General features: G+C 69.1%; 49 protein-coding genes and 2 tRNA genes (2 of these 51 running past the window's edge). 26 read left to right on the top strand and 25 right to left on the bottom strand.

Features of this window, described 5'->3' with window-relative positions; all coding sequences use genetic code 11:
* Both SK571_RS26395 and SK571_RS26390 read left to right on the top strand, forming a co-directional pair.
* Positions 1-1,040: the 3' portion of an ABC transporter substrate-binding protein gene (locus tag SK571_RS26395; RefSeq protein ID WP_319986772.1), read on the top strand. Its footprint begins 214 nt before the window's first position; the window shows 1,040 of its 1,254 coding nt (coding positions 215-1,254); its start codon lies off the left edge, out of view; the stop codon is at positions 1,038-1,040.
* Between the two features lie 7 nt (positions 1,041-1,047).
* Positions 1,048-1,917 (top strand): carbohydrate ABC transporter permease, encoded by an 870-nt coding sequence (locus SK571_RS26390; protein ID WP_319986771.1) that lies wholly within the window; start codon positions 1,048-1,050, stop codon positions 1,915-1,917.
* An 89-nt stretch (positions 1,918-2,006) separates the two neighbouring features.
* Here the strand turns inward: SK571_RS26390 and SK571_RS26385 are convergent, their stop codons facing one another.
* On the bottom strand, positions 2,007-3,122 hold the full coding sequence (locus SK571_RS26385) for an RNA-guided endonuclease InsQ/TnpB family protein (RefSeq protein ID WP_319986770.1): 1,116 nt from the start codon (positions 3,120-3,122) through the stop codon (positions 2,007-2,009).
* A gap of 113 nt (positions 3,123-3,235) precedes the next feature.
* Between SK571_RS26385 and SK571_RS26380 the strand changes: the two genes are divergently transcribed.
* The 6 genes from SK571_RS26380 to SK571_RS26355 all read left to right on the top strand — a co-directional run bounded on the left by SK571_RS26380 (position 3,236) and on the right by SK571_RS26355 (position 12,138).
* Positions 3,236-4,042 carry a carbohydrate ABC transporter permease gene (locus SK571_RS26380; RefSeq protein WP_319986769.1) on the top strand — a complete coding sequence of 269 codons (807 nt, stop codon included), beginning with the start codon at positions 3,236-3,238 and terminating at the stop codon, positions 4,040-4,042.
* Positions 4,043-4,062: 20 nt separating this feature from the next.
* A complete protein-coding gene (locus SK571_RS26375) occupies positions 4,063-5,181 on the top strand; it encodes a glycoside hydrolase 5 family protein (RefSeq protein WP_319986768.1) in 1,119 nt (372 codons plus the stop codon).
* Between the two features lie 20 nt (positions 5,182-5,201).
* Positions 5,202-8,111, top strand: coding sequence for an alpha-mannosidase (locus SK571_RS26370; RefSeq protein WP_319986767.1), 2,910 nt, complete (start codon positions 5,202-5,204; stop codon positions 8,109-8,111).
* A gap of 3 nt (positions 8,112-8,114) precedes the next feature.
* Positions 8,115-9,014, top strand: coding sequence for a glycoside hydrolase family 18 protein (locus tag SK571_RS26365; protein WP_319986766.1), 900 nt, complete (start codon positions 8,115-8,117; stop codon positions 9,012-9,014).
* Between the two features lie 120 nt (positions 9,015-9,134).
* Positions 9,135-10,649 (top strand): PKD domain-containing protein, encoded by a 1,515-nt coding sequence (locus SK571_RS26360; protein ID WP_319986765.1) that lies wholly within the window; start codon positions 9,135-9,137, stop codon positions 10,647-10,649.
* Positions 10,650-10,662: 13 nt separating this feature from the next.
* The gene (locus SK571_RS26355; protein ID WP_319986764.1) at positions 10,663-12,138 is read left to right on the top strand and encodes a PKD domain-containing protein; all 1,476 of its coding nucleotides are present in this window, start codon (positions 10,663-10,665) and stop codon (positions 12,136-12,138) included.
* Here the strand turns inward: SK571_RS26355 and SK571_RS26350 are convergent.
* Complete coding sequence (locus tag SK571_RS26350; protein ID WP_319986763.1) at positions 12,135-12,923, bottom strand: cytochrome P450; 789 nt, start codon at positions 12,921-12,923, stop codon at positions 12,135-12,137. The genes SK571_RS26355 and SK571_RS26350 overlap by 4 nt on opposite strands.
* Positions 12,884-13,270 (bottom strand): cytochrome P450 family protein, encoded by a 387-nt coding sequence (locus SK571_RS26345; protein ID WP_319986762.1) that lies wholly within the window; start codon positions 13,268-13,270, stop codon positions 12,884-12,886. Before SK571_RS26345 ends, SK571_RS26350 begins: the two co-directional genes overlap by 40 nt.
* 170 nt (positions 13,271-13,440) lie before the next feature.
* On the opposite strand from SK571_RS26345, the gene SK571_RS26340 reads away from it, so the two are divergent.
* The gene (locus SK571_RS26340) at positions 13,441-13,617 is read left to right on the top strand and encodes a hypothetical protein (RefSeq protein WP_319986761.1); all 177 of its coding nucleotides are present in this window, start codon (positions 13,441-13,443) and stop codon (positions 13,615-13,617) included.
* Between the two features lie 71 nt (positions 13,618-13,688).
* Here the strand turns inward: SK571_RS26340 and SK571_RS26335 are convergent, their stop codons facing one another.
* Genes SK571_RS26335 through SK571_RS26325 form a run of 3 tightly spaced genes read right to left on the bottom strand, consistent with a single transcriptional unit; the run spans position 13,689 to position 17,610 of the window.
* On the bottom strand, positions 13,689-14,642 hold the full coding sequence (locus tag SK571_RS26335; RefSeq protein WP_319986760.1) for an ABC transporter substrate-binding protein: 954 nt from the start codon (positions 14,640-14,642) through the stop codon (positions 13,689-13,691).
* 12 nt (positions 14,643-14,654) lie between these two features.
* Complete coding sequence (locus SK571_RS26330; protein WP_319986759.1) at positions 14,655-16,595, bottom strand: ABC transporter permease; 1,941 nt, start codon at positions 16,593-16,595, stop codon at positions 14,655-14,657.
* 1 nt (position 16,596) lies between these two features.
* The gene (locus SK571_RS26325; protein ID WP_319986758.1) at positions 16,597-17,610 is read right to left on the bottom strand and encodes a quaternary amine ABC transporter ATP-binding protein; all 1,014 of its coding nucleotides are present in this window, start codon (positions 17,608-17,610) and stop codon (positions 16,597-16,599) included.
* A gap of 246 nt (positions 17,611-17,856) precedes the next feature.
* On the opposite strand from SK571_RS26325, the gene SK571_RS26320 reads away from it, so the two are divergent.
* Positions 17,857-18,795, top strand: a complete 939-nt coding sequence (locus SK571_RS26320; RefSeq protein WP_319986757.1) for an ABC transporter substrate-binding protein — start codon at positions 17,857-17,859, stop codon at positions 18,793-18,795.
* Positions 18,796-18,804: 9 nt separating this feature from the next.
* Here SK571_RS26320 and SK571_RS26315 read toward each other — a convergent pair whose 3' ends face one another.
* Complete coding sequence (locus SK571_RS26315; protein ID WP_319986756.1) at positions 18,805-20,574, bottom strand: hypothetical protein; 1,770 nt, start codon at positions 20,572-20,574, stop codon at positions 18,805-18,807.
* A gap of 19 nt (positions 20,575-20,593) precedes the next feature.
* Here SK571_RS26315 and SK571_RS26310 point away from each other — a divergent pair, with 19 nt between their 5' ends.
* The gene (locus tag SK571_RS26310; protein WP_319986755.1) at positions 20,594-21,355 is read left to right on the top strand and encodes an alpha/beta hydrolase family protein; all 762 of its coding nucleotides are present in this window, start codon (positions 20,594-20,596) and stop codon (positions 21,353-21,355) included.
* 47 nt (positions 21,356-21,402) lie between these two features.
* On the opposite strand, the gene SK571_RS26305 is transcribed toward SK571_RS26310, so the two are convergent.
* Positions 21,403-21,476: transfer RNA gene (locus SK571_RS26305), tRNA-Pro, on the bottom strand.
* Between the two features lie 62 nt (positions 21,477-21,538).
* On the opposite strand from SK571_RS26305, the gene SK571_RS26300 reads away from it, so the two are divergent.
* A tRNA-Gly gene (locus SK571_RS26300) sits at positions 21,539-21,609 on the top strand.
* A 150-nt stretch (positions 21,610-21,759) separates the two neighbouring features.
* Here SK571_RS26300 and SK571_RS26295 read toward each other — a convergent pair.
* Positions 21,760-22,314: an NAD(P)-dependent oxidoreductase gene (locus tag SK571_RS26295; protein ID WP_319986754.1), complete on the bottom strand. Its 555-nt coding sequence runs from the start codon at positions 22,312-22,314 to the stop codon at positions 21,760-21,762.
* A gap of 57 nt (positions 22,315-22,371) precedes the next feature.
* Here SK571_RS26295 and SK571_RS26290 point away from each other — a divergent pair, with 57 nt between their 5' ends.
* Genes SK571_RS26290 through SK571_RS26280 form a run of 3 tightly spaced genes read left to right on the top strand, consistent with a single transcriptional unit; the run spans position 22,372 to position 23,366 of the window.
* Positions 22,372-22,671, top strand: a complete 300-nt coding sequence (locus tag SK571_RS26290) for a winged helix-turn-helix transcriptional regulator (RefSeq protein ID WP_319986753.1) — start codon at positions 22,372-22,374, stop codon at positions 22,669-22,671.
* On the top strand, positions 22,668-23,003 hold the full coding sequence (locus SK571_RS26285) for a VOC family protein (RefSeq protein WP_319986752.1): 336 nt from the start codon (positions 22,668-22,670) through the stop codon (positions 23,001-23,003). Before SK571_RS26290 ends, SK571_RS26285 begins: the two co-directional genes overlap by 4 nt.
* 27 nt (positions 23,004-23,030) lie before the next feature.
* A complete protein-coding gene (locus tag SK571_RS26280) occupies positions 23,031-23,366 on the top strand; it encodes a histidine triad nucleotide-binding protein (RefSeq protein WP_319986751.1) in 336 nt (111 codons plus the stop codon).
* On the opposite strand, the gene SK571_RS26275 is transcribed toward SK571_RS26280, so the two are convergent.
* Together SK571_RS26275 and SK571_RS26270 are read right to left on the bottom strand one after the other, a co-directional pair.
* A complete protein-coding gene (locus SK571_RS26275) occupies positions 23,347-23,955 on the bottom strand; it encodes an MBL fold metallo-hydrolase (RefSeq protein ID WP_319986750.1) in 609 nt (202 codons plus the stop codon). The genes SK571_RS26280 and SK571_RS26275 overlap by 20 nt on opposite strands.
* Complete coding sequence (locus SK571_RS26270) at positions 23,952-24,617, bottom strand: 2-phosphosulfolactate phosphatase (protein WP_454780188.1); 666 nt, start codon at positions 24,615-24,617, stop codon at positions 23,952-23,954. The genes SK571_RS26275 and SK571_RS26270 overlap by 4 nt, the downstream gene beginning before the upstream one ends.
* Before the next feature lie 27 nt (positions 24,618-24,644).
* Between SK571_RS26270 and SK571_RS26265 the strand changes: the two genes are divergently transcribed.
* Both SK571_RS26265 and SK571_RS26260 read left to right on the top strand, forming a co-directional pair.
* Positions 24,645-25,094, top strand: a complete 450-nt coding sequence (locus SK571_RS26265) for a ribose-5-phosphate isomerase (protein WP_266037759.1) — start codon at positions 24,645-24,647, stop codon at positions 25,092-25,094.
* A complete protein-coding gene (locus SK571_RS26260) occupies positions 25,087-25,887 on the top strand; it encodes an Fpg/Nei family DNA glycosylase (RefSeq protein ID WP_319986748.1) in 801 nt (266 codons plus the stop codon). The genes SK571_RS26265 and SK571_RS26260 overlap by 8 nt, the downstream gene beginning before the upstream one ends.
* A 14-nt stretch (positions 25,888-25,901) precedes the next feature.
* Here SK571_RS26260 and SK571_RS26255 read toward each other — a convergent pair whose 3' ends face one another.
* The 5 genes from SK571_RS26255 to SK571_RS26235 form a co-directional block, all read right to left on the bottom strand.
* Complete coding sequence (locus tag SK571_RS26255; protein ID WP_319986747.1) at positions 25,902-26,633, bottom strand: hypothetical protein; 732 nt, start codon at positions 26,631-26,633, stop codon at positions 25,902-25,904.
* A gap of 57 nt (positions 26,634-26,690) precedes the next feature.
* Positions 26,691-27,905 (bottom strand): GNAT family N-acetyltransferase, encoded by a 1,215-nt coding sequence (locus SK571_RS26250; protein WP_319986746.1) that lies wholly within the window; start codon positions 27,903-27,905, stop codon positions 26,691-26,693.
* 41 nt (positions 27,906-27,946) lie between these two features.
* Positions 27,947-29,299, bottom strand: coding sequence for an aldehyde dehydrogenase family protein (locus tag SK571_RS26245; protein ID WP_319986745.1), 1,353 nt, complete (start codon positions 29,297-29,299; stop codon positions 27,947-27,949).
* Positions 29,300-29,802: 503 nt separating this feature from the next.
* Positions 29,803-30,648, bottom strand: coding sequence for a DNA-3-methyladenine glycosylase family protein (locus SK571_RS26240; protein WP_319986744.1), 846 nt, complete (start codon positions 30,646-30,648; stop codon positions 29,803-29,805).
* A gap of 59 nt (positions 30,649-30,707) precedes the next feature.
* On the bottom strand, positions 30,708-31,316 hold the full coding sequence (locus SK571_RS26235) for a mycothiol-dependent nitroreductase Rv2466c family protein (RefSeq protein ID WP_319986743.1): 609 nt from the start codon (positions 31,314-31,316) through the stop codon (positions 30,708-30,710).
* 163 nt (positions 31,317-31,479) lie between these two features.
* On the opposite strand from SK571_RS26235, the gene pepN reads away from it, so the two are divergent.
* From pepN to SK571_RS26220, 3 genes are all read left to right on the top strand, one after another.
* Entirely contained in the window at positions 31,480-34,041 is a 2,562-nt protein-coding gene (pepN, locus tag SK571_RS26230) for an aminopeptidase N (RefSeq protein WP_319986742.1), read from the top strand.
* Positions 34,042-34,115: 74 nt separating this feature from the next.
* Positions 34,116-35,825: a GNAT family N-acetyltransferase gene (locus tag SK571_RS26225; RefSeq protein WP_319986741.1), complete on the top strand. Its 1,710-nt coding sequence runs from the start codon at positions 34,116-34,118 to the stop codon at positions 35,823-35,825.
* Positions 35,822-36,457, top strand: a complete 636-nt coding sequence (locus SK571_RS26220) for a GNAT family N-acetyltransferase (RefSeq protein ID WP_319986740.1) — start codon at positions 35,822-35,824, stop codon at positions 36,455-36,457. The genes SK571_RS26225 and SK571_RS26220 overlap by 4 nt, the downstream gene beginning before the upstream one ends.
* 42 nt (positions 36,458-36,499) lie before the next feature.
* Here SK571_RS26220 and SK571_RS26215 read toward each other — a convergent pair whose 3' ends face one another.
* The 3 genes from SK571_RS26215 to SK571_RS26205 are packed head-to-tail and all read right to left on the bottom strand — an operon-like array spanning position 36,500 to position 38,422.
* Positions 36,500-36,979, bottom strand: coding sequence for a DUF5130 family protein (locus SK571_RS26215; RefSeq protein WP_319986739.1), 480 nt, complete (start codon positions 36,977-36,979; stop codon positions 36,500-36,502).
* Positions 36,966-37,211 (bottom strand): aa3-type cytochrome oxidase subunit CtaJ, encoded by a 246-nt coding sequence (gene ctaJ / locus SK571_RS26210; protein ID WP_319986738.1) that lies wholly within the window; start codon positions 37,209-37,211, stop codon positions 36,966-36,968. Before ctaJ ends, SK571_RS26215 begins: the two co-directional genes overlap by 14 nt.
* A gap of 20 nt (positions 37,212-37,231) precedes the next feature.
* Positions 37,232-38,422, bottom strand: coding sequence for an MFS transporter (locus tag SK571_RS26205; protein WP_319986737.1), 1,191 nt, complete (start codon positions 38,420-38,422; stop codon positions 37,232-37,234).
* Between the two features lie 282 nt (positions 38,423-38,704).
* Between SK571_RS26205 and SK571_RS26200 the strand changes: the two genes are divergently transcribed.
* Positions 38,705-39,511 carry a DUF2345 domain-containing protein gene (locus tag SK571_RS26200; RefSeq protein WP_319986736.1) on the top strand — a complete coding sequence of 269 codons (807 nt, stop codon included), beginning with the start codon at positions 38,705-38,707 and terminating at the stop codon, positions 39,509-39,511.
* 18 nt (positions 39,512-39,529) lie between these two features.
* On the opposite strand, the gene SK571_RS26195 is transcribed toward SK571_RS26200, so the two are convergent.
* Positions 39,530-40,198 (bottom strand): HNH endonuclease, encoded by a 669-nt coding sequence (locus SK571_RS26195; protein WP_406602031.1) that lies wholly within the window; start codon positions 40,196-40,198, stop codon positions 39,530-39,532.
* Between the two features lie 152 nt (positions 40,199-40,350).
* Here SK571_RS26195 and SK571_RS26190 point away from each other — a divergent pair, with 152 nt between their 5' ends.
* From SK571_RS26190 to SK571_RS26175, 4 genes are all read left to right on the top strand, one after another.
* Positions 40,351-42,447 carry a prolyl oligopeptidase family serine peptidase gene (locus tag SK571_RS26190; protein WP_319986734.1) on the top strand — a complete coding sequence of 699 codons (2,097 nt, stop codon included), beginning with the start codon at positions 40,351-40,353 and terminating at the stop codon, positions 42,445-42,447.
* 86 nt (positions 42,448-42,533) lie between these two features.
* Positions 42,534-43,364, top strand: coding sequence for a mechanosensitive ion channel family protein (locus SK571_RS26185; protein ID WP_319986843.1), 831 nt, complete (start codon positions 42,534-42,536; stop codon positions 43,362-43,364).
* A gap of 118 nt (positions 43,365-43,482) precedes the next feature.
* Positions 43,483-43,866, top strand: coding sequence for a globin (locus tag SK571_RS26180; RefSeq protein ID WP_319986733.1), 384 nt, complete (start codon positions 43,483-43,485; stop codon positions 43,864-43,866).
* A 57-nt stretch (positions 43,867-43,923) separates the two neighbouring features.
* Positions 43,924-45,516 carry a glycoside hydrolase family 13 protein gene (locus tag SK571_RS26175; RefSeq protein ID WP_319986732.1) on the top strand — a complete coding sequence of 531 codons (1,593 nt, stop codon included), beginning with the start codon at positions 43,924-43,926 and terminating at the stop codon, positions 45,514-45,516.
* A 63-nt stretch (positions 45,517-45,579) separates the two neighbouring features.
* Here SK571_RS26175 and SK571_RS26170 read toward each other — a convergent pair whose 3' ends face one another.
* Complete coding sequence (locus SK571_RS26170) at positions 45,580-46,206, bottom strand: hypothetical protein (RefSeq protein WP_319986731.1); 627 nt, start codon at positions 46,204-46,206, stop codon at positions 45,580-45,582.
* Positions 46,199-46,630, bottom strand: a complete 432-nt coding sequence (locus tag SK571_RS26165) for an acyl-CoA thioesterase (RefSeq protein WP_030479330.1) — start codon at positions 46,628-46,630, stop codon at positions 46,199-46,201. Before SK571_RS26165 ends, SK571_RS26170 begins: the two co-directional genes overlap by 8 nt.
* 85 nt (positions 46,631-46,715) lie before the next feature.
* Here SK571_RS26165 and SK571_RS26160 point away from each other — a divergent pair, with 85 nt between their 5' ends.
* Positions 46,716-47,213, top strand: coding sequence for a DUF2975 domain-containing protein (locus tag SK571_RS26160; protein WP_319986730.1), 498 nt, complete (start codon positions 46,716-46,718; stop codon positions 47,211-47,213).
* A gap of 66 nt (positions 47,214-47,279) precedes the next feature.
* Here SK571_RS26160 and SK571_RS26155 read toward each other — a convergent pair whose 3' ends face one another.
* From SK571_RS26155 to ettA, 3 genes are all read right to left on the bottom strand, one after another.
* Positions 47,280-52,223, bottom strand: a complete 4,944-nt coding sequence (locus tag SK571_RS26155) for an NAD-glutamate dehydrogenase (protein ID WP_319986729.1) — start codon at positions 52,221-52,223, stop codon at positions 47,280-47,282.
* A 381-nt stretch (positions 52,224-52,604) separates the two neighbouring features.
* On the bottom strand, positions 52,605-56,558 hold the full coding sequence (locus SK571_RS26150; RefSeq protein WP_319986728.1) for a hypothetical protein: 3,954 nt from the start codon (positions 56,556-56,558) through the stop codon (positions 52,605-52,607).
* Positions 56,559-56,576: 18 nt separating this feature from the next.
* Positions 56,577-57,671, bottom strand: partial view of an energy-dependent translational throttle protein EttA gene (gene ettA / locus SK571_RS26145; RefSeq protein WP_319986727.1) — the 3' portion only. The gene runs 582 nt beyond the window's last position; the window shows 1,095 of its 1,677 coding nt (coding positions 583-1,677); its start codon lies beyond the right edge, outside the window; it ends in the stop codon at positions 56,577-56,579.

Raw genomic sequence — 57,671 nt, 5'->3', positions numbered from 1 at the left:
TCGACCAGCCCGCGGACGGGTACCTGGCCAAAGTCATGGCGGACGCGAGCGCGGGGAGCCTTCCCGACGTCATCAACGTGCCGCCGGACCTGAGCTTCCCGCTCGCCAGGGCCGGCCAGCTCGTCAACCTCGACGAGTCGCTCAAGGACGCCAAGCCCGAGTACCTCGGCAACGCCTGGCAGGCGTTCGAAATCCCCGGCAAGGGCGGCTGCTACGGCTTCCCCTGGTACCTCAACACCGGTCCGATCTTCTACAACAAGGCGCTGTTCAGCCAGGCGGGTCTGGACCCGAACAAACCGCCGACGAACTTCAAGGAACTCGAGGAGCAGGCGCTCAAGCTCGCCGAGAAGAAGATCGCGATCCTCGGCCAGACCCCGAGCATCGCCGACTTCGGGCTGTACGGCGTGAAGCTGTTCGAGAACGACAAGTTCACGTTCAACGAGCCCAAGGGCGTCGAGTTCGTCGAGAGCTACAAGCGCATGTACGACGCGGGCGCGCTCATCCCCGAGGCGCTCACGCAGAACTACACCGGTGCCGGCGCGAAGTTCATGGCGCAGCAGACGGCGCTCAACCCCGGCAGCGCGTACGACCTCGGCAAGTTCAAGACCGACGCGCCGAGCCTCTACGCGAACATCGGCATCACCACGCCCATCACGAACACGGGCAGCGCCAACATGTTCCTGCACGGCGTGAGCGTGCCGAAGAGCAGCAAGAACCAGGCGACGGCGCTGGCGTTCGGCAGGTTCGTCACCAACGCCGAGAACCAGGTGAAGTTCGCCAAGCTCGCCTCGATCTTCCCGTCCACGTCGAAGGGTGGCGACGACCCGTACTTCACCACGGAGGACGGCACCGACGAGGCGCGCGTGCGGGTGGCCGCGGCCAAGCAGCTGAAGACCGCGGTGAACTACACGCCCGTGCAGTTCAGCGACCAGATGCGCGAAGCCCTTCTGCAGCAGCTGGCCGACGCCATGCTCGGCAAGAAGTCGCCGAAGCAGGCCTTGGACGACGCAGTCGCCGAGTGCAACCGGCTCCTCAAGTAGGCCGTACATGACTCATCGCCCGTACACACCGTGGCTGTTCCTGGCCCCAGGACTGGCCGTCTGCCTGCTGTTCATCATCTTCCCCTTCCTGAACATGATCGTGCTCGCGTTCACGGACGCGAGCGCGCTGGGCGGCGGCCAGTTCACCGGTGTGGACAACTTCGTGCGGATGGCCCAGGACCCGAAGTTCTGGGCCGCCGCGCGCAACAGCGCGCTGTACATGGTGGGCGTCGTCCCGCCGCTGGTGCTGTTGCCGCTGCTGATCGCGATGCTCGCGCAGAAGATCGTGCCGGGCATCGGGATCTTCCGGACGGCGTTCTTCACGCCGGTGATCGCGTCCACGGTCGTGGTCGGGCTCATCTGGACGTGGCTGCTCGACAGCCGCGGTCTGGTGAACAACGTGGTGGAGGCGTTGGGCGGCAGCAGGATCGGGTTCCTCACCGACTCGACGCTGTTGCTGATCAGCTCGATGGTGGTGACGATCTGGCGCGGCCTGGGCTACTACATGGTGATCTACCTGGCGGCGCTCGCGAACGTGCCGAAGGACCTGCACGAGGCCGCGATGGTCGACGGCGCGGGGCCGGTCAGGAGGTTCTGGTCGGTCACCGTGCCGAGCATCAGGCCGACGATGGTGCTCGTCGCGGCACTGAGCGCGGTCAACGGGTTCCGCGTGTTCTCCGAGATCTACCTGCTGTCGGGCGGGTCCGGCGGGCCGGGCGGGGCGAGCACCACGCTGGTGATGCTCATCCAGCTCACCGGCCGCGGCCTGACCGGTGAGGTCGGGTACGCGTCGGCGCTGAGCATCGTGCTGTTCGTGATCCTGCTGGGGTTGCTGCTGGTCACCCTCAAGCTCAACCGCAGGGAGGACCGGCTTTGACTTCTCGCCAACCCAAAGGGCTGGGATCCACACCTACCTTCCGGCAGGCAGCGCTTCCGCGCTGTGCCTCACGGCACGGGGTTCCTGTTTCACCGCCGACCGCAGCAGGGAGTGCCCTGCTGTCTGACGTCCACTCCGCAGGCATCACCCGAGTCGCCTCGGGCTACGGCTCGACCAGCCGCAAGGATGTTCTTCGCCGCGTTGATGTCCCGATCGTGCCGGGTGCGGCATCCCGGACACGTCCAGTGCCGGGTCGACAGAGCAAGTTCGGACAGCCGATAGCCACAGCCCGAACACGTCTTGCTAGACGGGTGCCAGCGGTCGATCACAACCAACTTACGCCCAACTCGAGCGCACTTGTAATCGAGCTGGCGCCTGAACTCATACCAGCCCGCGTCCGAAATGGAGCGGGAGAGGCGGCGGTTGCGAACCAGCCGCTTGACCGACAAGTCCTCGATCGCTATGAGATCGGCGGAGCGCACCAGCCTCGTGGTGGCGCGATGCAGGAAGTCCTGCCTGGCGTTTCGAACCTTGCGATGGGCACGGGCAACCTTCGCTCTCGCCTTGTCGCGATTCCGGCTACCCCGCTGACAACGGGCCAATCGACGTTGATAGCGGGCGAGGTTGCGAGCCTTGCGTGCGAGATGACGGGGGTTGGCGATTCGATCACCGTCACTGGTCACCGCGAGGTCGATCAAACCGAGGTCGACGCCAATGGCGTGGCCGGTCGGCGCTGCCGCGGGAGCCTCGTCAATGTCTACAGCGAACGTGACGTACCAGCGGCCGTCAGACTCGCGCGAGACCACGACCATCGTTGGGTCCAATTCAGCGACGTCTGCCTCGAACGACCACACGAATCGGAGTGGCGCTGCGGTCTTGGCGAGTGCGAGCAAGCCCTCGCGCATCCGGAACGCCGATCGTGTGTAGTGAGCACTCTGGCGACCGGCACGAGACTTGAACCTCGGGTAGCGGGCATGTCGGGCAAAGAAGTTCTGGAAGGCAGTGTGCTGATGGCGCAGCGTCTGCTGCAGCGGTACCGAGGAGACCTCCGAGAGAAACTCGAGTCCCGCCGTCCTTTTCCATTCAGTCAGCGCGGCGTCGGTCTCACGATACGAAGTGCGAGTGCCGCCGGCCTTGTAGCGGTTGCTGCGTACGTTCAGAGTCTTGTTCCAGACGAGCCGCACACACCCGAACGTGCGCTTCAACATCGCAGCTTGTTCGAAGGTCGGGTAAGCCCGACACCTGTACGCCGTTCGCACGCTCCACAATGTACAGCCCCAGAGGGGGCGATCACGGTGCCGGATCACGGGAGGACATCGTGAGACTCGCACTGCGCTACCTCGGGCTCCTCACGATCCTCGCGATCAGCATCGGGCCGTTCCTGTGGCAGTTCGCCACGAGCATCAAGGGACCGGACGAGGACGTCTTCGTCCCCGACTTCATCCCGGACGACCCGACGTTCGCCAACTACGCCGCGGTCGCCGACGTGGTGCCCGTCTGGACGTTCGCGCTCAACTCGCTCGGCGTCGCGAGCGTCAACGTCATCACGAACTGCCTCGGCGCCGCCATGGCCGGCTACGCCCTGGCACGGCTGAAGTTCCGTGGGCGCAGGTTCGCCGCGGTGATCTTCGCGAGCAGCATCCTGGTGCCGTTCGAAGCGATCATGATCTCGCTGTTCCTGGTGATGCGCGGGTTCGGGCTCACCAACACCCTCACCGGCGTCGTGCTGCCCGGCGCGATCGCCGCGCTCAACGTCCTGTTGCTGCGCAACGCCTTCCTCGCACTGCCCGCCGAGGTCGAGGAGGCCGCGATCATCGACGGCGCCAACGCGTGGCAGCGCTTCACCCGGCTCGCGCTGCCGTCGGTGAAGGGCACGCTGGTCGTGGTGGCGCTGTTCTCGTTCATGTTCAGCTGGGACGACTTCCTGTGGCCGCTCATCGTGCTGAGCGACCAGGAGAAGTACACGCTCACCATCGGCCTGGCGTACCTCCAGGGCACGTTCGTGCAGAACCAGCGGCTGGTGGCGGCGGGCACGATCATCGCCGTCGTCCCGCTGATCCTGCTGTTCCTGTTGCTGCAGAAGCACTTCTTCCGCGGAGTGGGAGAAGGCGCGATCAAGGGATGATCCCCAGAAGGAGTTCGGCGTTGCGTTTCGGCGTGAACTACACCCCTTCCCACGGCTGGTTCCACCACTGGCTCGACTTCTCGCTCGACGACGTCAAAGCCGACTTCGAGTCCATCGCGGGCCTCGGCCTCGACCACGTGCGGATCTTCCCGCTGTGGCCGGTGTTCCAGCCCAACAGGGGCCTGGTCCGCCCCAAGGCCGTCGAGCAGCTCGCCCAGATGCTCGACGCGGCCCACGAGACAGGCCTGGACGTGCAGGTCGACGTGCTGCAGGGCCACCTGTCGAGCTTCGACTTCTACCCGTCGTGGGTGCAGACCTGGCACCGCCGCAACATCTTCACCGACCCCGACGTCATCGACGGGCAGAGGTTCTACGTCCGCACGCTCGCCGAGGCGCTGAGGGACAAGCCCGGCTTCCTCGGCTTCACCCTGGGCAACGAGGTCAACCTGCTCACCGAGTCCAACCCCTGCGCGCCCGCGCAGGCCGGCGAGTGGATCGACACGCTGCTCGACGAGTGCGAGAAGGCCGCGCCCGGCCACCCGCACGTCCACTCCGAGTACGACGCCGTCTGGTACGAGAGCGAGCACGCTTTCCTTCCGGAGCACGCCGCCAACAAGGGCGCGATGACGACCGTGCACTCGTGGGTCTTCAACGGCACCGCTCAGCGCTACGGATCGATGTCACCGGAGAGCGTTCACCACGCCGAGTACCTCGTCGAACTGGCGAAGGCGCACGCCGAGGACCCGCAACGGCCCGTGTGGCTGCAGGAGGTCGGCGCCGCCCAGCCCGAGATCACCGCCGAGCAGGCCCCGCAGTTCGCCGAGCAAACGCTTGCGAACGTGCTGACCTGCTCGAACCTGTGGGGCGTCACGTGGTGGTGCTCGCACGACGTCGACCGTGCGTTGGTGGACTTCCCCGAACGCGAGTACGAGTTGGGGTTGTTGACGACGGAACGCGAGGTCAAGCCGCTCGGCGAGGCGATCGCCCGGCTCGTGCGCGAGGCAGCGCACGAGCCGGTCGAGCGCACGCCGATCAAGCTGCACGGCGACCGGCCCTCGTGGGGACCGGGCGGTGCTTTCTTCGAAGAGTGGATGAGCCTCGCGCGCACGGGCGTGCGGGCCTCGATTGCGCGGGGATGAACCAAAGGGGATTGAATACTGTGCACGACGAACGCGCGCTGCTGGAAGAACGACTCAACCGCACGCTGAAGGAACGCATCCGCCCGGCCGTCTACGGCGAGACCGCACCGCTGGAGCTCGCCGTCTGGACCGTGCCGGACGAGCCCGTACCGGTCGCCGAAGCACTGCGAGCCACCTACGAACCGGCCAACGTCGGCGACGACTGGGGCGCGCCGTGGAGCACGAGCTGGTTCCGGCTGACCGGCAGCGTCCCGGAGTCGTGGCAGGGCAAGCAGGTCGAGGTCGTGCTGGACCTCGGCTTCACCCACCCCGGCCCCGGCTTCCAGTCCGAAGGCCTCGCGTACACAGCTGACGGCCTGCCCATCAAGGGCATCGAGCCGCGCAACACCTACCTGCCGGTCGACGGTCGTGAGGTCCTCTTCTACCTGGAGGCGGCCGGAAACCCGACGATCCTCGACTTCCACCCGTTCCTGCCGACCCCGCTGGGCGACAAGGAGACGGCGGGCACCGAGCCGTTGTACAAGATCCTCAAGGCCGAGCTCGCGGTGTTCCAGCCGCAGGTGTGGCACCTGATGCTCGACATCGAGGTGCTGCAGTCGCTGATGCGGGAACTGCCGGACCACGACCCGCGCCGGCACAAGGTCCTGCACGCGCTGGACCGGGCGATGGACGCGCTGGACCTCAACGAGGTCGCCGCGACCGCCGATCTGGCCCGCGAGGAACTGGCCGGCGTGCTGGCGTTGCCCGCCAACGCCTCCGCGCACAAGGTCTCCGCGATCGGCCACGCGCACATCGACTCGGCCTGGCTGTGGCCGCTGCGGGAGACCGTCCGCAAGTGCGCGCGCACGTTCTCGAACGTCACCAAGCTGATGGACGAGTACCCGGACTTCTACTTCGCGTGCTCGCAGGCCCAGCAGTACGCGTGGATGAAGGAGCACCACCCGCACGTCTGGGACCGCGTCCGCGAGAAGGTCCGCGCCGGGCAGTTCGTGCCGGTCGGCGGCATGTGGGTCGAGTCGGACACGAACATGCCCGGCGGCGAGGCGATGGCCCGTCAGCTGGTGCACGGCAAGCGCTTCTTCCTCGACAACTTCGGCGTCGAGACCGAGGAGGTCTGGCTGCCCGACTCGTTCGGCTACAGCGCCGCACTCCCCCAGCTGATCAAGCTGTCGGGCTCGCGCTGGTTCCTCACCCAGAAGCTGTCGTGGAACCAGATCAACAGGTTCCCGCACCACACGTTCTGGTGGGAGGGCATCGACGGCACGCGGATCTTCACGCACTTCCCGCCCGTCGACACCTACAACTCGTCCTTGAGCGGCGAGGAACTGGCGCGTGCTTCGAGGCAGTTCGCCGAGCACGCCAAGGCCTCGCGGTCGCTGGTCCCGTTCGGCTACGGCGACGGCGGTGGCGGCCCGACCCGCGAGATGATGGAGACCGCGCACCGCGTCGCGGACCTCGAAGGCTCCCCCACCGTTCGCGTGGAGCCTCCGCGCGAGTTCTTCCAGGCCGCGCAGGACGAGTACCCGGACGCGCCGGTGTGGGCGGGCGAGCTGTACCTGGAGAAGCACCGCGCCACCTACACCACCCAGGCCAAGACCAAGCAGGGCAACCGCCGCAGCGAGCACCTGCTGCGCGAGGCCGAGCACTGGTCCGTCGCGGCGGCTCTGGCCGGCCACGAGTACCCGTACGACGACCTCGACCGGTTGTGGAAGACCGTGCTGCTGCACCAGTTCCACGACATCCTGCCGGGCAGCTCGATCGCCTGGGTGCACCGCGAGGCCGAGGCCACCTACGCCCGCGTGGCGTCCGAGCTGAAGGCCCTGACGGCCCAGGCGATCGACGCGCTGAAGGGTGACGGGGACGACGAGCTCACGTTCGACGTGCTCGGTGGCGACGCCCCTGAGCCGTTCGTGACACCGGCCGACGGCGTGCTGGACAACGGAAGGCTGCGCGTCACGATCGACGCCGACGGCATCGTGCTCTCGATCCTCGACCTCGAAGAGGACCGCGAAGTCCTGCCGCCGCACGGGTTCGCGGGCATGCCGCAGCTGCACCGGGACAACCCGAACCAGTGGGACGCCTGGGACATCGACCCGTTCTACCGCAACTGGAAGGCCGACCTGGTCCCGTCCGAGCGCGTCGACGCGGAGGACGGCGTGATCGTCCGGGCGAAGTTCGGCGACTCGGTGCTCACCCAGACCATCCGGCTGCGGGAGGGTGCCAAGCAGGTCGACTTCGACACCGAGGTGGACTGGCAGGAACGGGAGAAGCTGCTCAAGATCGCGTTCCCGCTCGACCTGCGTGCCGAGGTCTCCACGGCGGAGACGCAGTTCGGCCACCTGCACCGCCCGGTGCACACCAACACCTCGTGGGAGGCGGCGAAGTTCGAGATCTGCGCCCACCGCTACCTGCACGTCGGCGAACCCGGCTACGGCGTCGCGGTGGTCAACGACTCGACCTACGGCCACGAGGTCACCCGCACCACCCGTGACGACGGCGGAACCACCACGACCGTGCGCCTGTCCCTGCTGCGCGCACCGCGGTTCCCCGATCCCGAGACCGACCAGGGCGAGCACCGCTTCCGCTACGCCCTCGTGGTCGGCGCGGGCATCCCGGAGGCGATCGACGCCGGGTACCGCATCAACCTGCCGCCGCAGGCCGTCCGAGGTTCGCACGCACCAGAACCGTTGGTGCGCACGGACAACCGGGCGGTGAGGGTCGAGGCCGTGAAGCTGGCCGACGACCGGTCGGGCGACGTCGTCGTCCGGCTCTACGAGGCGCACGGCGGCCGTGCCCGCGCCTCGATCAGCACCTCCTTCGCCCACACCCGGATCCAGGAGACCGACCTGCTCGAACGGCCCCTGGCCGACGCGTCGGCAGAGGTGGTGCTGCGCCCCTTCCAAGTGATCACCCTGCGATTCACGAGGTAGCGCATGAAGAAGCTGTTCCTCGCCCTGGTGCTGGTGGCGCTCGCCGCGCCACCGGCCCAGGCGGCCACCCAGAAGCGAACCGTCGTCTACTACCAGACCCAGTACAGCAACGGCGCGACCGGCACGTACGTCTCGCCCAAGCCCCTGGTCGACCGCAACACCGGCGTCACGGACGTCCTCGTCGCCGCGATCCACCTCAACGACAACAAGATCGTCCACCTGAACGACCACCCGCCGTCGCACTCGCGGTACACGCAGATGTGGCAGGACCTCGCCGCGATGCAGGCCCGTGGCGTCAACGTGATCGGCATGGTCGGCGGTGCGGCGCCGGGCTCGTTCCAACGGCTCGACACCCGGTTCTCCGAGTACTACCCGTTGCTGCGCGACACGATCCGCACCTACCGGCTCAACGGCGTCGACCTCGACGTCGAGGAGCGGATGTCGATCGCGGGCATCCGGCGGGTGATCGACCAGCTCAAGACCGACTTCGGCGCGAACTTCATCGTCACGCTCTCCCCGGTGGCGAGTGCGCTGTGGGGCGGCGGCAACCTCTCGGGCTTCAACTACGAGGACCTGTACCGCAGCCACGGCTCGAAGATCGCGTGGTTCAACGGCCAGTTCTACAACGGCTGGGGCAACGCGGGCAGCACCGCGAACTACGACCAGATCATCAACCGGCGGGTGATCCCGGCGAACAAGGTCGTGCTCGGCACCCTCACCAGCACGGCCAACGGCGGGTCGGGCTACGTGAGCATGACGACGCTGAAGAACACCGTCACCAGCCTCAAGACGAAGTACACGAACTTCGGTGGCGTGGCGGGCTGGGAGTACTTCAACTCGCTGCCCGGCGGCACCACCGAGCCGTGGCGGTGGGCCGGCGAGGTCACGGCCTGGCAGAAGTAGGCCGTACGGAGCAACTTGCACCGGGCGGGCAACAAAAAGCCCGCCCGGTGCGATTAAAGGCCGGGGTGACCCCGGCCGTTCCGAGGCGCGGGGTTCTGGGGTTCTAGGGGGAACTTTCGCATGCCTTCTGCGAGATCGCTGGCGGTCGCGGCCGCCGTGCTCATGGGGGTGCTGGTGCCCGGTGTGGCACAGGCGGCGCCACCGTCCAATGACGACTTCGACTCGGCCACGGTCGTCGGCGCGCTGCCGTACTCCGTCGAGCAGAACACGACGGAGTCGACCAAGGCGAGCGACGACCCGTACGGCTGTCGCGGCTACTCGGTCCAGGGTTCAGCCTGGTTCCGCTACACCGCGACCGAGGACGGCCTGCTGCGGCTGAAGACCGAGGGCAGTGACCGCGACCTGAACGTGGCGACGTTCACGGGTGAGCGCGGCGACCTGAAGCAGGTCTGGAACGCGTTCTACGACGGGTGCACGACCGAGCGGGCCACGCCGCTCACGTTCCCGGCGAAGGCGGGCACGACCTACCACTTCATGGTGAGCGGCACGAGCTCAGCGGGCGGCCAGGTGAAGCTCGCGCTGGACCGGATCTCCCACCTGCCCAACGACGATCTCGCGAACGCGGAGCAGGTGACGGCGCTGCCCTTCGGCGCGCCGATCCCGGACCTCACCCGTGCCTCCCGCGAGGCCGGCGAGCCGAGCGCCGCCGGGTGCGCCGGTTCGGGCGCGCCGTCCGTCTGGTACGCCTACACGCCCACGAGGAACCACTCGGTGCTCATGCACGTCGACGGCTGGGGTTCCGGCCCCACGGCGGCTGTCTACGAGGGCACCTCGATCAACGACCTGACGCTCGTCGGCTGCGAGGACTCCCAGCACTACGACGGCAAGTCGGTCGCGGTCACCGCGGGCAAGACCTACTACTTCCAGTGGTCCGGCGGCGGTTACTACAGCTACCCCTCGACCCTGCGGCTCAGCGAGTCGGCGCCGTTCACGACGCAGGTCTACACCGGCTACAGCCACGAGCGGTCTCTCTTCGAGAACATCGGCTTCCAGGTGGACCACCAGGCCGACTACAACGACCCCGTCACCACCGAGTGGGACTTCGGCGACGGTGCCACCGCGGCGCCCAGCACGGAGACCAGCAAGTCGCACCGCTACGCCGCGGACGGCGTCTACACGGTGACCGTGCGGTCGACGGCCGGAGACGGCCGCACGGCGACGGACACGACGACGGTCACGGTGAAGACGCACGACGTCGGCATCTCCAAGTTCACCGTGCCGGCCAGCGCGCGGGCCGGTGAGCAGAAGCAGATCGCCGTCCAGGTGTCGAACACCCGCTACCTGGAGAAGGTGAAGACCACCGTCTACCGGGACAACGGCAACGGCAACGGCTGGCAGGAGGTCGGCACGCTCACGATCGACGTGCCCGCGCACCCGACCCGCAAGGTGAAGTTCCCCTTCGCCTACACCTTCACCCCGCAGGACGCGGTGACCGGCAAGGTCTCGTTCCGCGCGGTCGTCGAGCCGCAGCTCGAGTACCCGGTGCGCGACGCGGTTCCGTCCGACAACGAGGTCATCACGATCGCGACGACCGTCAGGCCGGCGCTGCTGTCCGCCGCCGCCGTCGCGAACTGATCCGGGGGAGATCATGAGACTGTCCAGGAGAATTCTCGCGTCCGCGTTCGCCGCGGCCGTGTTCGCGACGTTCGCGCCCGCCGTGGCGCTGGCCGCTCCGGCCGCCGACGACTTCGACAGCGCGGTCGACGTCTCCGCGCTGCCGTTCCAGTCGACGATCGACACGACCGGCGCCACCAAGGCGGCCGACGACCCGAGCGCCTGCAACCACTGGGGTGAGGGCTCGGTCTGGTTGCGCCACACCGCATCCGCCGACGGCCTCGTCCGGCTGCGGGCGCAGTCGACGCGGTTCGGGCCGTTCTTCGGCGTGTTCACCGGCGAGCGCGGCGCGCTCACGCCGGTGGCGGGTGCCTGCACCTCCAGCAGCCCGTTCGACGACACGTTCCGCGTCCAGGCCGGCGTGACCTACCACGTCCTGCTCGTCGAGTACTACTCGTGGTACGGCGGCCCGGTGAACGTGTCCCTGACCCCCGTCGCCCCCGCACCGAACGACGACCGCGCGTCGGCCGCGCCGGTGGAGATCTCCGAGCGGCACGAGGGAGATCTGCGGCGCGCGTCGGCGGAGCCCGGCGAACCGGCCGCCAGTTGCGACGCCGGTGCGACGCAGTCGGCCTGGTACCGCTACACGCCGACCTCGCCGAAGTTCGTGCAGGTGCTGTCCGACCGGACGGCGGTGAGCGTGTACCGCGCCTCTGATCTGTCCGAAGTGGACTGCGAGCCGTCGGGCAGCAACAACTACCAGCACAACGTGTTCTCGGCGACGCCCGGTGAGTCGTACCTGGTCCGGGTGGCGGACTCGCCGGAGTACGCGGCGCCGTTCTTCGTGGAGTTCGTCGAGGCGGAACCACTGGCTCCGTCCGTGGGGACGTACCCCAACAACCCCACGGTGTTCACCGACGTCACGCTGGAGCCGTTCTCGGGTGACCAGCGACCACTGGTCACCGGGACGGTGTCCTTCGGCGACGGCGGCTCGGCGCCGATCGTGCCCGGCCAGCAGATCAAGCACCGGTACGCCGCCGACGGCGAGTACACGGTCACGGTGACCGGCTCGACGAAGGACGGCCGCACCGGCACCGGCTCGGAGGTGCTGAAGGTCGACACGCACGACGTGTCGGTCACCGCGTTCTCCGTTCCGGCGTCGGCACGGGCGGGCCAGACCAAGCCGATCAAGGTGAGCGTCGCCAACACCCGGCACGACGAGAACGTCCGCGTGACGCTCTACAAGGTCAGCACCTCGGGTAGCGGTTACGACCTGGAGATCGGCCACACCACGCAGTGGGTCCCGGCGTCCGCGTCCGGGCGGACCGACTTCCCGTTCGCCTACACCTACTCGGCGGAGGACGCCGCGAAGGGCTCGGTGGAGTTCCGGGTGGAGGCCACCATGCCCGACCGCGGCTGGGGTGCGGACGCCAAGCCCGACGACAACCAGGCGCGCGCGAAGACGACCAGCGTGCGCAAGGCGGCGGGCACCAACGCCGTGATCGACTAGTCGAAGCGGAAGGTGGCTGTCTCGAGGTTGTCGAGCATCCACTGACGCCGCACGAGCGGTGCGCCGGTCTCCCTGCGCAGCAAGGGAAGCCGGCGCACCATCTCTTCGAGCAGCACACGCTTCTCCAGCCGCGCGAGTCCGGCGCCCAGGCAGTGGTGCGGCCCGTGCCCGAAACTCATGATCCGCGTCCTGCGCCGGATGTCGAACGTGTCCGGGTCGGCGTAGCGCGCGGGATCGCGGTTGGCCGCGCTGAGCCATCCGCTCACCCACTGCCCCGCCCTGATCTCCCGGCCGCCGATCGTGACGTCCCGCAGCACCAGCCTGCGCGGGGCCGGGAAGATCGGGTACCAGCGCATGGTCTCCTCGATCGCCCCCGGGATCAGCGACGGGTCCGCGCGCAGCTCCTCCCAGCAGCCGAACTCGGTCAGGAACAGCACGGCGTTCGGGATGGTCGCGGCGGTCGTGTCCACGCCGGCGCCGAGCAGCATCGCGCAGTAGCCGATGAGGTCCCAGTCCGACATCGGCCTGCCGTCGACGAGGTAGCCGGTGGCCTGCACGGCGAGCAGCTCGGCGATCAGCCCGTCACCGGGCTCCGCGCGCTGGCGGTCGAGTTCGGCGGCGAAGAACTCCGCCATCTCGGCCTGCCTCGGCACGGTGCTGGTCGTGACGGAGTCCTGGTACCACTGTTCCAGCCACTCGGTCATCCGGTGCTCGGCGCTGAGGTCGAGGCCGAGCAGGTGGCAGATCACCCTGGTGGGCAGAGGCTTGGCGACGCGCGGGACCACGTCGAAGCCGCCGGGTTCGAGCCGTCGACCAGCTCGGTGGCGATGGCGCGGATCTGGGTTTCGAGCCGGGACATCACCCTGGGGCTGAACGGGTCGGCGACCGCGGCCCGCAGGTCGCGATGACGCTGCCCGTCCGCGGCCCACATGCCGCTCAGCACGGGGTTGGCCAGCGGCCTGGTCTCGTCGGTGAGGCCGTAACCGGACGAGAAGCACTCCTCGTCGGAGAGCACCCGCTGAACGTCGCTGAGGCTGAAGACGTGCCAGGTGTCGAGTGCCTCGTCGAAGTGGACCTCGGTGGTGGGATCGAAGAACTTCCCAGGTCGCGTGGGCAGGTGGGCGGCAGTCATGCCCTCGATCGTGGTCCCTTACCTCGCCGGCCGGGATCCGCTGATCCGGCTACCGGGGCACCGCGTAAGGGGTCTCACGGCGCGACCTTGCGTGATCGTCCGATGTAAGGGGTCACCCCTCAGGCGCAATCTCATCGTCATCAGGAAAGACGAACTGAGGAGTGAGTCGGATGGAATGGACGCCCGAAGCGATCAAGGCGGAGATGGACTACCGGCAGGAAGCCCTGCGGGAGGACGCCCGCCGGGCGCGGGAGTACTACCGCCACGGCGGTAAGCAGCGTTCGTGGTGGCACCGCATGACACATCGCCACGAGCCTGAGGTTCCCGCCGGACAACAGGCTGCATGATGCCGGGGGTAGTCGTAGGGGGTGCGGTTCCTCTCGTCCAGGAACCACACCCCCTACGACTCATGTCCTGACTAGGCCTTGGGCAGCCACGCCTTGACCTTGTCGCCGTTGGCGTCCACCCACTTCTTGGCGGCGTCCTCGGGCTTCATCTTGTCCTCGGCGATGTACTTCGCCACGGTGTTCTGGTCCTCGTTGGTCCACTTGAAGTTCTTGACCAGCTGGGCGGCCGGGCCGTTCGCGTCGGCGAACTTCTTCGACACGATCTTGTCGAGGTCGTAGTCGGGGTAGTCGCAGGCGATCTTCTCGGCGTCGGCGTCACAGCCCGGCGTGTACGCGGGCAGCTTCACCTTCTCCAGCTTGATCTCGTTGAGCAGCCACTGCGGCGAGTAGAAGTAGCCGAGGACCCACTTCTTGTCCTTCTCCGCCTGGCGGAAGGCCTGGATCAGCGCGGTCTCGCTGCCGCCGTAGACGACCTTGTAGTTGAGGTTCAGGTTCTTCACCAGAGCCTCGTCGTTGGTCACGAACGACGGGTCGCCGTCGAGCAGCTGGCCCTTGTCGCCGGACTCCGAGGTCTTGAACTGGTCGGCGTACTTGTTGAGGTTGTTCCAGTCGAGGATGTCGGGGTGCTCCTTGGCGAGCCACGGCGGCACGTACCAGCCGATCTGCCCCTTCACGCCCGTGGACCCCGCGCTGACGGCGGTCTTCTGCTCGTCGATGTACTTCTTGCGCAGGTCGTCGTGGCCCCAGTTCTCCACCACGGCGTCGACCTCACCGGTGCCGAAGCCCTGCCAGGCCACCTCTTCCTTGAGCTCCTTCTTGGTGACCTTGCACTTGAGTTCCTTCTCGGCCACGTACGCGAGCACGGCCGCGTTCGCCTCGTAACCGACCCACGGGTTGATCGCGAGGTTGAACGTGCCGCAGTCGCCGGTCGCACCCGAGGAGGTGTCACCGACCTTGGCGCCACCGCAACCAGCAAGGGCGAGTGCTCCTACGAGCACTGCTCCCAGCACGCTGTGCCTAGCCACTTTCCAGACCTCCTAGTTGGTCCACCGCTTGGCGGCCGCCTGGGTGAGGCGGTCGAGCATCACGCCCAGCACGACGATCGCGACACCGGCCGCGAGCCCCTTGCCGTACAACTGGCCCTGAGAGAACCCGGCCACCACGTCGTAGCCGAGCGCGCCGGCGCCGACGAGACCGCCGACGACGACCATCGAGAGCACGTAGATCAGGCCCTGGTTGGCGGCGAGCGTCAGAGCACCGCGCGCCATGGGCAGCTGCACCTTCACGATCGTCTGCCACGAGCTCGACCCCAGTGCCGTGGACGCCTCGACGGTCGCGGGCGACACCGCGCGGATGCCATCCGCGATGATCTTGATCGCCACCGGCGCCGCGAAGACCACGGCGGCGATGATCGCGGTGAAGCGCGACGCGGAGAACAAGGCCAGGAAGGGCACCAGGTAGACGAAGGCGGGCATGACCTGCGCGGCGTCGAGGACCGGCCGGATGAACCGGTCGGCGCGTCTGCTCCGTCCCATCCAGACACCCACGACGATACCCAGGACCATCACCATGATCGTGGCGACCAGGGTGGACGCCAGCGTGATCATCGAGTCCTGCCAGAGGCCGGTCGCGATCAGCAGGCCGATGCAGATGGCGGAGACGATCGCGGGCCGCACGCCGCCGATCATGAACGACAGCGCGACGATCACCAGTGCCACCAGGAACCACGGCGACTCGGCCAGCAACGCCTGCAGCGGGTTGATCAACGCGAACGTGACGAAGTCCTTGAAGCCGTCCGTGATCACCGGCAGCGAGTCCTGCGCCCACTCCGTCACGGCGGTCGCGCCCTTGCGGATCGAACTGCCGATCTCCACGTCCGTCTGGAACTCGGCGGCCCACAGGTAGGTGTAGGAGAGGTAGACGCAGACGCCGGTGATGCCGAGGCCACCGAACAGCGCCCAGCGCGGAAGACTGCGGCGCTCGCTCGCGGCGGCGGTCGTCACGCGGTCCAGCACGATCGCCAGCACCACGATCGCGAGGCCCGCGTTGAACGCCGTGCCGACGTCGAGGGTCTGCAACGCCTTCACGACGGTCTTGCCGAGGCCCGGCGCGTCGATCAGCGCGGCGATCGTGACCATGGCCAGCGCGGCCATGATCGTCTGGTTCACGCCGAGCACGATGGTCTTGCGGGCGGACGGCAGCAGCACCTTCACCAGCGTCTGCTGCCACGTCGCACCGAGCGACTCGCTCGCCTCGACGGTGTTGCGCGGCACCGAGCGGATGGCGTGCGCGGTGATCCGGATCGCGGGCGGTGCCGCGTAGATCAGCGTCGCGATCGTGGCCGAGGCCGGGCCGATCAGGAAGAACAGCGTCAACGGCGCCAGGTAGACGAACGTCGGCATCGTCTGCATGAAGTCGAGCACCGGCGTCAGTACGCGGTTGGCCCGATCGGACAGTCCCGCCCAGATTCCCAGCGGAATGCCGATGAGCAGCGAGATCACGACCGCGGCGAGGGTCAGCGAGAGCGTGTCCATGCTCTCCTGCCACAGGCCCTGCAGGCCCAAGAACACGAAACCCGCGACGGCGAGCAGCGCGATCCGCCAGCCGGCCACCGCGAGGCTGACGAAGCCGGCGATCGCGACCACGCCGAGCCAGCCGATCACCGGCACGGGCCGGCCGAACGACGGCTGCGCGATCAGGGCCTGGATGAAGGTCACGAACTCGTCGATGACGAGCCGGATCTCGTTGAAGAAGTACAGGAACAGCGGGTTGGAGTTCCTGGACGCGCCGACGGCGTCGTTGACGTCGTTGATCCACCGGTGCAACGGGGTGAGGTCGGCGGCACCGAGCGCGAGCGTCCCGACGTTGCGGAACACCAGCCACAGCACCAGCCAGGCCAGCACGATGCCGGCGAAGATCAGCGACTTCTTGTGCTGGAACACCCGGGGTAGCTGCCGAGGGGCGGCGACGGCGACCATGTCACGCCTCCCCGGCCACGACCCCGAGGATCTCCTCGTCCGCGACCACACCGAGCAGCTCGCCGTTCTGCACGACCTTCACCGGCTTGTCCGCGCTCAGCACGCTGCGGACGGCCTCCCGCACAACGGTTTCCGGCGACAGCTCGGGACCGTCGAGCTCGTCGTCGGGGCGCGGCGGGCGCATGATCCACTTCAGCGTCAGCACGTGCGACTTCGGCACGTCCTTCACGAAGTCGCGCACGTAGTCGTCCGCGGGGGCGCCGACCAGCTCGTCGCCGGTGCCGACCTGCACCACCTGGCCGTCGCGCATGATCAGGATGCGGTCGCCCAGCTTGAGCGCCTCGCTCAGGTCGTGTGTGATGAAGACCATCGTCTTGCCGACCTCGCGGTGCAGCCTGATGACCTCGGACTGCATGTCGCGGCGGATCAGCGGGTCGAGCGCGGAGAACGGCTCGTCGAAGAACAGGACGTCGGGGTCGCCGGCGAGTGCGCGCGCGAGACCGACGCGTTGTTGCATGCCGCCGGAGAGCTGATCCGGATAGGACTTCTCATAACCGGACAGTCCGACGAGGTCGACCACCTCTTGTGTCCGTTCCCCACGTTTCGCGCGCGGTACCCCGCGGATTTCCAGGCCGTAACCGACGTTGTCGGCGACAGTCCGGTGCGGGAGCAGACCGAAGTGCTGGAACACCATGGAGAACTTGTTCCTGCGCAGGTCGCGCAGGCGCTTGGCGTCCGCTTCGAGAATGTTCTCGCCTTCGAACATGATCGTGCCCGCGGTCGGTTCCACCAGCCGCGTCAGACAACGGACCAGTGTGGACTTACCCGAACCGGACAGTCCCATCACCACGAACATCTCGCCGGGAGCGACGTCGAAGTCCACTCCGCGCACGGCCGCGACGGAACCTGTGCGCTCCATCAACTCGTGCCGCGACAACGCTTTGAGCTCGTCCGAGGCCACCAGCTGCGATGCGTTGGGGCCAAACACCTTCCACAGGTCCCTGACCGAAATCACGGGATCCACGCCAAACCACTCCGACCTGTTGCGGACTGCGCACACCGTTTCTCGATGCGCGACAGCATTGACCTTCGCACGGATACGGTCAAGGGCTGATACAAATCAGATCCTTTGTGGACAACCAATCATCCCATGACTTGACTCGGTCAGAACGATCGGGAAAAGCTGAACTGAGCGGTCTCCTGCATCGCTCTTCCCCCCGACGAGGAGCTGTTCGTGCAAGCCCCCAGAATCGCTCTGGCAATGACGTTCGTGTTGACAATTGCCGGTTGTGGCAGTGGATCGACGGCGTCACCGCGCTCCAGTTCGGCAGCACCCACCGAGCCCTGCGACTCCATCACCATCGCGGTCAACCCGTGGGTCGGCTACGAGGCGAATGCGGCCGTGGTCGCGTACCTCGCCGAGAAGCGGCTCGGCTGCAAGGTGACGAAGAAGGAAGTCGACGAGCAGACCGCCTGGCAGGGCCTCGACTCAGGCGAGATCGACGTGATCCTGGAGAACTGGGGTCATGAGGACCTGAAGCAGAAGTACATCGAGGAGAAGCGCTCTGCCGTGCGGGTGGGCCCGTCCGGCAACAAGGGCGTGATCGGCTGGTACGTGCCACCGTGGATGAAGAAGGAGTTCCCGGACATCACGAACTGGCAGAACCTCAACAAGTACGCCGAGAAGTTCAAGACCGTGCAGTCGGACGGCAAGGGCCAGGTGCTCGACGGCGACCCGTCGTTCGTGACCAACGACGAGGCCCTGGTCAAGAACCTGAACCTCAACTACAAGGTCGTCTACGCGGGCAGCGAGGAAACGCTGATCAAGGCGTTCCGCCAGGCCCAGGAGAAGAAGACGCCGCTCATCGGGTACTTCTTCGAGCCGCAGTGGCTGCACCTCGACATCGAGCTGGTCAAGGTCGACCTGCCCCCGTACACGGCGGGCTGTGACGCGGACCCGGCCAAGGTCGCGTGCGACTACCCGCGCTACGAGCTCGACAAGATCGCCTCCAAGAAGTTCATGGACAAGGGCGGCCCCGCGGCCAGGCTCGTGCAGAACTTCCAGTGGAGCAACGACGAGCAGGACACGGTGGCGTCGTTCATCGCGAAGTACAAGATGTCGCCCGACGAGGCGGCGAAGCGGTGGGTCGAGGCCAACCCGGACCGGGTCGAGGACTGGCTGACGAAGGCCAAGCCGTAACCAACGGCCTCAGTTCCGGCCGCGGGACCACCACTTCTCGTCGGGCCCGGAGATGTCCTCGACACTGAGCCTGCGAACGGATCCGGCGCGCTTGAGCCGGGCCACCAGCTGGTCTTCCCGTTGCGCGAGCCGGCGGTAGATCTCCACCGCGGAGGTCTCCTGCCGGCTCCCTCCTTCCTTCTGGGCGCGCCTCTCCACGGTCCGCCAGTTCCCGAGGAACTCGAGAGTGAGGTCGGCGATGGCCTGCCCGGCGTGCGCGGTCAGCGTGTCGGCGGGCGAGGCGAACCGTCCCGCGTGGAACGCCAGGTTCCTGGTGACGTAGAGCCACTCCAGCAGCGCGGCGGCGGTGTCCTCCTGTTCGCGCAGCCAGCCCGCCAGGACCTTCGAGTCGGCAAGCCTGGCGCGCCAGAGCTCCGTGAGGTCCTGCACGAGACCGCCCTCGCTCTCGGCGAGCGCCGTGATGGCCTTCTGGGCGGCGTCGAGCCGTGCGTCCGGGCGGTTGTGGCCGATGAGCACCTCCAGCCAGGCGTCCACCGACTTCAGGTGGTGCTTCACGCCGGTGGTCGGCACGTGCGCGTCGAGCGGTCCGCGCAGGTCCGTGTCGTGGTTGGTGACGATCACGTGCAGGCTGACGAGGTGCTGCCGCAGCATCTGCAGCGCACAGGCCTTGGCCAGCCACGCGATCTTGCCCGGATCGAGCCCGGTCGCCTCCAGCGCACTCCACGCGAGCCCGGCGCTCGCCATCGGCGCGTCGACCTGCCGCGCCAGGTTCGCCACCCGCATCGCGCTGCGCAGCTCCGCCGGCCAGTAGGCGGTGAGCGGATAGGCGTTGCCGACCGTGCGCTGGTGCTCGGTGCCGCGGGTGACCCGTCCGCCCGGCTCGCTGACCTGCCAGACCGGCGCGATGTGCAGTTCGGTGAGCCGCTCCCCCGCCGCGTACTGGTCGAGCACCTCGCTGAGGATCCGGCGGCCCCGCAACGCCGCCGTGTGCACGTCCGCCGCCTCGACCGGCACCCGCACCAGCACCGACGACCCGTTGACGGCCTCCTTCAGGAAGTCGTCCTTCGGCAACCTGTTGCGGTGCAGCGGCTCCTGCCGCGCCTGGGGCAACAGCTCGTCCAGGTGCCTGAGCACGCGCGCACCCCGCACCACGAACGCGACGACGTGCTTCTGCTTGCGGGGCCACAGCACGTCGGCGAGATCACCGCGCTTCTTGAGCCACCGCAGCAGGTCCGTCCTGAGCTGCCTGCCATCCCTGCCGTGCACCGCGACGACCACCGCGACCTCGGCGATCATCCTGGCGCGCAGCGGAAGCTCGATCCCGTTCCACAGTGGATCGATCCACTTCCGCACCGCCGCGCGCAGCTTCTTCGGATCGAGCTTCGCCGCGGCGTCGGCCGCCACCTGAGCATCGAACCTCTGGCCGTCGGCGGCGATGGCCGCGTCGACCTTCACCAGCACCCTGCGGGCCTTCGCGAGCTCCAGTCCACCGCCGTGGGCGTAGGCGGGCTTGGCGGCGTCCATGCACGCGAGCGAGGTGGCGATGATGCGCCGCAACAAGTTCCACCGCGGCTGGTCCTCGGTCGCGTGACTCTCCAACGCGGCCTGAACGCGAGTGACGGCGAGGTACGCGCTGTTGAGCCCCGCAACGTGCTCACCGAGGTGCGCGTCGGGGTCGAGCGCACGCAGCACACCCTGCAGCAACGCCCGCTGCCCGCGATCGAGCCCGGCGTCGTCGAAAGCCTGCCGCAACCGGGCGTCGAGGTACTGGTAGCGCACGTGACGCACCATAGAGGTCATGGACAACCGGAAAGCGGTCTTCGCGGGCATCGACGGCCAGGCACTGGCGGGCCGCCTCGAACTGCCCGAAGGGGACGTCGTGGCCACCGCCGTGTTCGCGCACTGCTTCACCTGCGGCAAGGACTCGGTGGCGGCCAGCCGGATCTCCCGCCGCCTGGCCGAGCGCGGCGTGGCGGTGCTGCGGTTCGACTTCACCGGCCTGGGCCAGTCCGACGGCGACTTCGCCAACACCACGTTCACGTCCAACGTCGACGACCTCGTCTGCGCCGCAGGTCACCTGCGCGACACCATCGGAGCCCCGAGCGTCCTCATCGGACACTCGCTGGGCGGCGCCGCGGTGCTGGCCGCCGCACACCGGGTGCCGGAGGTGAAGGCCGTCGTGACGATCGGCGCGCCGTTCGACACCTCGCACGTCGAGCACCTGCTCGGCTCGTCCAAGGACGAGATCGAGACTCACGGCGTGGCCGAGGTGCAACTGGCCGGCCGCCCGTTCCGGATCAGCAACGGCTTCCTGCTCGACATCAACCAGCAGAACCAGACCGCGTGCATCTCCGGCCTCGACCGTGCGCTGCTCGTCATGCACTCCCCGCAGGACGACACGGTCGGCATCGACAACGCCAGGCTCGTCTTCGACTCGGCGCGCCACCCCAAGTCGTTCATCTCGCTCGACGGCGCCGACCACCTGCTGACCGACCGCGCGGACGCCGCGTACGTGGCGGAGGTGCTCACCGCCTGGGCCGGCCGCTACCTCGTGAAGTAAGCCGAAAGCCCTCGACGAGGTGCTTCGTCGAGGGCTTTCGCCAACCGTCGGGGCGACAGGATTTGAACCTGCGACCCCCCGCTCCCAAAGCGGGTGCGCTACCAAGCTGCGCCACGCCCCGGTTGCATCCAGCTTACCGCCACCCGCTAAGCTATTAATCGCAGCCCCTAACGGGGCGGCAATGCGGGCGTAGCTCAATGGTAGAGCCCTAGTCTTCCAAACTAGCTACGCGGGTTCGATTCCCGTCGCCCGCTCGCGACCGAGGTCGGCCCATGTCTGCGGAGAGCGCAGACCTGAGCCGGCCTCTCGTCTTTTCTCTGGGGGGCGAGCCCCCAGACCCCCACGCCGGGGGCCCGCCCCCGGACCCCCATCAGGGTCCCGTGAGGGCCGTCCCGTGAGCCAGGTCACGCTGATGCGATGCCGATCTGCCGGTGGCGGTGCGTCGGGCGGTCGATCTCGTCCACCACGGCCAGCGCGAAGTCCTCGTAGGTCAGTTCGTCGGCCGGATCGACCGCGCTCACCCGGTACCGGCCCGTGGACGTGCCGCCGAAGTTGCCCGCCGGGCTCATCACCAGCCAGTCGGCGTCCGATGCGGCCAGCACCTCGACGCCCGCCGCGTGCCCCAGGCAGAACGGCTTGTGCTCGGCGGGGAAGTCCGGGCCGTCGATGACGCGCACGCCAGGTGCGGTCTCCAGCAACGTGTAAATGCCGACCACGATGATCCGCCCGGCACCGGACGCCACCAGCGCACGGGCCGCCTCGGTGTAGAACTCCGCCGGGTCGCGGGAAAGGTCCGCCACCGTGCTCACCGCCACGTCGTGGCCCGCAGCTACCTCCGCCGCGGCCTGCACGCCGGGGTCGCGCCCGATCCTGGTCACCTCGTGGCCGCGGGCCTGCGCGACGTCCGCGATCTCACGTCCTGCCTTGCCGGACGCCCCGAAAACAACGATCTTCGCCATGAGCGCGAAGGTAGGGTGCGGACGGCCGGTTTCCGCAACGATATCGGGGGTGAGCAGGTGGAATGCACGCACGACCTGCCGTACCAGATCGGTGACAAGTGGACCGCGCACGTGTTGCGCGGGCTGCAGGGCGGGCGTCGGCGGTTCGGCGAGTTGCGGTCCGAGATGCCCCGGGTGACGCCCAAGGTGCTCGCCGAGACGTTGCGGGCGATGGAGCGCGAGGGCACGGTTTCGCGCGAGGCGTTCGCGGAAAACCCGCCGCGGGTCGAGTACGAGTTGACGGAGCAGGGGCGCAAGGTGCTCGGACTGCTCGACCTGTGTTGTGACTGGGCCCGAGAGAACCTGGTGGAGACGTGAGGCTCGAACAGATCGTGCTCGACAGCAACGACCCGAGCCGGCTCGTGCGGTTCTGGGCGGAACTGCTCGGCGGTGAGCCGGTGGAGCGCGAGCACGGGTGGGCGCACGTCGAGCCGCCCGGTGGCGTGCGGATGTCGTTCCAGCCGGTGCCGGAGCGCAAGGTCGTGAAGAACCGGTTCCACCTCGACTTCGAGGTCGAGGACATCGAGGCGGCGGTCGTGAAGGCGGTGAGCCTCGGGGCCACCCGCGAAGGTGTCGTGCACACCGACGAGAAGGGCAGCTTCCAGGTCATGCGCGACCCGGAGGGCAACGAGTTCTGCTTCGTCCGCTGAGCCCGCCGGGACCAATACGATGCCGTCGTGACCGACTGCCTGTTCTGCCGCATCGTCGCGGGCGAGATCCCGGCGACCGTCGTGACGGAGACCGACACGACGCTCGCGTTCCGCGACATCGACCCCAAGGCGCCCACGCACGTCCTGGTGATCCCCAAGGAACACCACACGGCGATCGGCGACGTCGACCCGGTGCTCGCGGGGCAGATCCTCGCCACCGCGCACCAGGTCGCGAAGGCCGAGGGGGTCGACGAGTCCGGCTACCGCCTCGTCTTCAACACCGGCGGGGACGGCGGCCAGACCGTCTTCCACGTGCACTGCCACGTCCTCGGCGGACGCGGCCTCACGTGGCCTCCGGGATAGCCATCTCGCGCACGAACCTCGCGTCGACCGGGTCACCGTGGCCCGGCACGACGATCCGCGGTCCGAGTTCCAGCACCAGGTCGAGGACGTGGCGCCAGTTCGACGGCGTCGCGTCCGGGCCCGCCTGAGCGGGAGCGCCCTGCTCCACCAGGTCGCCCGCGAACACGACGCCGGCGTCCGGCACGTGCACGACCACGTCGTGCGAGGTGTGCGCGGGGCCGAAGTGGTGCAGGTCGACGCGGCGGCCGCCGACGTCCAGCGTGACGCTGTCGCGGAACGTGTGCGTCGGCGCGACGAGCGTGCCCTCGAACGGTTCGTCGTAGTGCTTGGCGCGGTCTTCGAGCAGCGACTCGTCCACCACGCAGCCCTCGTGCGCCCACACCTCGCACGGCAGGAACGCCGCGGTGGCCAGCACGTGGTCGAAGTGGTTGTGCGTCAACACGATCCGCGACGGCCTGATCTCGCGCGCCAGGGCGAAGTCCATGCCGGAGTCGACGAGCAGGGAGTCGCCCGACCCGGTGACGAGACCGAGTGTGAGGTCGAGTTCGGTGTGCCTGCGGATGAAGATCCCGTCCGCGATCTCGATCACCGCAGCACCCCGTCGACCAGCACGGGAGCGGCGGTGCTGACGTTGATCCGCACCGCGAGGTCGACGTCGGCGGAGTGCCCGTTCTCGACCAGTTCCCGTCCCGACCCGCAGCCCCTCACCGCGGCCGGGACGTCGGTGGTCCGGAACGCGGTCGCCGCGAGCCTGGCCTCCGGCGAGGCCTTCCCCGTCAGCGCGGCCAGCACCGCCCCGGCGCCCAGGTAGTCCTCGACGCACGGCCGCAACGGCCCGAACTCACGCGGCCCCGAGTTGAGGATGTCGAGCCCCCACCGTTCGCCGCCGGGGACCACCCCGATGGTCTTTCCCAGCTCCTGTGCCCGCCTGGCCACCGCCGTGGCGTTGCGCAGACAGGCCGCGAGCACGTGGGCGCCGGTCTCGGCGGCGAGGAAGCACAGGTTCGAGCCGTTCGGCGACGGCAGCTCGACCAGTCCGGTCTCCTCGACGAGTGACGCTGGTCGCAGCGTCCTTCCCGACTCGGGCTTCCACCGCGACGGGCGCACCTGGCCGCCGTTGCCCACCACCAGGTCGACCGACGTCGTGAACGACAGCACGTCGACGATGACCAGCACGTCACAGTCCCGCAGGGCGCCGACGCCCTCGGGCCCCCATTCCAGCCTCAGCTGGTACCCCTCCTGGCTGAACACACCCACCAGCGTGTCAGACTCCTTGACGTGCGCGTTTATCTGGCAGCAGACCACGCTGGCTTCGAGCTGAAGTCCCACCTGTCCAAGGCTCTCACCGAGCAGGGCTACGAGATCGTCGACGTCGGCGCCCACGAGTACGACGCGTTGGACGACTACGTGTCGTTCTGCGTCGACGCGGCCGAGAAGGTCGTCGCAGACCCCGGCAGCCTCGGCGTCGTGATCGGTGGCTCGGGCAACGGCGAGCAGATCGCCGCGAACAAGGTGAAGGGCGCCCGCGCCGCGCTGGCGTGGAACGTCGACACCGCGCAGCTCGCCCGCCAGCACAACGACGCCCTGCTGGTCGGCATCGGCGCCCGCCAGCACACCGCCGAGGAGGCGACCGAGATCGTGTCGGCGTTCCTCAAGACGCCGTTCTCGGGCGAACCGCGCCACCAGCGCCGGATCGACCAGGTCAGCGCCTACGAAGACCGTGCCTGAGGGCCACACGCTGCACCGCCTCGCGCGGCTGCACCAGCGCCGGTACGCGGGCAGGCCCGTGTCCGTCACCAGTCCGCAAGGGCGCTTCTCGGCGTCCCTTGTGGACGGACGCACGCTCGTTCGCGCCGAGGCTCACGGAAAGCACCTGTTCCACGTCTACGGCCCGGACGCGATCGTGCACGTCCACCTCGGCCTCTACGGGACGTTCACCGAGTCGCCGCTGCCGGTCCTGCTACCCGTCGGCCAGGTCCGCATGCGGATGGCCGGCGAGACCCACTGGACGGACCTGCGCGGCCCGACCGCGTGCGAGGTGCTGAACAAGGCCGAGGTCAAGGCGATCCGGGACCGGCTCGGGCCCGACCCGTTGCGCCGCGACGCCGACCCGGACCGCGCCTACGAGCGGATCATCCGGTCGAAGCAGTCGCTGGCCGTGCTGCTGATGGACCAGAGCGTCCTCGCGGGCGTCGGCAACGTCTACCGCGCCGAGGTGCTGTTCCGGCACAACGTGAACCCGTTGCTGGTCGGCAACAAGGTCAGCCGCGAGCTGTGGGACGCCATCTGGGCGGACCTCGTCGTGCTGATGAAGGACGGCGTCAAGGTCGGCCAGATCAACACCGTCCGCGCCGAGCACATGCCCCGTGCCATGGGCCGCGCGCCACGCGTGGATCGGCACGGCGGTGAGGTGTACGTCTACCGCCGTGCCGGGGAGCCGTGCCTGGTCTGCGGCACCGAGGTCCTGACCACCGAACTGGCGGCTCGCAACCTCTTCTGGTGCCCTGCCTGTCAGCCCTAGAAGGTCTGTCAGCCCTAGAAGTCGAACCCGCCGCCCATGTCGCCGAAGTCGACGCCGCCGGTGTCGCCCATGTCGGCGGCACCGCCCACGTCGCCCATTCCGACGTCACCCATGCCCGCGTCGCCCATGCCGTAGTCACCGACTCCGTGCATGCCGGAGAACATGGCGTCCATCAGCAGGAACGTGCCGACGCCCCACGCACCGGCCACGAGCGCGGGCTTCCACCACGGCTCGGAGTACCAGCCACGCGGCACCGGACGGCCGGCGACCATGCCACCGGGGTAGTAGTAGGGCGTACCCGAACCGGAGTGCGGCGACGCGGCGTACTGGTGGCCCTCGACGGCCACCTGACGGTCCTCGCTGACGGCACCCGCCTGTTTCTGGGCCGCGCTCTCGGGCAGTGCGGGGCCGGGGTCCATGCCCATGGCCTCACGCGCCGCGCGCACGTAGTGCAGGCCCTCCATCGCGGTCTCGGTGACCAGCCTGGCCTGCGGGATCGTGCGGGCCTGCTCCATCTGGGAACCGGCGGCGGTGAACCGCTCGGACGCGTCCGCCATCGCCTGCGTCGAGGCGGCGTTGCTGCCGGTGAGGCTCATCACCTGCCCGCCCAGCCGCTCGACCCAGCGGCGGGCTTCCGCCTTGGCGTCGTCGAGCTCCCGCGCCTTGCGCGCGTTGCTCTGGCTGACCAGGTAGAACACGCCTGCGACCAGCAGTACCAGCACTACGACCCACACGATGGTGCCCACGGCATTACCTCCCACACCAGGTAAACCGTCAACGAGCAATCACCGCCGTGAGTTCCGTCAGAACACCTCGGGGCAGTGCGGCTCCGTCACACCGAGGAACGCCATCGTCAGCGCGTCCACGTGTCCGGGCGTGTGCTCGACCACGCGGTGTGCCCGCCTGAGCACGGAAAGCCGGACGCCGCCGAGGAAGGCGCTGCCGAGTGCGGCAACGTCCAGCGACACGTCGGCCGGGTCCTCGGTGCGCGTCACCGTCGCTTCGCCGCCCTTGACCGTGAAGCGCCAACGGCCGGAGTTCCACGGGCAGAACGAGTCCTCGACTTCCAGAACACTGTCCACATCGGACGAATAAGCGCGCAGCGGCAGCGCCCGGTCGACGTCGACGAGGCGCACCCACAACGCGTCTCCGGCCTCGCGCCGCACCTTCCGCGGGTTGTCGACCATGTGCGTGATCGGGTCGTCCCAGGCGGTGTAGAAGGAGATCTCCCCGGCGAGGTCCATGTCCAGCAGGAACCGGTAGAGGTCGGCATAGGCCTGTTCGGTCGTGCAGACCAGCTCGCGCACGTGCAGTTCGCTGGCCGGTCCGCCCGAATCGCCGTTGGCCTTGACCCGGAACACCACATAGCCCTCGGGATGCAGGCAGTAGCGGTACGAGGTGAGCCCGTCGCGGTCGACCTCGCGGTCCGCGAGCTGCACGTCCCAGGTGTGCTCGACGCGGCTCAGCCAGCCGACCCGTGTGGTTCGCACCTGCTCGTAGAACTCACGCATGACTGGCAGCGCTTCTTCTCGCGACACCTGACGGATCCGTGCGTCGCTGACGTGCACACCAGGGTGAAACGCCATACGCGTGGGCATCCTGAGCATGGCAATGCTCGTCGCGTACTCGCCGTAGCCGTACCTGCGGTAGATGGAGCCTTCCGACGCCCACAGCATCGCGAGCGCCTCACCACTCTCGTGCATGCCGTGCAGCTGGGCCTTCATCAGCATCGACGCAACACCCCGCCGTCGATGGCCCGGCTTCACCGACACCACGGTCACCGCACCCGCCTGCGCCTGACGACCACCCGGAACGGTGATCTCACGGGTGAGGATTCCGCTGGTGCCGATCAGCTCGTCGCCGTCGAACACCGCGTGCGCCCGGTCCCGTTCGAGGACCTTGAGCCACTTGCTGTCCTCCCCCAGATGATCGCCGAGGAACGCCGAGGCCATCACCCGCTGGAAGTCGGGGAGGTCGGATTCGTCGATGGTCCGGATGCTCAACGCCGAGTCAGCCATGCCAGCAGTGATACGCGCGTGCGGCCCGGCTCGCAGCTCAATTACCGCTGGACCGACTTGACCTCGCAGAACTCGTCCAGCCCGAACCTGCCGAACTCGCGCCCGTTGCCCGACTGCCGGTAACCGCCGAACGGCGCGCTCGTGTTGAACGCGGCGGTGTTGATGTCGACCTGCCCGGTGCGCAACCGCCTGGCGATCCTGAGGGCGCGCTCGGTGTCCGCGGAGAACACGGCACCCGCCAGCCCGTAGATGGTGGAGTTCGCGATCCGCACCGCGTCGTCCTCGTCGGCGTACGGCATGACCGACAGCACCGGCCCGAAGATCTCCTCCTGCGCGATCGTCATCTCCGGCGTCACACCACCGAACACCGTCGGCGCGACGTAGAACCCCTGCGGCAGCGGCGCTTCGGGCCCACCGGCGGCCAGCGTCGCACCTTCCTCGACACCCTTGCGGATGTACCCGACGACCCGGTCGCGCTGCGCCTTCGACACAGCCGGCCCGATCCGCGTGGACGGGTCGGCCGGATCCGCGGGCGTGTACTTCTTCGCGGCCTGCGCGGCCAGCTCGACGGCCTCGTCATGACGCTCTGCGGGCACCAGCAACCGAGTCCACGCGCTGCAGGCCTGACCGTTGTTCATGAACGAGTTCGCGACCGCGATCTTCACCGCCCGCCCGAAGTCGGCGTCGTCGAGCACGACGCACGCGGACTTGCCGCCCAGCTCGAGCGCGACCCGCTTCACCGTCTCCGCGGCAACCACGGACACCCGCCGCCCGGCCTTCGTGGAACCGGTGAACGACACCATGTCCACGTCCGGATGCGCGGCCAGCGCCTCACCGACCACCGCCCCGGTCCCGTGCACCAGCTGGAACACCCCCGCCGGAGTGGCCGCCGCGACGATCTCGGCGAGCAGGTCGGCGGTGCGCGGCGCGAGCTCACTCGGCTTGAGCACCACGGTGTTGCCCGCCGCGAGAGCCGGCACGACCTTCGCGACCATCTGCTGCAGCGGGAAATTCCACGGCGTGATGGCCGCGACCACCCCGACCGGCTCGCGGAAGACCAGCGAGTTGCCGATCTCCTCGGGCTCGAAGTACCCGCCCTCCAGCACGTCCGCGACACCCTCCGCGATGGCGACGGGGTTGGCGACCTGCACCTTCTGGCTGAAGGTGAGCGGCGTGCCCATCTCCCGGGTCATGGCCGCCGCGAGCTCACCGGCCCGCTCCTTCAGCCCGTCGATGATCGCCCGGACCGCCTTCGCCCGTTCGTCCACCGAGGTCTCCGCCCAGGCCGGGAAGGCTTTGACCGCTGCGGCCACCGCCGCGTCGACGTCGGCCGGCGTGCCCTCGGCGAGCGTGCCGATGACTTCCTCGGTGGCGGGGTTGACGACCTCGATCACGAGAGCCCTCCAGGCGGATGTGACACCACTGCGCTGACAACGCCTCAGCCTGTCACATCTTGGCGGCGGGGGTCACGTCGGGAGCGGCGGAGGGCGTGGGAGGGAGGGAGGGAGGGAGGGAGGGGTTGGCAGGGCGGGCGGGCAAGCTGCGGGCGGGGCGGGTTGGCAGGGCGGGCGGGCAAGCTGCGGGCGGGGCGAGCAAGCTGCGGGCGGGGCGGGCAAGGTGCGGGTGGTGGGTGCAGGCGGACGCGGAACGGGCCCACTGCACGCCGCTGGCCCCAGATGCGCGGCAGGCGGACGGCCCACCGCGACGAAGACGGATGATCTCGACAGCAGCGGATTCGCCAACTGACAGCCGCGCACCCCGCCAACCCGGCAGCCCGCCAGCGACCTGCCAACCCGGCCCCCTGGCAGCCCAGCCCCCTGGCAGCAGCGCACCCGGCCACCTCAGCAGCCGCGGAGTCGCCAACCACAAGCCGCAACGGCCCGAACCCGTTCGGCGCTCATCGGCCCGAAGCAGCCATCGCACCTCCCAGCCGCCGCTCCCGCAGCACCCGCAGGTGCACCGCCGCCCAGGTCCGATAAGGCCGCCAAGCCTCGGACACCTCCGCCAACGGCCGCCCGTACCGCTCAGCCACCTCGTCGGTGAGCCGAGACTCGTTGTGCGGCACGGCGTCCGGAGCGTTCGCCCCGCGCAGCACCACCAGCTCGGCCGCGAACGGCCCCAGCCCCTTGACCTGCTGCACGGCGAGCACGGCGGCCGCGGGTTTCATCGAGCGCAGCGTCACCGCGTCCAGCAGCCCGTCCAGCGCCGCCGACGCCACCGCCCGCAGGTACTCGGCCTTGCGGCCGGGCAGGTCGAGGTCGAGCGCCAGCAACTCCGCGGGTGCGGGGAACACGCCGTCCCGCAGCAGCGAAGCCTTCAACGTGGCCGCCTGCGACATGCGGACCCGCTGCGCCAGCACCGACCAGGCCGCCGCCTCGTACGGCGAGTAGAAGCCGCACGGCCGCAAGCCGGGTACGGACGCCTGTGCCGACGCGATCACCGGATCGCGCAGCGCGATGTCGGGCCAGGCCCGGCCGTCGACGTCCAGTGACAGGAAGCGGCACGCCTGCACCGCCGCCAGGTCGAGATCGCCGTCGCCGGACAGGGACAGAACGGCAGTGGCGCCGCGCTGGGTCACGGAGACCTCAGCACGGCGCCACTCACCTTCGACCAGGAACGTCGCCTGCAGCGCCTCTCCCTCGCGCTCAGGCAACGCCGACGGCGTGAAGCCCTCCCAGAAAGCCCTGGAGGTCGCCCACGACCAGGGCCCCTGAACTGCGACTTCGACGCGGTGATCTGCCATGTCAGGAGACGCTGGCGAGCACCCCTGACAGAAAATCCGGCCGAGGAGGCCGGTCGGCCTCAGCTGAAGTCGAGGTCACCCGAACGGGTTCGCTTGAGCTCGAAGAAGTACGGGAAGCCGGCGAGCATCCGGGCACCGTCGAAGATCGTGCCCGCCTCCTCGCCCCGCGGGATCTTCGTCAGCACCGGGCCGAAGAACGCGACACCGTCGATGTGGATGGTCGGCGTGCCGACGTCCATGCCGACCGGGTCCATGCCGCGGTGGTGCGAGGTCCGCAGCGCCTCGTCGTACTCGGTCGAGTGCGCTGCCTCGGCGAGCTCGGCCGGCAGTTCGGCGTCGGCCAGCGCGAGCTTGATGATCTCGTCGAAGTCCTGGTTGCCCTCGTTGTGGATGCGCGTGCCCATCGCGGTGTACAGCTTCGGCAGCACCTCGTTGCCGAACTTCTGCTCCGCGGCGATGGCCACGCGAACCGGGCCCCAGCCCTTGGCCATGAGCTCCCGGTACTGCTCGGGCAGGTCGCGGCCCTCGTTCAGCACGGCGAGGCTCATCACGTGGAAGCTCAGGTCGATGTCGCGGACCTTCTCCACCTCGAGGATCCACCGGGAGGAGATCCAGGCGAACGGGCAAAGAGGGTCGAAGTAGAAGTCGACCTTCGCCTTGTCGGTCATGCGTGCCCCTTTAGTGACGGTCGGTGGCGTTATCGCCCCATCAGCCCAACCAGATCACCCCGTCATCTCTTCCCGAGCGCCGGTTCCGTGATTGGATGCGGGAGTCATAACCATTCCCGACGACGTCAGCGCGTAACCACACGCGCGGCAGACGAGGTGACCAGTGGCCGCGCCCAACCTCACCCGCGACCAGGCTCAGGACCGTGCTGAGCTGCTGGAAGTGGAGTCCTACCGGATCGAGCTGGACCTGACCGACGGCGGCGGAAAGCCGGGTTCGGACACGTTCCGCTCCACCACCACCGTGGTGTTCCGCAGCCGGACTCCGGGTGCTTCCTCGTGGATCGACATCGTGGCGGCGACCGTGCACCGCGCTGTGCTCAACGGCAGCGAGCTCGACGTCTCCGGCTACCGCGAGGAGGACGGCATCAAGCTGCCGGACCTCGCGGAGTCCAACGAGCTCACCATCGAGGCCGACTGCCGGTACATGAACACCGGCGAGGGCCTGCACCGGTTCGTCGACCCGGTCGACGGTGGCGTGTACCTGTACTCGCAGTTCGAGACCGCGGACGCCAAGCGCATGTTCGCGTGCTTCGACCAGCCCGACCTCAAGGCCGTCTACTCCATGAAGGTGACGGCGCCGCACGACTGGAAGGTCATCTCGAACGGCGAGATCATCGCCACCGAGGCCGGCGAGGGCGGCGCGGACGTGCACACGTTCGCCACCACCAAGCCGATGTCGACCTACATCGTGGCCCTGGTCGCCGGTCCTTACGCGGAGTGGCGCGACGAGTTCGTCGAGGGCGACTTCACGATCCCGCTCGGCATCTACTGCCGCGCCTCGCTCGCTCCCCACATGGACCACGAGCGGCTGTTCACCGAGACCAAGCAGGGCTTCGGGTTCTTCCACAAGGCCTTCGGGGTGCAGTACCCGTTCGGCAAGTACGACCAGTGCTTCGTGCCGGAGTTCAACGCCGGTGCGATGGAGAACGCGGGCTGCGTCACGTTCCTCGAGGACTACGTCTTCCGCAGCCGCGTCACCCGCTACCTCTACGAGCGCCGCGCCGAGACCGTGCTGCACGAGATGGCGCACATGTGGTTCGGCGATCTGGTGACCATGCGCTGGTGGGACGACCTGTGGCTGAACGAGTCGTTCGCCACCTGGGCGTCCGTGCTCGCGCAGGCCGAGGCCACCGAGTACCGCCAGGCCTGGACGACGTTCGCGAAGATCGAGAAGTCGTGGGCGTACCGGCAAGACCAGCTGCCCTCGACGCACCCGGTCGCCGCCGACATCTCCGACGTGCAGGCGGTCGAGGTCAACTTCGACGGCATCACCTACGCCAAGGGCGCCTCGGTGCTCAAGCAGCTCGTCGCGTACGTCGGGCTGGAGAACTTCCTGGCGGGCCTGCGGGTCTACTTCGGCAAGCACGCCTGGGGCAACGCCACGCTGGCCGACCTGCTGGGCGCGCTGGAGGAGGCGTCGGGCCGCGACCTGTCGTGGTGGAGCGCGCAGTGGCTGGAGACGACGGGCCTGAACCTGTTGCGCCCCAAGTTCACCGTCGACGCGTCCGGCAAGTTCACCGAGTTCGCCGTGCTGCAGGGCGGTGCGCGTCCGGGTGCCGGCGAACTGCGCACGCACCGCATCGCGATCGGCGTCTACGACGACGACGGCACGGGCAAGCTCGTCCGCACGCACCGCCACGAGCTGGACGTGACGGGCGACCGCACCGAGGTCCCCGAGCTGGTCGGCGTGCACCGCGGCAAGATCGTGCTGGTCAACGACGACGACCTCACGTACTGCACGATGCGCCTCGACCCGGACTCGCTGGCCGGGCTGATCGACCACATCTCCGACATCGCCGAGCCGCTGCCGCGCACGCTGTGCTGGTCGGCCGCCTGGGAGATGACGCGCGAGGCCGAGCTGAAGGCCCGCGACTTCGTGAACCTGGTGCTCGGCGGTCTGGGCTCCGAGTCCGAGGTCGGTGTGGTGCAACGGCTTCTGCTGCAGGCGCAGACCTCGCTGTCGTCCTACGCGGACGACTCGTGGCGTGCCGAGGGCTGGCGCCGGTTCGTGGCGAAGGCGCTGGAACTGGCGCAGGCGGCCGAGCCGGGCTCCGACCACCAGCTGGCGTTCGTGAACGCGCTGACCTCGTCGGTGCTCGACGACTCCACTGTGGACGTCCTGCGCGGCTGGTACGACGGAACCGCGGTGCTGGAAGGCCTGGACGTCGACACGGACCTGCGCTGGCGGCTGCTGCAGGCGCTGGTCGCGCACGGCAAGGCCGACCTGGCGGAGATCAACGCCGAGGAGGAGCGCGACCCGACCTCCACCGGTCACCGCCGCGCCCAGTCCGCCCGTGCGCTGCGCCCGACGATCGAGGCCAAGGACGAGGCCTGGGACCGGGCGGTCAACGACGACGACCTGCCCAACGCGGTCAGCGAGGCGATCATCGCGGGCATCTCGCACCCCGGCCAGAAGGAGCTGCTCGCGCCGTACGTCGAGCGCTACTTCCGCGACGTGAAGGGCGTGTGGGACCGCCGCACCTCCGAACGCGCGCAGTCGATGGTCGTGGGCATGTTCCCGGCGTGGTCGATCGCGAGGTCCACTGTGGAGGCCGCCGACGCGTGGCTGGCCGACGAGCACCCGCCGGCACTGCGCCGCCTGGTGTCCGAGGGCCGCGCGGGCATCGTGCGGGCACTCGCCGCGCAGGAGTTCGACCGCTCCTGACGTAGTACTCGTGAAGCCCCGCAATGCGTTCGCGCGTTGTGGGGCTTTCGCGTTAGCGTCTGCTGGGAGGTCCGGTGAGGGTTCGCTACGAGGTCGTGCGCTGGTGGCTCGAAGACGGCGAGTTCGTCGACGAGGTCCTGGCACGGGTCGTGGACGTCGACGGCCTGTTCGCCGATCCCGTGTCGCCCGAGCGTGAACGGCTGGTGCTGCGCGGGTGCACGGCCGCACCGGACGAGCTCACCGGCGACTTCCACCTCGGCATCTCGGGCTCGCAGTGGTGGCTCCTGGCCGATCTGGTCGTCCACGCCGAACTGCCCGGCGGCGATCTCGTCGCCAGCGCCTGCGTGACCCAGCTGATCGACGGCGGCGACTTCGGCACAGCGCCGTCGTACACGCTGTACAAGGACCTGAGGGAAACCGGCACGTGTCGTGCCGTGGAAGGGTTTCCGCGCTCGTTCGAGAACGTGTGGCCACCGGTGACGCTCATCGGCTGCGACAACCCCGGCCGCATCCGGCCCACCGAGCCCGATGCCGAACGAGGGCCCTACGCGGGGTTGCGCGCGCTGGACACCGCCGGCCGGATCGTGGCGCACGCCGGGGTCGCGCTGGACGTCGCGTCGGTGAGCCCGTCCGCCGCCGGCGAAGGACTGTTCGACGTCGTGCTCGACCAGTCCCGCTACAACGACGAGTGGGTGGTGGGCATGCGCCCCGCGCCCGGCGCCCGCGGGGCGTGGCGCGTCTGGATGGACGGTGTTCCGGCGGAACGGAACCTGTGGGCGCCACTGGGCCCCGAGGGTCGCATGTGGTGGAACGAGATCGCCGCCAAGGCACCTCGCACGCGCCCCACGGCCGGGGTGCACCACGTCGACGGCAGGCACGCCACGGACGAGTTCGGCCTGCACCTCGCGCTGAGCGAGGCACTGGTCGGGCCGGGCCGGTTCCTGGGCAGCGTCTACGCCATCACGGGGATGTACGAGGAGTGGTGGTTCGTGCCGGGCATCACGCTCGTGTGGCACGAGCCGGGCGTGGCGTTCGAGGCGATGCCCGGTTACTTCCTCGGACTGCTGAAGAACCTGCGGCGCAACGGGGTCGACGTGGTGCTGGAGTCGTCCACACCGGACCTGGCCGATCGGCTCGACCGGTGCGTGGAGCTCGGCTCGTTCGTCGACCGCTGGCTCGCCGGCTGGGCCAGGGCGGAAGAGGTGGAGCCGCAGGACCTGCTGGACAACTGGCACGTCTGGGCCGATCTGCCCGGCCGGCAGGAGGAACGGATCCTCGCGGGTGACGCGAACGTGCTGCAGCACGCCGAAGACGTGGAGCTCCAGCCCGTGCCGACCTGGCTGACGGTGCCGACGCACTCCCCCGAGGAGGTCGCCCTGGTGGTGCGAGAAGCCGGGCTGGTCCTGCGGGAGCCGGAGACGTTCATGCGGCGCGACCTGTTCGACCACCCCGCGCCGAAACCTCCCGCGGGCTACTCGGTGCGGGTGAGGCAGGGAGACGTGATCGAGGTCGTGGTGACCTTCGAGGGTGAGGAGGCCGCGAGCGGCCTGATCGCCGTCGTGGGTGAAGACGCTGTGCCGCACCGGATCGCGACGAGACCGGAGCATCGGCGGCGCGGGCTCGGCAGCGTCGTGATGGGTGCGCTGGTGAGAGAGGCGGTCAAGGCCGGCGCGACCGACGGGCTGCTGTTCGCGACGGCGGACGGCCTGCACCTGTACCGGAAACTGGGCTGGGACACGATTTCCGACGTCGTGATCGCGGCGAACGGCGAGGAGAAGGCATGATCGGCGAACTGGTGGAGCGCTGGCACCGCGGCTGGATCGCGGCCGACGGGCTGACCTCCGAGTACCGCGACGGCTACCTGGTCGTCCACGTGAACCGGGCGCACCGGGTGTTCGAGTGGATCGCCACGGACGACGCGGAAGCCGGCGCGGTGGCCTCGATCGTCGCCGCCACCGAGGAACCGAGCTGGCTGAGCGTTCCCACGCACTCGCCGGCGAAGGTGATCGCGGAGGTCGAGGCGGCCGGGCTGGTCATCGCCCGGCCGGACGAGACGTTCATGCGGCGCCCGCTCGTGGACCACCCGTTCTCCGGCCCGCCCGAGGGCTACTCGCTGGAGGTGACCAGGGACCCGGTGATCAGGGTTCAGGTGCTCGCGGACGGCGAAGTGGCGGCCAGCGGGCTGATGGCGGTCGTCGGCAAGGACGCTGTCGCGCACCGCATCGAGACCGCGGAGGCGCACCGGCGGCGAGGACTCGGCAGTGTCGTGATGGGCACCCTGGTGCGGGAGGCGGTGCGGGACGGGGCGACGACGGGGTTGCTGTTCTCGTCGACCGACGGCGTGCACCTCTACCGCAGCCTGGGCTGGGAGAAGATCTCCGACCTCGTGGTGGCGCGCAACGAGGCCAGCGCGTGAAAAACGCCCCCGGCGGCGTGCCGGGGGCGTTTCGAAGCAAGATCAGGAACGGGGCGCGGCGCCCGCCTGGTCGGTCAGCATGCGCAGGCCCGACACGAGGCCGCCCGCGAGGTCGCCCTCCTTGAAGGACGCCACCATGCTCATCACCGCGAGCTTGGCACCGCGGTCGGCGAGACGGCGGTGCGACTCCTCGCCCGTGACGATCTCGACGACGCGCTCACCCGGCGACACGGCCACGAGGACGTGGTGCGACGGGCGCTCGGTGGAGCCGTGCAGCTCCTGCGCGCGCTCGTGGGCGTTCGCGCCGAGCTCGCCCAGGTACACGCTGAAGTCGAGGCCCGTGGTGCGGCTGGAGAGCGTCAGCGCCTCGTCCAGCTGCGCGAGCTGGGCGGGCGTGAACGGCAGCTCCGGCGCGTGCGGCTCGTACATCTTCGCCGCGGACACACGGCCGCTGTTCGTCACGACGGTGCCGAGAGGCAGCGTCGACGGGTCGACGGGCTCGATCGCCTTACCAGTTGCCACGTGCGCCTCCCTTGGCGGTCGAGCCCGAGGTACCGGACTCGGCGGCGCTGTGGTGCTCAGCGCTCAACCCGGCCGGGTTCGCGCTCCACCACACCGGGGCGTAGCCCCACTCCTGGCCGGGCCTGTACCGGGGAATCCGGGTGGCCTTTGGCCTCACCGTCAGCAGCGTGATCACGCCGTAGATCGCCAGCGGGATCAGCGCGAAGACGAGAACGGTCTCCACGATGGTCACGGCGGGTACGGTAGCCGAACTCAGCCGCGCGCGAGCGGCCGGGCCAGCAAGATCGCGGTCAATCCCACTATCGAGCCCGCCACGACGTAGACGGTGCCCAGCGACGTCGCGTCGGCGAGCGGACCGGCGAGGCCCGCGCCCAGCGGTGAGAGCCCCCAGGCGAGCACCCGATAAGCGCTGGTCACGCGGCCCATCATCGGTCCGGGCGTGAGCCGCTGCCGCCGGGTCGCGGACAGCACGTTCCAGCCGGCGGACGCCACGCCGAACAGCACGCACGCCAGCAGTGCCACGACCAGCCACGGCGTCAGGCCGAACAACGCGAACGCGGCGCCGAGCAACGCCAGGAACCCGACCATGACCCGTCCGGCACCCCACCGCGCCGCGAGCACGGGAGACAGCCGGGCGCCTAGCAGAGCACCGGCCGCCATGCACACGACGAGGAACGGAACCACCGGTTCGGCGAGGCCTAGTACCTGGATGGAGTAGAGCGCCAGCATGGCGTTGATCGCGGCCGCGCACACAGCTGTGATTGCAACGGCAACTACCAGTGACCGCAGGCCAGGAGTTCGCACGAGGAAACGCGCGCCCTCGGCCAGTTGTCCACGAAGATCGCTCCCGGAGCGTTCGGGAGCGACGTCCGGCACGCGGGACACGAGCACCGCGGCGACGACGAACGACAGCGCGTCGAGGGCGAAACAGGCAGCCGGAGCCCACCAGAAGAGCACCGCGGCGGCCAGCGGGCCGGCGAGGTCCATGCCGATCGTCTCGACCGTCACGAACCGGCCGTTGGCCGCCTCCAGTTCGTCCGGCCCCGCGAGTTCGACCAGCAACACCTGGGACGCCGAGTCCGCGAACGTCTCCGCGGAGGTCAGCACGAAAGCCGTGGCGCACAAGACGACGACCGTCGCGTGTCCGGTGTGGACCGCCAGCGCGAGCAGTCCGGTCACCCCGGCGCGCAGCCAATGTGCCACGACGACAACGGTTCTCGGTCTCCAGCGGTCCACAAGGGCGCCCGCGGGCAGCGCCACGAGCAACCAGGGCAGGGTGAGCGCGACAGCCACGGCGGACACCGCGAGCGGGCTGCGGGTGCTGGCGGCGGTGAACAAGGGCAGCGCGACGACGCGCACGCCGTCGCCCACGAGCGACACCGCCCAAGCCCCGGTGAGCGCTCGAAAACCCCGTCCATGCACGCCTTTTGCCGTATGACGCATGTCACGTTCCATCAGATCGAACGCTACAGAGCGTGTCCATACCGGCCAGTAGGGCCAACGAGTGCTCTCGTGCGGCGCAGCGGTTACACCCGGTCAGGCCTCACCCGGTCGGAGGCGAACGGGTGCCGGTTTGGGGTCTTGTTCCCGGATCACTCAGCTCCTAGCTTTTCACCTATACGGGTCTTGCGCACCCGCCCCGAACGAGCTGGAGGACACAAAATGTTCACGATGACCCGCCCCCAGGCCGTGACCTTCACTCTTCCGAGCTACAAGGACGATTCAGTGCGTATCACCGCCAGTGACTCCGTCCGGATCACGATGGACGACTCCGTTCGGATCACCGCGGCCGATTCGGTGCGCATCACGGCCCGCGACTCCGTCCGCATCACCATGGCGGACTCGGTGCGCATCACCGCGAGCGATTCGGTCAGGATCACGTGTGCCGATTCCGTGAGGATCACTGCACGTGAAGACTCCGTTCGGATCACCGCTCAGCAGGACTCGGCCAGGATCACTGCGCGTGAGGACTCCGTCCGCATCACCATGGACGACTCCGTGCGCATCACGGCCCACGACGACAGCGTCCGCATCACGGCGCAGGACTCCGTCCGCATCACGATGGACGACTCGGTGCGCATCACCGCACACGACGACAGCGTCCGCATCACCGCACACGACGACTCGGTCCGGATCACCATGGACGACTCCGTCCGCATCACGGCCCACGACGACAGCGTCCGCATCACCGCACACGACGACTCGGTCCGGATCACCATGGACGACTCCGTCCGCATCACGGCCCACGACGACAGCGTCCGCATCACCGCACACGACGACTCGGTCCGGATCACCATGGACGACTCCGTCCGCATCACGGCCCACGACGACAGCGTCCGCATCACCGCGCAGGACTCCGTCCGCATCACGATGGACGACAGCGTGCGGATCACGGCGCACGACGACTCGGTGCGCATCACCGCCCAGCAGGACAGCGTCCGCATCACCATGGACGACTCGGTCCGCATCACGGCGCAGCAGGACTCCGTGCGCATCACCGCACGTCGGAACGACTTCTCCCTCGCGGCCTGACCCAGCTCGAACGGCGGATCAGGCCGCCGGTTCACCCAGGTACGGCAACCACTGCGGATCAGCCTCGGCCACCCCGGCGAGCAGCCGCCAGTGCGGGCCACGCGGCGCCGCGGGAACGACGCGCAGCCGCCAGCCCAGCTCGGACAGCATTTTGTCCGCCTTGCGGTGGTTGCACTTCGCACAGCAGGCGACGCAGTTGGTCCAGGTGTGAGGTCCGCCACGCGAGCGCGGCACGACGTGGTCGATCGTCTCGGCCCGCCCGCCGCAGTAGGCGCAGCGATAACGGTCGCGGTGCATGAGCCCGGCACGGGTCATCGGCACGCGACCGCGATAAGGCACGCGAACGTAGGAGCTCAGCCGGATCACGGACGGCACGAGCACCTCGGACTTCGACGAGTGCAGCACCAGCCCGGAGGCGTCTCCGTGCACGACTTCGGCTTTCCCGCACACCACGAGCACGACCGCCCGGCGCAGTGACAACGCCGTGAGCGGCTCGAACGTGGCGTTCAGCAGCAGGACCTTGCGTCTTCCCCAGGGGAAGATCGCCGGCATCGAACCGGAACCTCCCCCGTCTCGATCCACATCCGGTACCGCCCGCAGGTCGGGCTGATTTCGGCATGGGAGGACCGTCGGCGCCGTCTCGCCTGGTGACGAGCCGCCGATAGGGGTCGGTTGTCGGTCTGGCACGCGACCACCTCCACCGGTTCAGCCATAGGAGACCACACTTACCAGGAAAAAATCACGTGTGATAAGTGACGCGTCATGGATGTGTGATCGAACCCGGGGTGAACCAGCTCCCTATCGGAGATGGTTTTCAAGAGCCCGCTACTCTTGACAAGGTGACAGAGGCACCTTCCACTCCACTGCCTGCGACGATCGCCTACCCGATCGCCGAGCGGCTAAACCTCGTCGAGCAGATCCACGGGCGCGAAGTCGCCGACCCGTACCGCTGGCTCGAGGACACGGCAGACCCCCGCACCGCGGAGTGGTCGCAGGCGCAGGACGTGCTCGCGCGCTCCTGGCTGGACGCGATGCCCGGCCGCGCACGCCTGGACGAGCGCCTCAAGGAGCTGATGCGCACCGGTTCGGTGTCCACGCCGACCTGGCGCGCGGGCAGGGCGTTCTTCACCCGCCGCGGTCCCGAGCAGGACCACCCCGTCGTCATGGTGCGCGAGAGCGACGGCACCGAGCGCGTGCTCCTCGACGTGAGCGCGCTCGACCCGTCCGGCCGGACCACCCTGGACGGCTGGTCCCCCAGCCTCGAAGGCGAGCGCCTCGCGTACCAGGTGTCCGTCGGCGGCAACGAGCACTCGCTGCTGCACGTCATGGACGTCGCGACGGGCGAGCACATCGAGGGCCCGATCGACCGGTGCCGCTACTCCTCCATCGGCTGGCTGCCGGGTGGCGAGGAGTTCTACTACGTGCGCCAGCTCGACCCGGCCCTGCTCCCCGAGGACGAGAAGCTGTTCCATCGCCGCGTGTGGCGTCACCGCGTCGGCACGGACCCGGACACGGACTTCAACGTGCACGGCGACGACCAGGCGCACACCTTCTACTACTCGCTGAACCTCTCGCACGACGGCCGCTGGCTGGTCGTGAGCGGCGCCCCCAGCACGCTGAAGCACGACTCCGTGTGGATCGCGGACCTGCACGGCGACGGCGCGCTCGTGCCGGTGATCCTGTCCGAGGCCGGCGTGCAGTGCTCGGCGTCCGTGGCTCGCGACGGCAGGCTCTACCTGCACACCAACCACGGCGCGCCCCGGCAGCGGCTGTGCGTGGCCGACCCGGCGAACCCCACCGAGTGGACCGAGCTCATCGCCGAGGAACCGGACTCGGTCCTCGACGGGGTGCGCTGGCTGAACGGCGACCTGGTCGTCCTGCGCACCAGGCACGCGGTCTCCGAACTGCACCTGCACGACGCCGCGACCGGTGCGCACAAGCAGGAGATCCCGCTGCCCGGGACGGGTTCGCTGCACGGCATGTCCGTTGTGGACGTCCACACGCCCCACGACCAGGACACGCTCTGGTTCGGGTGGACGGACTTCGTGACGCCGCAGTCGGTGTTCCGGTTCTCGAAGTCCACCGGTGAAACGGTGCTGCACGAGGCCGCGCCCGGCCGCGTCGAGCTGCCGGCCGTGACGACCCAGCAGATCGCGTACACGTCCAAGGACGGCACGACGGTCCGGATGTTCGTCGTCAGCGGCGAGCAGAAGCCCGACCTGCCCCGTCCCGCGCTGCTCACCGGCTACGGCGGCTTCGCGATCGGCCGCGGTCCCGGCTACAGCGCGACCACGCTGGCCTGGGTCGAGGCGGGCGGTGTGTGGGTGCACGTGTCGTTGCGCGGCGGTGACGAGGAGGGCGAGGACTGGCACGTCGCCGGTATGCGCGCCAACAAGCAGAACGTGTTCGACGACTTCCACTCCGCGGCGGAGCGTCTGATCCGCGACGGGTGGACCACGCCGCAGCAGCTGGCGATCATGGGAGGCTCCAACGGCGGCCTGCTCGTGGGTGCCGCGCTGACCCAGCGCCCTGAGCTGTACGCGGCGGTGGTGTGCTCAGCGCCACTGCTCGACATGGTGCGCTACGAGAAGTTCCTGCTCGGACGGTTGTGGGCCGACGAGTACGGCAGCGCAAGCGTTTCCGAGGAGCTGGACTGGCTGCTCTCCTACTCGCCGTATCACCGAGTGGTAACGGACGTTGAGTACCCTTCCGTGTTGTTCACGGTGTTCGAGTCGGATTCTCGTGTGGACCCCAACCACGCCAGGAAAATGTGCGCGGCGCTGCAGCACGCTTCGTCAAGTGATCCGACCAAGCACCCCGTGCTGATCCGCCGCGAGACCGAGGTCGGTCACGCGGGCCGGTCCGTCAGCCGGACGGTGGCTCTCGCCGTGGACCAGCTGACGTTTCTCGCGAATGCCACCGGCATGGAGTTGTAGGAGGGCACGACCAGGTGACCAGTCCCGTGGATGACGTCACGAACAAGGCCGCCGAGGCGGTCACCTTCGTCGACAAGTACGGCGCGGTGATCATCACGGGCGCGATCAAGATCGTTGTGATCCTGATCGCCGCCTTCGTGATCAGGGCTCTGCTGCGCAAGGTCATCGACCGGATCACCACGCCCGGCAAGGAAGGCAGGAAGCCGGGGCTGCTCAAGCCGTTGCGCGAGCGGGCGCCCCAGGCGCTCGGAAACCTGATCTCCGAGCGCCGGGAGCAGCGCGCCAGGACGATCGGCTCGGTGCTGAAGTCGATCGTCACGATCCTGATCTTCGGTATCGCGTTCCTCGAGATCCTGATCGTGGTGGGCATCAACATCACGCCGATCCTGACCTCCGCGGGCATCCTGGGCGTCGCCATCGGTTTCGGCGCCCAGAACCTGGTGAAGGACTTCCTGGCCGGCATGTTCATGCTGCTGGAGGACCAGTACGGCGTCGGTGACGTCGTCGACCTCGGCCCCGCGACCGGCACCGTCGAGGCCGTCGCGCTGCGCACCACCACGATCCGGGACACCGGCGGCACGGTCTGGTACGTCCGCAACGGCGAGATCCTGCGAGTCGGCAACTCGTCGCAGGGCTTCGCGGTCGCCGTCGTCGACCTGCCGCTGAGCTACGGCGCGAACCTCGCCGAGGCCACCGGGGTGCTGGAGCGCAAGGTCGCCGAGGTGGCCGACAAGGACCCGCTGAAGGCGGACATCACGGCCAAGCCCGAGGTGCTCGGCGTCGAGAAGTTCACGCCGGAGGGCATCACCCTGCGGGTCACCGCGAAGACGCGCCCCGGCCGTCAGTGGGCGGTCCAGCGCAACCTGCGCGCGCAACTGATGCCCGCCCTCGAGGAAGCGGGCTTCACCGCCAAGTGAGTTAGAACACCCATTCGAGACGATGATCATCCGGCGTCCTGCCAGTTCACAACCCTATGGCGGAGCCAACAGCCGGGGCGGCCTGCAGGCGGTGGCCCTCGTGAGTCAGGATGGGTACGTGGGAAACCCCGTGAGCTTCTTCGAACAGGTCGGTGGCGAGGAGACGTTCCACCGCATCGTCGCGCGCTTCTACCAAGAGGTGAAGGCCGACGAGATCCTCCGCCCGCTCTACCCCGAAGAGGACCTCGGACCTGCGGAGGAGCGGCTGCGGCTGTTCCTGATGCAGTACTGGGGCGGACCCCACACCTACTCGGACAACCGGGGCCACCCGAGGCTGCGGATGCGTCACGTCCCGTTCAAGATCGGCCCGATCGAGCGGGACGCGTGGCTGCGCTGCATGAGGATCGCCGTCGACGAGGCCGGCTTGGACGAGGCTCACCGCAAGCAGCTCTGGGACTACATGGAGATGGCCGCGAACAGCTTGATGAACAGCTGGTCCTGACCGCCCATCACCCGTTCGGGTCCTTTAGCAGCGAGACGAATGGCAGGATGACCCCCCGTGCGCCGATCCTCCGACCTCACACCCGAGATCGCCGAAGAGTCCGCCTGGTGGCGTGACGCCGTCTTCTACCAGGTCTACGTGCGTTCGTTCGCCGACTCCAACGGCGACGGCGTCGGTGACCTCGACGGCATCCGTTCCCGCCTCGGCTACCTGGAACTGCTCGGGGTCGACGCCCTGTGGCTCACCCCGTTCTACCGCTCGCCGATGGCCGACCACGGCTACGACGTGGCCGACCCGCGCGACGTCGACCCGCTGTTCGGCGACCTGGCCGCGTTCGACCGGCTGGTCGCGGACGCGCACGAGCACAACATCCGGGTGACGGTCGACCTGGTCCCGAACCACTCGAGCGACCTGCACGAGTGGTTCCAGGAGGCCCTGCAGGCCGGTCCGGGCAGCATGGAGCGCGCCCGCTACATCTTCCGCGAGGGCCGCGGCTTCGACGGCTCGCAGCCGCCGAACAACTGGGTCTCCGTCTTCGGCGGCCCCGCGTGGACCCGAGTGCCGGACGGCCAGTGGTACCTGCACCTGTTCGCGCCGGAGCAGCCCGACCTCAACTGGGAGCACCCGGAGGTCCGCGCCGACCTGGAGCGCACGCTGCGGTTCTGGCTGGACCGCGGGGTCGACGGCTTCCGCATCGACGTGGCACACGGCATGGCCAAGCCGGAAGGCCTGCCGGACATGGAGATCCGCACGCAGGTTCCGGGCGTGCTGTCCGACGACGTGCACGACCCGCGCTTCGACAACGACGGCGTGCACGAGATCCACCGCATGATCCGCAAGGTCATGGACGGCTACCCCGGCACCATGGCCGTCGGCGAGATCTGGGTGAAGGACGACGAGCGCTTCGCCGCCTACGTCCGTCCCGACGAGCTGCACCTGGGCTTCAACTTCCGGCTGGTCGAGGCCGGCTTCGACGCCGACGCCGTCCGCACGGCCATCGAGCACTCGCTGGCGGCGGTCGCCCTGACCGGCACGCCCGCGACGTGGACGTTGTCGAACCACGACGTGGTGCGTCACGTGACCCGCTACGGCGGCGGCGCGCTGGGCGAGCAGCGGGCCCGCGCGATGACGCTGGTCGAACTGGCGCTGCCGGGCGTGATCTACCTCTACAACGGCGAAGAGCTCGGCCTGCCCAACGTGGAACTGCCGGACTGGGCCCTGCAGGACCCGACCTGGGAGCGTTCCGGCCACACCGAGCGCGGCCGCGACGGCTGCCGCGTGCCGATCCCGTGGGAGGGCACCAGCCCGCCGTTCGGGTTCTCCACGGCCGTGAACACCTGGCTGCCGCAGCCGAACGAGTGGGACCACCTCACGGCCGAGGCACAGCTGGAGGACCCGGGCTCGATGCTCTCGCTCTACCGCGAGGCGCTGGAGCACCGGAAGTCCAACGCGGGCTTCGCCGGCGAGGAGCTCGAGTGGTACGGCGCCCCGGCCGGCTGCTTCGCGTTCCGGCGCAAGGGTGGCGGGCTGATCTGCGCCCTGAACACCTCGGGCGCGTCCGTGCCGCTGCCTCCCGGCCAGGTGCTGCTGTCGTCCGGTCCGATGGACGGCGACCAGCTGCCGCCGGACACCGCGGTCTGGCTCGTCTGAGTTCTCGCACGCAAAACAGCGCCTCAGGCCGTGGCCTGGGGCGCTGTTCCGTGTTCCGGAGAGTCAGACCAGCAGGGGCAGCATGGAATGCCGGCGCCGGACGACCGCGCCGTACCGGGCGTCGATCCGCACCCACGAGTCGGTCGCGGTCACCCGCACGTCGCCGTCCTCGCCGAGGAAACCCATGCCCGACAACGCGAACAGGACCCGCAGCGGGATCTTGACGTCCAGTCCGGACCCGCTGACGGTGATCACCGTCTGGTCCAGCAACGAGGCCGGCGGCGTGCCCTGCGGCCCGGTGTTCTCCCGTGCCACCTCGACACCTTCGTCGGCGAGTTTGGCGACGACCTCGACCGGCAGCCGGTCGACCATCAGCCAGCCGTCGGCGGGCGGCAGGGCCGAGCGCCACATCAGGTCCTTGGCGGGGCCCGGATCGATGCGCTCGTCGCGCATCACCGCGAGGCCCGTCAGCAGCTCCGAGCCGGACACCGTGACGTCCGCCGGAGTCGCTTGTCCCGCAACGGTTCGCGTCGCGAGCGTGTCGAACGGCGTGGCCACCCACGCGTCGAGCAGCTCCCCGTCGCGGTTGCGCAGCCTCACGACGGACTGCGCGTCGAGCCGCACGGCCCGTGCGGCGAACGCCCCCAGGTCGTCTCTCTCGGCCGCATCGGCCAACACCAGCTCAGGCACCATTTCCCCCTGCCCGCCACCCGGCGAGAAAGTCGCGCTCGGCTTCGGTGAGCCGGCGCGGTCGTGCTGTCGTCACGTTGTAGGGCGCCATGAGCGTCTCCGCCCTGACCACCACCGGGCTGTTCGCGTCACGGCTGCCGCGCACCACGTAGTCGAGCGTCAGCGAAGCGGACTTCAGCTCCCGCACCGACATCTCCACCACGACGCTTTCGCCGGTGAACACGATCGGCGCGAGGTACTCGACCACGAGCTTCGCCACGACCATGCCCTCGGCCAGTTCCTTGACCCCGTGGCGGGCGGCCTCGGTGAACAGCAGCTCGATGCGGGCTTCTTCGAGCAACGTCACCGTGTTCGCGTGGTTGACGTGGCCGAACGCATCCATGTCCGACCATCGAGGCCGCACACCCGTGACGAAGACACCCATGCAGGGACCCTACCGTTGACCGGCCTTCACAGGACCTCCACACCAGACGATTGAAAATCGATAAGCAGCTCTCGATACTCGATTCATGTCTCGCGCCGTGGTGTTCTTCCTGCAGGCCCTGCTCGCCTTCGCGGTTCTGGGCGGCCTGTTCGCGCAGGTCGCGGTGATCCCGGCGACCGCGGCGAACGAGGTCGACCTCTTCCCGCCGTACGAGTCGGTGAGAGTGCCGTTCGTGGTGTCCGCGATCGTTTTCGTGGCGTGCCTGCAAGTCCTGGCGGTGGCGTTGGGAGGAATGCTGCACAGGGCAGGCGAAGGCACCGTGTTCGAGTCCGGCGCGCTCGTGTGGACGAACATCGCGATCGGCGCCATCGCCGCCGGAGCCGTTGTGCTCGCCTGGTTGTTCGTCTACGTCACGTTCACCGAGATCCCCTCACCCGCGGACGGCATGGAGGTCCTGGGCCTGTGGATGGGGTCCGCCGTCGGCACGATCGCGGCGATCGGTGTCGCGCTGCTGGTCGTGGTCGGACGGCAGTGGCTCGGTCGCGCGATCGTCCAGCGCGCGGAACTGGAGCACGTCGTCTGACCCTGACGAAAACGACCGGGGCGCCGCGGAGGGGATTCCGCGGCGCCCCGGTTCTCGTTCGTGCTCTTACCTGACCATGCTCCGCACCTGGCGGGCGGCGACGGACAGGGTCGCGAGATCCAGCTGGTGGACCCGGTTGATCTCCTCCAGCGCGCCACGTGCGCGGACCAGGCGGGAAGCGTTGGCCTGCTCCCACTTGGAGATCTTCTCCATGGGCGTGTCGCCCTCGTCGCTCGCCCTCAGCACGTCGACGGAGATGGCCCGCAGCGACGAGTAGAAGTCGTCGCGGAGAGCCAGCCGCGCCAGGGCGTGCCAGCGGTTGCCGCGCTCCAGACTCGTCACCGAATCCAGCATGTGGTCGATGTCGAGGTGGTCGGACAGCGCGAAGTACAGCTCGGCGGTCTCCCGGTGCGTGCGCTCCGGGCCCGCTCCGCCGGTCGGGCCGAACTCGCGTTCGGCCAGTTCGGCGATCTCGGTGACGTCGAGCAGGCCGTACATGTAGAGCAGTGCGGCCACCTTGCGGGCCAGCTCGGCCGGGACGCCCTGTTCGACGTACCGGTCCGCCTTGCCCGCGACGACGTCCAGTTCCTTGCCCTGCAACAGTTCGAAGGCGAAGGGGCTGAGCTCCTCGACCACCCCGCGGAAGCGGTTGATGGTCGAGCCCACCGCGAGCGGCTGCGGGCGGTTGGACAGCAGCCAGCGGGACGCCCGGTCCAGCAGGCGGCGGGTCTCCAGGACCATGCTGTCCTGGACGTCCGTCGGCACCACGGTGTCCAGCGCCTCGATCTCGCGCCAGATCGACGGCAGGTCGAAGACCTGGGTGACCACGGCGTACGCGCGGACCGCGTCCGTCACGGACGCGCTCATCTCCTCGGCCAGGCGGAAGGCGAAGGAGATGCCGCCGCCGTCGACGACCTCGTTCACGACGACCGTCGTGATGATCTGCCGCGCCAGCGGGTGGTTCGGGATCGCGGCGCCGAAGCGTTCACGCAGCAGGCTCGGGAAGTAGTCCGGGAGCTTGCGGGTGAACGTGTCGATCGTCGGGATGTCGCTCGCCAGCAGCTCTTCCTTCAGCGTGAGCTTCGTGAACGCGAGCAGCGTGGCGAGCTCCGGCGACGTGAGGCCTTCGCCCTTCTTCTCCAGCGCCTTGAACTCCGTCGCGCTCGGCATCGCCTCCAGCTTGCGGTTGAGCGCGCCGCGCGCCTCCAGGTCGGCCGTGAGGCGCGCGTGCACCGACAACATCGGGGCCGCGTGCGCCCGGCTGACGCCGAGGACGTTGTTCTGCGAGTAGTTGTCCGCCAGCACGAGGTCGCTGACCTCGTCGGTCATCTCGGCGAGGACCTCGTTGCGCTGCAACTGCTCCAGCGACCCCTCCCGGACCAGTTGGTCCAGCAGGATCTTGATGTTGACCTCGTGGTCGGAGCAGTCGACACCGGCGGAGTTGTCGAGCGCGTCGGTGTTGACCTTGCCGCCGGCACGCGCGAACTCGATGCGGCCGCGCTGGGTCAGACCCAGGTTGCCGCCCTCACCGATGACCTTGACGCGCAGCTCGTCGCCGTTGACGCGGATCGAGTCGTTCGCCTTGTCGCCGACGTCGCCGTGCGACTCGGTCGACGCCTTGACGTACGTGCCGATGCCGCCGTTCCACAGCAGGTCGACCGGCGCGAGCAGGATCGCCTTCTTGAGCTCCGGCGGGGACAGCTTCACGACGCCCTCGTCGAGCCCGAGCGCGACGCGGGCCTGCTCGGAGATCGGGATCGACTTGGCGGTGAGCGGGAAGATGCCGCCGCCCTCGCTGATCAGCGAGCGGTCGTAGTCGTCCCACGACGAGCGCGGCACGTTGAACAGGCGCACGCGCTCGGCGAACGACGTGGCCGCGACCGGGTTCGGGTCGATGAAGATGTGCCGGTGGTCGAACGCGGCCACGAGCCTGATGTGCTCCGAGAGCATCATGCCGTTGCCGAACACGTCACCGGACATGTCGCCGATGCCGACGACGGTGAACTCCTCGGTCTGCGTGTCCACGCCGAGCTCGCGGAACGAGCGCTTCACGCTCTCCCACGCGCCCTTGGCCGTGATGCCCATGGCCTTGTGGTCGTAGCCGATCGAGCCACCGGAGGCGAACGCGTCGCCCAGCCAGAAGCCGTAGCTCTGGCTCACTCCGTTCGCGATGTCGGAGAACGTCGCGGTGCCCTTGTCCGCGGCGACGACCAGGTACGTGTCGTCGGCGTCGTAGCGCACGACCTGCGGCGCGGGCACGACCTCGTTGTTGATCAGGTTGTCGGTGAGGTCGAGCAGGCCCGAGATGAACATCTTGTAGCAGGCGATGCCCTCGGCCATGAAGTTCTCGCGGTCGATTCCGGGGTCGCCGGTGGGGGCGATCGGCTTCTTGACGACGAAGCCGCCCTTCGCGCCGACCGGCACGATCACGGCGTTCTTCACGGCCTGCGCCTTGACCAGGCCGAGCACCTCCGTGCGGAAGTCCTCGCGGCGGTCGGACCAGCGCAGACCACCGCGCGCGACGCTGCCGAAGCGCAGGTGCACGCCCTCGACCCGCGGCGAGTACACGAAGATCTCGAACTTCGGCCGCGGCTGCGGCAGGTCCGGAATGGCCTGCGGGTCGAGCTTGACCGACAGGTACGGCCGCGCGTTGCCGTCCGCGTCGCGGAAGAAGTAGTTCGTCCGCAGCGTGGCGTTGATCAGCGTGAGCAGGTTGCGCAGGATCCGGTCCGCGTCGAGGCTCGTGACGTCGTCGATCAACTTGCCGGTCTCGACGACCATCGTCTCGGTGCGGTCGGCGCGCGTGGCGTCGTCGAGCCGCGGGTCGAACCGGGCCTCGAACAACGCGACCAGTGCGATGGCCACGCTGGTGTGGCCGAGCACGGCGTCCTCGATGTAGTCCTGCGAGTACGGCGTGCCCGCCTGCCGCAGGTACTTCGCGTACGCGCGCAGCATCGCGGCCTGCTGCCAGGTGAGCCCGGCCTGCAGCACCAGCGAGTTGAACCGGTCGACCTCGGCCTCACCGCGCCAGACGGCGGCGAACGCGTCCTGGAACCGCACGCGCACGTGGTCGAGGTCGGCCTCGGACAGCTGGGCGAGCGCGGCCTTGTCGATGCGCAGGCCGAAGTCGTAGATCCAGCACTGCACGCCGTCTTCGCGGGCGATCTCGTACGGCCGCTCGTCGACCACGATGACGCCCATGCGCTGCAGCATCGGCAGCACGTCCGACAGGGTGATGCCCTCGCCGGTCACGAAGAGCTTGAAGCGCCGCTCCCCCGCCTCGGCGTTCTCGGGCACGTAGAAGACCATGTCGAGGTCGCCCTCGACGAGGGCCTCGATGCGCCGGTAGTCCTCAAGGCCCGTGGCGGCGGAGAAGTCCTCCTTGTAGGCCTCGGGGAAGACCGTGGCGAACCGCTGGCCCTGCTCCGTGGCCGACTCGGCGCCGAGCTCGCCGTTGTCACCGACGACGGCCTCGACCATGCGGTCGTCCCAGCTGCGCACGGCCTCGGCGAGCTTGGCCTGGATCGCGTGGACGTCCGGCTCCAGCGTGCGAGCGGGGTCCGTGTGCACCATGAAGTGCACGCGGGCGAGCGCGGACTCGCCGATGCGCGCGCTGTACTCGAGGTTCAGGCCACCGAGCTCAGCGAGCAGCACCTCCTGCATCGCGAGACGGCTCGTCGTCGTGTAGCGGTCGCGCGGCAGGTAGACCAGGCACGAGAAGAAGCGGCCGAACGGGTCGCGGCGCAGGAACAGCCGCAGCCGGCGGCGTTCCGCGAGCGCGATGACACCCGTCGTCACCTGGTAGAGCGTCTCGGCGTCCACCGAGAACAGCTCGGTGCGCGGGTAGTTCTGGATGACCTCGAGCATCCGCTGGCCGGAGTACGACTGCAGCGGGAAGCCCGCGCGGTGGATCACGTCGCGCACGCGGCGCTCGATCACCGGGATGTCGAGCACGTTCTCGTGCAGCGCGGTGGTGCTGAAGATGCCCAGGAAGCGGTGCTCGCCGGAGACGTTGCCCTCGGCGTCGAACGTCTTCACGCCCACGTAGTAGGGGTAGACGCTGCGGTGCACGCTGCTCTGCGCACTCGCCTGCGTCAGCACCAGCAGGTCCGGGCTGAGCGCCTGCGCGCCGTTGTCCGGCCCGGCGGTGAGGCTGCGCGCGGCGAGGCTGTCCTGGCGCAGCACGCCGAGACCGCTCGCGAGCACGGCCCGCAGCGCCGGTTCGCCGTCCTCGTGCACCAGCTCGTACTGCCGGTAGCCCATGAACGTGAAGTGCCCGTCCGCGAGCCACCTGAGCAGCTTCGATCCGTCCTCGGTGGCCTCGGACGACTCCTTCTCCAGCTCCTCGGCCAGCTGCAGCGCCGTGGCGGCCATGCGATCGGTGTCCTCGACGACCTCGCGGACGTCGGTCAGCACCGACAGCAGCCGCGTCTCGAGCTCGCGGGCACGATCGGGGTCGGTGATGAGGTCGACCTCGATGTTCATCCAAGACTCGGCCAGCGCGTCGGCGGGCGGATCGGCCGGATCGGCGGTCGGCAGCACCTCGGTGCGCTCACCGGTGACCGGGTCACGCCGCACGACGACGATCGGGTGCACGACGCGCTGCACCTGCACGCCACCCCGCGTGAGCTCGGACGCGACCGAGTCGACGAGATAGGGCATGTCGTCGGTGACGACCTGGACCACGGTGACGGGACACTGCCACCCGTCGTTCGCGCGGGTCGGGTTCAGGATGCGCACCGCGGCGCGTCCGGGAACACGGCTCTCGGCGAGCTGGTAGTTCGACCGCACCGCTCCGACCAGGTCCACCGGGTCGTCGTCGTTGACTTCCTCGGCGGGCACGTGCCGGTAGAAGAGGCGGATCAGATCAGCGAGTTCGGGGGCATTGGCGGCGGCCCGTTCGATCAGCTCGTCACGGACCTGCTCAGGACTGGCCGTTGGACTGCCATCACCCGCGGCGGTGGCCGCGGAGACGTCGTCGGTTCGGGTCGGGGCTCCAGTCGAGGTCATCTTCAGGCGACTCCACGCTATCCGGCACCTCTGTGTGCCGGGTCCGACCCCACCCTAGATGGGGTGGCGGCCGTCACCGGCAACGGGAGGGGCACTGACGGACCACTGAATCGAGGGCTGAATCGAGTCACATCATCAGTGGCGACAAGGCTTTCCGCACCGTGGACGCGACCGGACGCCGGCGAACTCCGCCGGCCCCGACACCCGGTCGGTCCACAGCTTTCATCCGATCATGGGCCCAACGGCATCGTGACCACCGCCGAACCGCAGGACATCACCAGCCCGCCCACCACTGGTCGCCGTGCGGCCGCTCTCGCGACTCCTCGCCCGGCGCCCGGCAGGAGAGGTTGGGCAAGGCTTGAGGTGTGGTGCTGACCACCCTCACGCCCCCGGCAACGTCCAGCCGGGAGGCCCGTCCGCCCGGAACGGACGAATAGGACCGGTGGTCTCGCTGTCCGACGGCACGGGAGCGATCGGCCCGGTCTTCTCCTGCGCGGACTCCGGCACCGGCTTCGCGGGGAAGTAGGACTCCTGGCTCACCGGCTGCGCGGGCGGCTGCTGCGAACCGAAGGACTGGCTTGCCCGGAACAGCGGGTCCGCACCGGGCGGGGATTCCGCTGCGGAGTCCTGCTGGGTCCCGAAACGCCGGCCCGAGCCGAACGCCGAGTCCGACGGAGCCGCTGCCTCCGAATCCCGCTGCGCGCCGAAGGACAGACCCGAACGAAACAACGCCTCCGAACTCGACGGAGTGTCCGCCGCCGAATCCTGCTGCGCGCCGAAACGCTGACCCGAGCCGAACACCGCATCCGACGAGGCCGGCGGCTCAGCAGCCGAGTCTTGCGGGCCGAACGGCCGACCTGAGCCGAACAACGCGTCCAGCGACGACGCGGCCTCCGCCGAGTCCTGCTGCACGCCGAACGATCGGCCCGAACCGAACACCGCGTCCGACGAGTCCTGTTGGGAGCCACCGGGCTGACTTGGCTGGGAGAAGGCGTCCGAGCTGGCCGTGGCTTCTGCCGGCCCCGAGCCGGTCTGGAGATCGGTGGCCGCGCTGAACGACTCCTCAGGCCGCGACGCCGGGTCCGCGTCGGCGGGCGGCTCGGTTTCGGTGGGGCGGGCCTGCTGGTCTGCCGTCGTGGCGTCCGGTCCGGGTGGCGCGGCCGACCAGTCCGGGGCGCTCAGGTCCGGGACTTCGAGCAGTTCCTCGTCGGAGCGACGGCCCGTCTCGTAGGCGACCAGTGCTTCGGCCAGCAGGTCGGCGAGGCTCAGGTCGCTCGGCCTGCGGCGGCTGCTGGGGCGGCCCGTCCGGTCGGTGGACTCGCTCGTCGTGGTGCCGCGCGCGGCGTCGCCTGCCGGGTCAGGCTCGCCGACCGCGCGGAAACGCTTCTCCGTCGGCGCGTCGGGGTCAGGCGAGACCGGCCCGCCCGGCTGCTCGGCCAGGGCAGCCGGATCGGCGCTGTGGCCCGGCTCGGTGCTGTGACCCGGCTCGGTGCTGTGCGCCGGCTGGGAACCGAAGCCCGGCGGGGAGCCGAAGGACTGGGTGCCGAAGGTGGTCTGCGTGCCGAAGCTGGTCTGGGAGCCGAACGCCGGCTGGGCCTGGTCCGGCTGCGACTGCACGCGCACCGGGGTCGTGGGGACGTCCGAAGGGTCGTCGTCCACGTCCGCCGAGCTCAGGAACGTCGTCGACAACAGGTCCCGTTCCGGAGCCGGCGGGATCTCGGCCGGGACCGGCACGGACGGGATCGGGTCCGAGATCGGCGGGAGCGGCTTGTGCTCGGGTTCCGGTTCCTCGTCCGGGGCTTCCGCCGGGGCAGGAGGGACGGGGATGGAGGCGACGAGCTTCGGCTTCGAGGTGCTGAAGTCGAGACCGCTGAAGTCCAGGTCGGGGAGCTTGCGCTCGTCCGGGTCCGCCGCGGCGGGAAAACCCCCGGCCGGGGTGTTCAGCGGGTACGCCGGTTCGTCGACGTGAGGACCGAAGTCCGGGGCCGCGGGCGGACGGGAGAACGCTGCGGCGAGCCCTGAATGGCCTGGGCTGTCCGGGGAGGCCGGGTCGCCGTAGTAGCCGGGACGGGCCGAGATGCCGGAGTCCTCGAAGTAGTTCTGCGCCGCTTCTGCGGCGGGGCTGTCCCGGCGCAGGCCCGACGGAGGTTCCACACGCCACGACGGGGTCTTGGACTCGGGCTCGGCGTCACGGGCGCGACGACGGCCGCCTGCTCGCAGGCCCTTGGCCTTGAGCATGTCCAGCACGCTCTCCGACTGCGATCCGGACGCCTCGTCACGCGCGGCGGCCTCCGCACGAGCCGCTTCCTCGCGGGCGGCGGCTTCCTTGGCGGCCTCCTCGCGTTCGACGGCCTGGCGGGCGACCTCCTGGTGCGCCGCTTCCTGCCGGGCGACGTCACGGCGGACCGCTTCCTGGCGCGCTGCCTCGCGCCGGGCCTCCTCCTGGCGCACGGCTTCCTGACGCGCGGCTTCCTGCCTGGCCAGTTCCTGACGCGCTGCCTCCTGGCGGGCGGCTTCCAGCCGGGCAGCCTCCTGGCGCGCCTCCTCCTGGCGCGCCGCTTCCTGCCGGGCGGCCTCCTGGCGAGCGGCCTCTTCACGGGCCGCTTCCTGGCGAGCGGCTTCCTCGGCGGCCTGGGCCTCGCGTTCGGCCTGGGCGCGCTGTTCGGCGCGGGCCTGGCGTTCCGCCTCGATCTGGCGGCGGGCCTCGCGCTGCAGCTCCATGAGTTGCTGCTCGACCTTGCGCTTGCGTTCCTGCTCGGCGCTGAGCGCAGGCTGCTCCTGCTGCGGCTCTGGATCCGGAAGTGCTGGTGTGATGGGAATTTCGGCGATGGTGGTCGGCCGGTCGTCGTCGATCTCGCCGGCGGCCACGCGGGCGGCGCGGCGGCGGCCGCTCACCATCGCGCCCGCGGACGCGATCAGGCCGGAGGCGGGGACGGTGCGGTCGGAGGAAGACGATGAGGATGACGGCAGGGGTGCGGGTGGCGGTTCCACGGCTTCCGGGGTCTTGTCATCGGGCTCGCCGAACGGCTGGACCATGCGCCACCGGTCGGCGGCGTGTTGTCTGGCCGCGGACAAACCTTCCACGGTCATGTCTTCGGCAGCGCGCCGGACGCGCTTGACCTTCAGCCCGTCGCCCTTGCGGACCTGGACCGGGCGCCACTGCCGGAGTTGTTGCTTCAGCGCGGCGGACAGCACGCCGTCGGTGACCACCTGCATGCCCTCGACGGGACGGAGCACGCTCGCCAGTTGCTGGTGCAGATCGGCGGGCTGGCGGTGGACGCCGGAGAACTCGGCGGCGAGCCGGGCGCGCACCGCGTAGACCGCGCGCGCACGGCGGCGTTCGGCGGCGTGGGCGGAGCGCAGGTTCGTCAGCGCGTCGGCCAGTTCACCGGACACCTCGTGCACGTGGGCCAGCGCGAGCAGGCTTTCGGCCAGCAACGTGTCGAGCTGGTGGCGTTCGGCGCTCGTCGCAGCCTCGCGCAGCATCTCGCGGGCTAGCGCGGCCCTGCCGGCGGGCAGGTGCACGCGCGTGGCCAGCGCCAGGCGCAACCACCCCACCGCGGACGCCGACGGCGCACGCACCGGGCGGTCGAGCATCGGCACGCCGACCTCACTCGCGTCGAGCAGCCGGTTCGCGTCCATCAGCGAGAGCACCAGCTCCAGCGTGAGCCGGCCGGCGGCCTGGCCGCTGTCCGCGCACGGATCGGAGAACCTGCTCAGCAGGTCGAGGCCTTCGCGGGCGGCACCGATGGCGGCGGCGAGATCGCCCCACCGCCGGTGCTGCGCGGCCTGCACCGCGCGGATCAGGCCGCGCAGCAGCAGACGGGTGTCGTCGTCGAGCGTCGTGTCGGCGACGTAGAGCTGGTCCGCCTCGGCGAGGGCCCGCGTGGGCTCGTCGCCTCGACCGACCGTGACGAGGCATTCGCTGGCCTGCACCAGCGCGGACGCCCGCAGTTCCGCGGGCACGTCCGGCGCTTCGAGCACCGGCGTGACCGCGGCGAACCCCGTCAGCGGGGCTCCCACGGACCGCGCACACGCCGCGAGTTCGACCCTCAGCAGCCACGCGGTCTCGTACTCACCGGCGGCCTCGGCCGCCTTCAGGGCGTCGATCGCCCTGTCGGCGACGCGGACGCCGCGGCCCATGCGGTTGCCCGCGAAGACCACCAGCGATTCCGCACGCAGGCGGTCGGCTTCGTCGCGGCGGGTGGAGGCGAGCGCAACCGCGCGCTCGCCCAGCACCAGAGCGAGCTCGGGTGCTCGCCAACGCAGCATCCAGGCGGGCACGACCAGCGTGCTCACCTCGACGTTCGCCTGCGTCTCGCCCCTCGCCGCCACGACGTCGCCGTTGCCCTCTCAGTCCCGTGTCAGCTTGCGGTACGTGACACGGTGCGGCCTGGCGGCGTCCGCACCCAGGCGCTCGAGCTTGTTCTTCTCGTAGCCCTCGAAGTTGCCCTCGAACCAGTACCACTTCGACGGGTCCTCGTCCGTGCCCTCCCACGCGAGGATGTGGGTGGCGACGCGGTCGAGGAACCACCGGTCGTGGGAGATGACCACGGCGCAGCCGGGGAACTGCTCGAGAGCGTTCTCCAGCGAGCCGAGGGTCTCGACGTCCAGGTCGTTCGTCGGCTCGTCCAGCAGGATCAGGTTGCCGCCGAGCTTGAGCGTGAGCGCGAGGTTGAGGCGGTTGCGCTCACCACCGGACAGCACGCCCGCGGGCTTCTGCTGGTCCGGGCCCTTGAAACCGAACGCGCTGACGTACGCGCGAGACGGCATCTCGACGTTGCCGACGTGGATGTAGTCGAGTCCGCCGGACACGACCTCCCACACGTTCTTCTTCGGGTCGATGCCGCCGCGGTTCTGGTCGACGTAGGACAGCAGGACCGTCTCGCCGACCTTGACCGCGCCGGCGTCCGGCTTCTCGAGACCGACGATGGTCTTGAACAGCGTCGTCTTGCCGACGCCGTTCGGACCGATGACGCCCACGATGCCGTTGCGCGGCAACGTGAACGACAGACCGTCGATCAGGACCCTGTCGCCGAAGCCCTTCTTGAGCTTGTCGACCTCGACCACGACGTTGCCCAGACGCGGGCCCGGCGGGATCTGGATCTCCTCGAAGTCGAGCTTGCGGGTCTTCTCCGCCTCGGCCGCCATCTCCTCGTAGCGGTCCAGACGCGCCTTCGACTTGGCCTGGCGGGCCTTGGCGCCGGAGCGCACCCACTCCAGCTCGTCCTTGAGACGCTTCTGCAGCTTCTGGTCCTTCTTGCCCGAGATCGCGAGACGCTCGGCCTTCTTCTCCAGGTACGTGGAGTAGTTGCCCTCGTAGGGATGGGTCTTGCCGCGGTCGATCTCGAGGATCCACTCGGCCAGGTTGTCCAGGAAGTACCTGTCGTGGGTCACGGCGAGCACGGCGCCGGTGTACTGCGCGAGGTGCTGCTCCAGCCACAGGAC

It is taken from the genome of Lentzea kristufekii (genome assembly GCF_033949925.1).
GTDB classification, from domain to species: Bacteria; Actinomycetota; Actinomycetes; order Mycobacteriales; family Pseudonocardiaceae; genus Lentzea; species Lentzea kristufekii.
Note: the sequence above shows the minus strand (reverse complement) of the source record. Positions and strands in the feature narration are given on the sequence as shown.

Excerpts from the sequence above, each read along its gene's own strand:
- SK571_RS26390 (WP_319986771.1), top strand. The coding sequence starts at position 1,048 with ATGACTCATCGCCCGTACACACCGTGGCTGTTCCTGGCCCCAGGACTG.
- SK571_RS26365 (WP_319986766.1), top strand. The coding sequence starts at position 8,115 with ATGAAGAAGCTGTTCCTCGCCCTGGTGCTGGTGGCGCTCGCCGCGCCA.
- SK571_RS26360 (WP_319986765.1), top strand. The coding sequence starts at position 9,135 with ATGCCTTCTGCGAGATCGCTGGCGGTCGCGGCCGCCGTGCTCATGGGG.
- SK571_RS26355 (WP_319986764.1), top strand. The coding sequence starts at position 10,663 with ATGAGACTGTCCAGGAGAATTCTCGCGTCCGCGTTCGCCGCGGCCGTG.
- SK571_RS26345 (WP_319986762.1), bottom strand. The coding sequence starts at position 13,270 with ATGACTGCCGCCCACCTGCCCACGCGACCTGGGAAGTTCTTCGATCCC.
- SK571_RS26340 (WP_319986761.1), top strand. The coding sequence starts at position 13,441 with ATGGAATGGACGCCCGAAGCGATCAAGGCGGAGATGGACTACCGGCAG.
- SK571_RS26330 (WP_319986759.1), bottom strand. The coding sequence starts at position 16,595 with ATGGTCGCCGTCGCCGCCCCTCGGCAGCTACCCCGGGTGTTCCAGCAC.
- SK571_RS26320 (WP_319986757.1), top strand. The coding sequence starts at position 17,857 with ATGACGTTCGTGTTGACAATTGCCGGTTGTGGCAGTGGATCGACGGCG.
- SK571_RS26310 (WP_319986755.1), top strand. The coding sequence starts at position 20,594 with ATGGACAACCGGAAAGCGGTCTTCGCGGGCATCGACGGCCAGGCACTG.
- SK571_RS26295 (WP_319986754.1), bottom strand. The coding sequence starts at position 22,314 with ATGGCGAAGATCGTTGTTTTCGGGGCGTCCGGCAAGGCAGGACGTGAG.
- SK571_RS26250 (WP_319986746.1), bottom strand. The coding sequence starts at position 27,905 with ATGGCTGACTCGGCGTTGAGCATCCGGACCATCGACGAATCCGACCTC.
- SK571_RS26240 (WP_319986744.1), bottom strand. The coding sequence starts at position 30,648 with ATGGCAGATCACCGCGTCGAAGTCGCAGTTCAGGGGCCCTGGTCGTGG.
- SK571_RS26235 (WP_319986743.1), bottom strand. The coding sequence starts at position 31,316 with ATGACCGACAAGGCGAAGGTCGACTTCTACTTCGACCCTCTTTGCCCG.
- SK571_RS26220 (WP_319986740.1), top strand. The coding sequence starts at position 35,822 with ATGATCGGCGAACTGGTGGAGCGCTGGCACCGCGGCTGGATCGCGGCC.
- SK571_RS26205 (WP_319986737.1), bottom strand. The coding sequence starts at position 38,422 with ATGCGTCATACGGCAAAAGGCGTGCATGGACGGGGTTTTCGAGCGCTC.
- SK571_RS26165 (WP_030479330.1), bottom strand. The coding sequence starts at position 46,630 with ATGGGTGTCTTCGTCACGGGTGTGCGGCCTCGATGGTCGGACATGGAT.
- SK571_RS26160 (WP_319986730.1), top strand. The coding sequence starts at position 46,716 with ATGTCTCGCGCCGTGGTGTTCTTCCTGCAGGCCCTGCTCGCCTTCGCG.
- SK571_RS26155 (WP_319986729.1), bottom strand. The coding sequence starts at position 52,223 with ATGACCTCGACTGGAGCCCCGACCCGAACCGACGACGTCTCCGCGGCC.